Origin of the sequence: Pseudomonas fluorescens, from assembly GCF_902497855.1 — a bacterium.
Taxonomy (GTDB): domain Bacteria; phylum Pseudomonadota; class Gammaproteobacteria; order Pseudomonadales; family Pseudomonadaceae; genus Aquipseudomonas; species Aquipseudomonas fluorescens_BI.
The window spans coordinates 173,014-229,316 of sequence record NZ_CABVHU010000010.1 but is presented as its reverse complement, the minus strand read 5'-3'; the positions used below and the strand labels follow the sequence as shown (position 1 = coordinate 229,316).

General features: G+C 58.0%; 51 protein-coding genes and 4 pseudogenes (2 of these 55 only partly in view). 25 read left to right on the top strand and 30 right to left on the bottom strand.

Annotated elements, in window-relative coordinates; genetic code table 11:
- The 3 genes in view from ligD to F8N96_RS20795 are tightly spaced (at most 10 nt apart) and all read right to left on the bottom strand, a layout consistent with a single transcriptional unit that may run on beyond the window.
- Positions 1 to 2,537 carry the 5' portion of a DNA ligase D gene (ligD, locus tag F8N96_RS20805; RefSeq protein ID WP_150799408.1) on the bottom strand. It extends 181 nt beyond the left edge of the window, so only the first 2,537 of its 2,718 coding nucleotides appear in the window; it begins with the start codon at positions 2,535 to 2,537; its stop codon lies off the left edge, out of view.
- A complete protein-coding gene (locus tag F8N96_RS20800) occupies positions 2,534 to 3,529 on the bottom strand; it encodes a methyltransferase (RefSeq protein ID WP_150799407.1) in 996 nt (331 codons plus the stop codon). The genes ligD and F8N96_RS20800 overlap by 4 nt, the downstream gene beginning before the upstream one ends.
- A 10-nt stretch (positions 3,530 to 3,539) precedes the next feature.
- On the bottom strand, positions 3,540 to 4,925 hold the full coding sequence (locus F8N96_RS20795) for an iron-containing redox enzyme family protein (RefSeq protein WP_150799406.1): 1,386 nt from the start codon (positions 4,923 to 4,925) through the stop codon (positions 3,540 to 3,542).
- Between the two features lie 194 nt (positions 4,926 to 5,119).
- Here F8N96_RS20795 and F8N96_RS20790 point away from each other — a divergent pair, with 194 nt between their 5' ends.
- Positions 5,120 to 5,572 carry a cupin domain-containing protein gene (locus tag F8N96_RS20790; protein WP_150799405.1) on the top strand — a complete coding sequence of 151 codons (453 nt, stop codon included), beginning with the start codon at positions 5,120 to 5,122 and terminating at the stop codon, positions 5,570 to 5,572.
- Positions 5,573 to 5,722: 150 nt separating this feature from the next.
- On the opposite strand, the gene F8N96_RS20785 is transcribed toward F8N96_RS20790, so the two are convergent.
- Positions 5,723 to 6,451 carry a tellurite resistance TerB family protein gene (locus F8N96_RS20785; RefSeq protein ID WP_150799404.1) on the bottom strand — a complete coding sequence of 243 codons (729 nt, stop codon included), beginning with the start codon at positions 6,449 to 6,451 and terminating at the stop codon, positions 5,723 to 5,725.
- A 310-nt stretch (positions 6,452 to 6,761) separates the two neighbouring features.
- Between F8N96_RS20785 and pcsA the strand changes: the two genes are divergently transcribed.
- Together pcsA and F8N96_RS20775 are read left to right on the top strand one after the other, a co-directional pair.
- A complete protein-coding gene (pcsA, locus tag F8N96_RS20780; RefSeq protein WP_150763048.1) occupies positions 6,762 to 7,484 on the top strand; it encodes a phosphatidylcholine synthase in 723 nt (240 codons plus the stop codon).
- A 6-nt stretch (positions 7,485 to 7,490) separates the two neighbouring features.
- A complete protein-coding gene (locus F8N96_RS20775) occupies positions 7,491 to 7,877 on the top strand; it encodes a DUF488 domain-containing protein (protein ID WP_150799403.1) in 387 nt (128 codons plus the stop codon).
- A gap of 128 nt (positions 7,878 to 8,005) precedes the next feature.
- Here the strand turns inward: F8N96_RS20775 and F8N96_RS20770 are convergent, their stop codons facing one another.
- Positions 8,006 to 9,079 carry an NAD(P)-dependent alcohol dehydrogenase gene (locus F8N96_RS20770; RefSeq protein WP_150799402.1) on the bottom strand — a complete coding sequence of 358 codons (1,074 nt, stop codon included), beginning with the start codon at positions 9,077 to 9,079 and terminating at the stop codon, positions 8,006 to 8,008.
- A gap of 79 nt (positions 9,080 to 9,158) precedes the next feature.
- Here F8N96_RS20770 and F8N96_RS20765 point away from each other — a divergent pair.
- The 3 pseudogenes from F8N96_RS20765 to nadE all read left to right on the top strand — a co-directional run.
- Positions 9,159 to 9,287, top strand: a pseudogene (locus tag F8N96_RS20765) (phosphatidylcholine/phosphatidylserine synthase); the annotation flags it as partial.
- 6 nt (positions 9,288 to 9,293) lie between these two features.
- A pseudogene (locus tag F8N96_RS35475) lies at positions 9,294 to 9,681 on the top strand (DUF488 domain-containing protein).
- A 60-nt stretch (positions 9,682 to 9,741) separates the two neighbouring features.
- Positions 9,742 to 10,030 (top strand): annotated as a pseudogene (nadE, locus tag F8N96_RS35470) (NAD(+) synthase); the annotation flags it as partial.
- 28 nt (positions 10,031 to 10,058) lie between these two features.
- Here the strand turns inward: nadE and aepX are convergent.
- The 6 genes from aepX to F8N96_RS20730 all read right to left on the bottom strand — a co-directional run bounded on the left by aepX (position 10,059) and on the right by F8N96_RS20730 (position 16,465).
- A complete protein-coding gene (gene aepX, locus F8N96_RS20755; protein WP_150799401.1) occupies positions 10,059 to 10,967 on the bottom strand; it encodes a phosphoenolpyruvate mutase in 909 nt (302 codons plus the stop codon).
- 1,197 nt (positions 10,968 to 12,164) lie between these two features.
- Positions 12,165 to 13,049: a fumarylacetoacetate hydrolase family protein gene (locus tag F8N96_RS20750; protein ID WP_150799400.1), complete on the bottom strand. Its 885-nt coding sequence runs from the start codon at positions 13,047 to 13,049 to the stop codon at positions 12,165 to 12,167.
- Entirely contained in the window at positions 13,046 to 13,936 is an 891-nt protein-coding gene (locus F8N96_RS20745) for an NAD(P)-dependent oxidoreductase (protein WP_150799399.1), read from the bottom strand. Before F8N96_RS20745 ends, F8N96_RS20750 begins: the two co-directional genes overlap by 4 nt.
- A 30-nt stretch (positions 13,937 to 13,966) precedes the next feature.
- Entirely contained in the window at positions 13,967 to 14,536 is a 570-nt protein-coding gene (locus F8N96_RS20740; protein ID WP_150799398.1) for a cupin domain-containing protein, read from the bottom strand.
- Positions 14,526 to 15,305, bottom strand: coding sequence for a PHP domain-containing protein (locus F8N96_RS20735; RefSeq protein ID WP_150799397.1), 780 nt, complete (start codon positions 15,303 to 15,305; stop codon positions 14,526 to 14,528). Before F8N96_RS20735 ends, F8N96_RS20740 begins: the two co-directional genes overlap by 11 nt.
- Positions 15,306 to 15,328: 23 nt before the next feature.
- A complete protein-coding gene (locus tag F8N96_RS20730; RefSeq protein ID WP_150799396.1) occupies positions 15,329 to 16,465 on the bottom strand; it encodes a hypothetical protein in 1,137 nt (378 codons plus the stop codon).
- 839 nt (positions 16,466 to 17,304) lie between these two features.
- Between F8N96_RS20730 and F8N96_RS20725 the strand changes: the two genes are divergently transcribed.
- Complete coding sequence (locus F8N96_RS20725; protein ID WP_150799395.1) at positions 17,305 to 18,231, top strand: universal stress protein; 927 nt, start codon at positions 17,305 to 17,307, stop codon at positions 18,229 to 18,231.
- 130 nt (positions 18,232 to 18,361) lie between these two features.
- Here F8N96_RS20725 and F8N96_RS20720 read toward each other — a convergent pair whose 3' ends face one another.
- Positions 18,362 to 19,174 carry a class I SAM-dependent methyltransferase gene (locus tag F8N96_RS20720; protein ID WP_150799394.1) on the bottom strand — a complete coding sequence of 271 codons (813 nt, stop codon included), beginning with the start codon at positions 19,172 to 19,174 and terminating at the stop codon, positions 18,362 to 18,364.
- A gap of 50 nt (positions 19,175 to 19,224) precedes the next feature.
- Positions 19,225 to 19,494: a DUF4242 domain-containing protein gene (locus F8N96_RS20715; RefSeq protein ID WP_064678323.1), complete on the bottom strand. Its 270-nt coding sequence runs from the start codon at positions 19,492 to 19,494 to the stop codon at positions 19,225 to 19,227.
- A 198-nt stretch (positions 19,495 to 19,692) separates the two neighbouring features.
- Here F8N96_RS20715 and F8N96_RS20710 point away from each other — a divergent pair, with 198 nt between their 5' ends.
- Positions 19,693 to 20,685, top strand: a complete 993-nt coding sequence (locus tag F8N96_RS20710) for an AraC family transcriptional regulator (RefSeq protein WP_150799393.1) — start codon at positions 19,693 to 19,695, stop codon at positions 20,683 to 20,685.
- Positions 20,686 to 20,817: 132 nt separating this feature from the next.
- Here the strand turns inward: F8N96_RS20710 and F8N96_RS20705 are convergent, their stop codons facing one another.
- The 3 genes from F8N96_RS20705 to F8N96_RS20695 all read right to left on the bottom strand — a co-directional run bounded on the left by F8N96_RS20705 (position 20,818) and on the right by F8N96_RS20695 (position 23,062).
- Positions 20,818 to 22,044 carry a cytochrome c biogenesis protein DipZ gene (locus F8N96_RS20705; protein ID WP_150799392.1) on the bottom strand — a complete coding sequence of 409 codons (1,227 nt, stop codon included), beginning with the start codon at positions 22,042 to 22,044 and terminating at the stop codon, positions 20,818 to 20,820.
- Positions 22,045 to 22,537: 493 nt separating this feature from the next.
- On the bottom strand, positions 22,538 to 22,750 hold the full coding sequence (locus F8N96_RS20700) for a hypothetical protein (RefSeq protein ID WP_150799391.1): 213 nt from the start codon (positions 22,748 to 22,750) through the stop codon (positions 22,538 to 22,540).
- Positions 22,751 to 22,798: 48 nt separating this feature from the next.
- Positions 22,799 to 23,062, bottom strand: coding sequence for a DUF2790 domain-containing protein (locus F8N96_RS20695; RefSeq protein WP_150799390.1), 264 nt, complete (start codon positions 23,060 to 23,062; stop codon positions 22,799 to 22,801).
- Between the two features lie 305 nt (positions 23,063 to 23,367).
- Between F8N96_RS20695 and F8N96_RS20690 the strand changes: the two genes are divergently transcribed.
- Positions 23,368 to 24,108, top strand: coding sequence for a response regulator (locus tag F8N96_RS20690; protein WP_064678328.1), 741 nt, complete (start codon positions 23,368 to 23,370; stop codon positions 24,106 to 24,108).
- Positions 24,105 to 25,418: an ATP-binding protein gene (locus F8N96_RS20685; RefSeq protein ID WP_150799389.1), complete on the top strand. Its 1,314-nt coding sequence runs from the start codon at positions 24,105 to 24,107 to the stop codon at positions 25,416 to 25,418. Before F8N96_RS20690 ends, F8N96_RS20685 begins: the two co-directional genes overlap by 4 nt.
- A 140-nt stretch (positions 25,419 to 25,558) precedes the next feature.
- On the opposite strand, the gene F8N96_RS20680 is transcribed toward F8N96_RS20685, so the two are convergent.
- Together F8N96_RS20680 and F8N96_RS20675 are read right to left on the bottom strand one after the other, a co-directional pair.
- The gene (locus tag F8N96_RS20680; RefSeq protein ID WP_150799388.1) at positions 25,559 to 26,317 is read right to left on the bottom strand and encodes a DUF2063 domain-containing protein; all 759 of its coding nucleotides are present in this window, start codon (positions 26,315 to 26,317) and stop codon (positions 25,559 to 25,561) included.
- Positions 26,310 to 27,149, bottom strand: a complete 840-nt coding sequence (locus F8N96_RS20675; protein ID WP_150799387.1) for a DUF692 domain-containing protein — start codon at positions 27,147 to 27,149, stop codon at positions 26,310 to 26,312. Before F8N96_RS20675 ends, F8N96_RS20680 begins: the two co-directional genes overlap by 8 nt.
- 472 nt (positions 27,150 to 27,621) lie before the next feature.
- Here F8N96_RS20675 and F8N96_RS20670 point away from each other — a divergent pair, with 472 nt between their 5' ends.
- The 3 genes from F8N96_RS20670 to F8N96_RS20660 all read left to right on the top strand — a co-directional run bounded on the left by F8N96_RS20670 (position 27,622) and on the right by F8N96_RS20660 (position 31,433).
- Positions 27,622 to 28,668, top strand: a complete 1,047-nt coding sequence (locus F8N96_RS20670; RefSeq protein WP_150799460.1) for a class I SAM-dependent methyltransferase — start codon at positions 27,622 to 27,624, stop codon at positions 28,666 to 28,668.
- Positions 28,669 to 28,860: 192 nt separating this feature from the next.
- A complete protein-coding gene (locus tag F8N96_RS20665; protein WP_150799386.1) occupies positions 28,861 to 30,540 on the top strand; it encodes a hypothetical protein in 1,680 nt (559 codons plus the stop codon).
- A gap of 59 nt (positions 30,541 to 30,599) precedes the next feature.
- Positions 30,600 to 31,433, top strand: coding sequence for an NAD-dependent protein deacetylase (locus tag F8N96_RS20660; RefSeq protein ID WP_150799385.1), 834 nt, complete (start codon positions 30,600 to 30,602; stop codon positions 31,431 to 31,433).
- Between the two features lie 115 nt (positions 31,434 to 31,548).
- Here F8N96_RS20660 and F8N96_RS20655 read toward each other — a convergent pair whose 3' ends face one another.
- On the bottom strand, positions 31,549 to 32,451 hold the full coding sequence (locus tag F8N96_RS20655; RefSeq protein ID WP_150799384.1) for a LysR family transcriptional regulator: 903 nt from the start codon (positions 32,449 to 32,451) through the stop codon (positions 31,549 to 31,551).
- Positions 32,452 to 32,683: 232 nt separating this feature from the next.
- On the opposite strand from F8N96_RS20655, the gene F8N96_RS20650 reads away from it, so the two are divergent.
- The 5 genes from F8N96_RS20650 (at position 32,684) to F8N96_RS20630 (ending at position 37,153) form a co-directional block, all read left to right on the top strand.
- Positions 32,684 to 33,382 (top strand): CoA transferase subunit A, encoded by a 699-nt coding sequence (locus F8N96_RS20650; RefSeq protein ID WP_150799383.1) that lies wholly within the window; start codon positions 32,684 to 32,686, stop codon positions 33,380 to 33,382.
- Between the two features lie 36 nt (positions 33,383 to 33,418).
- Positions 33,419 to 34,084: a CoA transferase subunit B gene (locus F8N96_RS20645; RefSeq protein ID WP_150799382.1), complete on the top strand. Its 666-nt coding sequence runs from the start codon at positions 33,419 to 33,421 to the stop codon at positions 34,082 to 34,084.
- An 11-nt stretch (positions 34,085 to 34,095) separates the two neighbouring features.
- Positions 34,096 to 35,277 carry an acetyl-CoA C-acetyltransferase gene (locus tag F8N96_RS20640; protein WP_150799381.1) on the top strand — a complete coding sequence of 394 codons (1,182 nt, stop codon included), beginning with the start codon at positions 34,096 to 34,098 and terminating at the stop codon, positions 35,275 to 35,277.
- 329 nt (positions 35,278 to 35,606) lie between these two features.
- Positions 35,607 to 36,398 carry a hypothetical protein gene (locus F8N96_RS20635; RefSeq protein WP_150799380.1) on the top strand — a complete coding sequence of 264 codons (792 nt, stop codon included), beginning with the start codon at positions 35,607 to 35,609 and terminating at the stop codon, positions 36,396 to 36,398.
- A gap of 167 nt (positions 36,399 to 36,565) precedes the next feature.
- Positions 36,566 to 37,153, top strand: coding sequence for a hypothetical protein (locus F8N96_RS20630; RefSeq protein ID WP_150799379.1), 588 nt, complete (start codon positions 36,566 to 36,568; stop codon positions 37,151 to 37,153).
- A gap of 3 nt (positions 37,154 to 37,156) precedes the next feature.
- On the opposite strand, the gene F8N96_RS20625 is transcribed toward F8N96_RS20630, so the two are convergent.
- The 4 genes from F8N96_RS20625 to F8N96_RS20605 form a co-directional block, all read right to left on the bottom strand.
- Positions 37,157 to 37,873: an alpha/beta hydrolase gene (locus F8N96_RS20625; RefSeq protein ID WP_150799378.1), complete on the bottom strand. Its 717-nt coding sequence runs from the start codon at positions 37,871 to 37,873 to the stop codon at positions 37,157 to 37,159.
- Positions 37,874 to 38,273: 400 nt separating this feature from the next.
- Positions 38,274 to 39,053, bottom strand: coding sequence for an ABC transporter substrate-binding protein (locus F8N96_RS20615; RefSeq protein ID WP_150799376.1), 780 nt, complete (start codon positions 39,051 to 39,053; stop codon positions 38,274 to 38,276).
- A gap of 191 nt (positions 39,054 to 39,244) precedes the next feature.
- Complete coding sequence (cobF, locus tag F8N96_RS20610) at positions 39,245 to 40,000, bottom strand: precorrin-6A synthase (deacetylating) (RefSeq protein ID WP_150799375.1); 756 nt, start codon at positions 39,998 to 40,000, stop codon at positions 39,245 to 39,247.
- Entirely contained in the window at positions 40,000 to 40,572 is a 573-nt protein-coding gene (locus tag F8N96_RS20605) for a histidine phosphatase family protein (protein ID WP_150799374.1), read from the bottom strand. The genes cobF and F8N96_RS20605 overlap by 1 nt, the downstream gene beginning before the upstream one ends.
- A 568-nt stretch (positions 40,573 to 41,140) precedes the next feature.
- Here F8N96_RS20605 and F8N96_RS20600 point away from each other — a divergent pair.
- From F8N96_RS20600 to F8N96_RS20590, 3 genes and pseudogenes are all read left to right on the top strand, one after another.
- A complete protein-coding gene (locus F8N96_RS20600; RefSeq protein WP_150799373.1) occupies positions 41,141 to 42,157 on the top strand; it encodes an arginine N-succinyltransferase in 1,017 nt (338 codons plus the stop codon).
- Positions 42,158 to 42,218: 61 nt separating this feature from the next.
- Positions 42,219 to 43,252: pseudogene (gene astA, locus F8N96_RS20595) on the top strand (arginine N-succinyltransferase).
- 170 nt (positions 43,253 to 43,422) lie between these two features.
- On the top strand, positions 43,423 to 44,292 hold the full coding sequence (locus F8N96_RS20590) for an isocitrate lyase/PEP mutase family protein (RefSeq protein WP_150799372.1): 870 nt from the start codon (positions 43,423 to 43,425) through the stop codon (positions 44,290 to 44,292).
- A gap of 181 nt (positions 44,293 to 44,473) precedes the next feature.
- Here the strand turns inward: F8N96_RS20590 and F8N96_RS20585 are convergent, their stop codons facing one another.
- Together F8N96_RS20585 and F8N96_RS20580 are read right to left on the bottom strand one after the other, a co-directional pair.
- On the bottom strand, positions 44,474 to 45,715 hold the full coding sequence (locus F8N96_RS20585; protein WP_150799371.1) for a M20/M25/M40 family metallo-hydrolase: 1,242 nt from the start codon (positions 45,713 to 45,715) through the stop codon (positions 44,474 to 44,476).
- A 212-nt stretch (positions 45,716 to 45,927) separates the two neighbouring features.
- Positions 45,928 to 47,001 (bottom strand): diguanylate cyclase, encoded by a 1,074-nt coding sequence (locus F8N96_RS20580; RefSeq protein ID WP_150799370.1) that lies wholly within the window; start codon positions 46,999 to 47,001, stop codon positions 45,928 to 45,930.
- A 218-nt stretch (positions 47,002 to 47,219) separates the two neighbouring features.
- On the opposite strand from F8N96_RS20580, the gene F8N96_RS20575 reads away from it, so the two are divergent.
- Both F8N96_RS20575 and F8N96_RS20570 read left to right on the top strand, forming a co-directional pair.
- Positions 47,220 to 48,176 carry an alpha/beta fold hydrolase gene (locus F8N96_RS20575; protein ID WP_150799369.1) on the top strand — a complete coding sequence of 319 codons (957 nt, stop codon included), beginning with the start codon at positions 47,220 to 47,222 and terminating at the stop codon, positions 48,174 to 48,176.
- 112 nt (positions 48,177 to 48,288) lie between these two features.
- Positions 48,289 to 49,668, top strand: coding sequence for a VOC family protein (locus F8N96_RS20570; protein ID WP_150799368.1), 1,380 nt, complete (start codon positions 48,289 to 48,291; stop codon positions 49,666 to 49,668).
- A gap of 79 nt (positions 49,669 to 49,747) precedes the next feature.
- Here F8N96_RS20570 and F8N96_RS20565 read toward each other — a convergent pair whose 3' ends face one another.
- The 3 genes from F8N96_RS20565 to F8N96_RS20560 all read right to left on the bottom strand — a co-directional run bounded on the left by F8N96_RS20565 (position 49,748) and on the right by F8N96_RS20560 (position 51,639).
- Positions 49,748 to 50,425, bottom strand: coding sequence for a type 1 glutamine amidotransferase domain-containing protein (locus F8N96_RS20565; protein WP_150799367.1), 678 nt, complete (start codon positions 50,423 to 50,425; stop codon positions 49,748 to 49,750).
- A 786-nt stretch (positions 50,426 to 51,211) separates the two neighbouring features.
- Positions 51,212 to 51,385, bottom strand: coding sequence for a hypothetical protein (locus F8N96_RS35100; RefSeq protein WP_191630756.1), 174 nt, complete (start codon positions 51,383 to 51,385; stop codon positions 51,212 to 51,214).
- Between the two features lie 11 nt (positions 51,386 to 51,396).
- A complete protein-coding gene (locus tag F8N96_RS20560; RefSeq protein ID WP_150799366.1) occupies positions 51,397 to 51,639 on the bottom strand; it encodes a hypothetical protein in 243 nt (80 codons plus the stop codon).
- Positions 51,640 to 51,853: 214 nt separating this feature from the next.
- Here F8N96_RS20560 and F8N96_RS20555 point away from each other — a divergent pair, with 214 nt between their 5' ends.
- Positions 51,854 to 52,513 (top strand): DUF2384 domain-containing protein, encoded by a 660-nt coding sequence (locus tag F8N96_RS20555; protein WP_150799365.1) that lies wholly within the window; start codon positions 51,854 to 51,856, stop codon positions 52,511 to 52,513.
- Positions 52,506 to 53,159 (top strand): RES family NAD+ phosphorylase, encoded by a 654-nt coding sequence (locus F8N96_RS20550; protein WP_150799364.1) that lies wholly within the window; start codon positions 52,506 to 52,508, stop codon positions 53,157 to 53,159. The genes F8N96_RS20555 and F8N96_RS20550 overlap by 8 nt, the downstream gene beginning before the upstream one ends.
- Before the next feature lie 40 nt (positions 53,160 to 53,199).
- Here the strand turns inward: F8N96_RS20550 and F8N96_RS20545 are convergent, their stop codons facing one another.
- Positions 53,200 to 54,270 (bottom strand): lipocalin-like domain-containing protein, encoded by a 1,071-nt coding sequence (locus tag F8N96_RS20545; RefSeq protein WP_150799363.1) that lies wholly within the window; start codon positions 54,268 to 54,270, stop codon positions 53,200 to 53,202.
- Positions 54,260 to 56,303, bottom strand: the 3' portion of a protein-coding gene (locus tag F8N96_RS20540) for an ABC transporter permease (protein WP_150799459.1). Its footprint extends 428 nt past the window's final position; 2,044 of the gene's 2,472 nt are visible here — the last part of the coding sequence; its start codon lies beyond the right edge, outside the window; the stop codon is at positions 54,260 to 54,262. Before F8N96_RS20540 ends, F8N96_RS20545 begins: the two co-directional genes overlap by 11 nt.

Sequence of the window (56,303 nt, the reverse complement as noted above, 5' to 3'; positions counted from 1 at the left end):
AACCCTTCGCGAGTCCGCACGGCATAGGCGCAGATGGTGGTGGCGCCCAGTCCGTTGCGCAGGTAATCGATGAAGATCCGCCCGATCCGATTCTTCGGCCCGGAAACCGCGGAAAAACGATCCGGCAGCAATTTGGCCATGTGGCTGACGATGGCATGACTGAAGTCCTTTACCTCATCCCAACCCAGCTTGCGGGTCAGCGGCACCACCAGGTGAATGCCCTTGCCGCCGCTGGTCTTGAGGAACGCCTTGAGCCCCAGTTCATCAAGCACCGAAAGGGTCAGTTGAGTCGCCTCGACCATGCTTTTCCAGGGCAACGCCGGGTCCGGGTCGAGGTCGAGGACGAAGCGGTCGGGTTTGTCGAGGTTGTCGGACGTGGCGTTCCAGGTGTGCAGTTCCACCGTGCTCATCTGCACGGCGCCGATCAGGGCTTCGGCGTTGTTGATGATCATCACCGGTTGGCCGGTGAGTGCCTTGTCCAGTGTGGTGATCCCCGGAATGGCCAGGCGTTCGGCATTTTTCTGGAAAAACAGCTCGCCGGCGATGCCGTCCGGGGCGCGCACCAGTGCCACGGGCCGGTCCTTGAGCTCGGGCAATATCCATTCGGCGACGCTGGCGTAGTACTCGGCCAGTTGCACTTTGGTGGTGCCGCTGCTGGCGTCGATCACCCGGTCCGGGTGGGTGATGCGTACCTTGCCCTTGCCCAGGCCGATTTGTGAAGGTGCGGGTTCGGTGGTTTTCATCTTGGTGGCTGGCTTTTCAGCGGCGTTTTTTTTGGTAGCAGCAGTTTTTGCAGCACTGGTTTTCGCAGCAGCAGCTTCTGGATTGGCCGCCTTCGGAGCAGCCGTTTTCACCGAAGTAGTCTTTTGCGCAGCAGTTTTCACAGCAGCCTTCGGAGCAGCCGTTTTCGAGGTCGAAGTCTTCACGGTTTTCGCACGCTCCTCGGTAATGTCTTCGGCAGGTTTGTCGTCGCGCAGGCCATGGAACACTGCATGGCGCACCGAGCCCTCCTTGGTCATTTCGGCAAAGGCCACCTCCGCCAGCAGCGTCGGTTTAAGCCAATGCACGCCCTTGGCGTCGAAGCCGGTCGGTGGGTTGGCCACGGACGGCTTTTTCACCTGCAAGGGTTTGAGTTGCTCATGGATATGTTTGAGCGTGGTCTCGTTGAACCCGGTGCCGACCTTGCCTGCGTAGCGCAATTCGCCACTGTCACGGTCATGCAGCCCCAGCAGCAAGGCACCGAACCCATTGCGCGAACCTTTGGGGTCGGTGAAACCGACCACCACGAATTCCTGGCGATGCTTGCACTTGAGCTTGATCCAGTCGCTGCTGCGCCGGGACACGTAGGGCGACCCCTGGCGCTTGCCGATCAGCCCTTCCATGCGCATTTGACAGGCACTGTTGAGCAAGGCTTCCGGTTCTTCGCCAAACGCGTCGGAGAACCGCAGCAGCGGGTGCTCATTGGGTTTGAGCACGGTCGCCAGCGCGGCCCTGCGCTCCTCGACAGGCACCTCGCGCAGGTCCACGCCATTGAGGTAGGGCATGTCGAACAGGTAGTAAAGGATGGCGCCGCTGCGGCCCGAATCGAACGCATTCTGCAAGGCCTGGAAGTCTGGCACGCCCTGCTCGTTGGCCACGACCATTTCGCCGTCGAGCCAGGCTGATTCCAGACCCAGTGCTGCCAGCGCCTCGGCTTGTCCTGGCAGCTTGTGGGTCCAGTCGTGACCATTTCGCGTAAACAGTTGGACCTGACCGTGGTCGATGCGCGCCATGATCCGATAGCCGTCGAACTTGATCTCGTAGCTCCAGTCACCACCCGGGGCTTTCTCGACCAGGGTGGCCAGTTCCGGCTTGAGCTGTTCCGGCAGTCTGGCTTTGCGGGCGCCGGTCAAAGGCGTCGCCTTTTCCTTGCGCGCTGCGGCGGCCGGTTTCTTCACGGGCTTGGGTTTGTCCGCGGTCTTCGACTTCTTGGGGAGAATGGTTCGATCGCTGAGCACACTGTCGGGCTCGGCGGCGACCACGTCGTACTCGCTTTCGGGTTTGGCCGCGCCGTCCTGGTGCTTGATCAGAAACCATTGCTCCTGCTTGCCCGGCATGTGCGTGCGCACCAGGTTCCACAGACCGCCGAGCTTCTCGCCTTGCAGCTCGAACTTGAGCTTGCCCTTGGCGTAGGCCTTGGCCGGATCCTCCTGGGGAATCCATACGCCACGGTCCCAGACGATCACGTCACCGGCGCCGTAATGCCCTTCGGGGATGCTGCCCTCGAACGTGGCGTAGTCCAGCGGGTGGTCTTCAACGTGGACGGCCAGGCGCTTGACCTTGGGGTCCAGCGACGGCCCCTTGGGCACCGCCCAGCTCTTCAGGGCGCCGTCCAGTTCCAGGCGGAAGTCGTAATGCAGGCGCGAGGCGTCATGCTTCTGGATGCAGAATTGCAGCGCATGGTCCTGCGCTTTTTTTTTGCCCGAGCGCTTGGCGGCCGGTTCGGACGTCGCCGAGAAGTCGCGCATGCGGTTGTAATCGTCCAGATTCCTGTTCATGGCGCACCTGCAGGCGAGGTAACGATGCCCCCGATGCCGGGGCCGATGCGCGTGACGGTCAACGCGACCACGGCAATCCGCTCCACGCGCTGATAGCCTTGGGTCAACAACTCTTCACCGAACACATCGGGATCGAGTTCGCGGTAGGTCCAGGCGAACAGCGGCGACTCCAGGCGCGGGGTCAGTGCGTCCAGGAACGGGTCGCAACCATCGATCATCGCCACACCGGTGTACAGCACCAGCGAACCGCCAGGGGCCAGCCGATACAGGGCCTGCTCGACGATACGCAGCGATAACTGTTCGCCAAGCGCCCCGCCGCCGTGGCGGTAGGCACGTTCGGCGGGGTCGGCCATGTAAGGCGGATTGGCGACGATCAGGTCGAAGTTGCCATCGACATCCTGCAGCACATCGCTGGCTTCGATGCTGACATTGGCCACTTCGGCGAGCGCGGCGTTGACCGCCGTCAGACGCAGCGCCGCCGGGTTGATGTCGACGGCCAGCACCTCGGCTTCGCGCCGCGCGCGCGCGATCACGATCGCCCCGACACCCGCGCCGCAACCGATGTCCACGGCGCGCCTGATCGGGGCGAAGCTCTGTTGCAGATGGGCATGTATCAACTGGGCGAAACGGTAGGTGTCGGGACCGAAGAACACCGCGTCGGCGGCATCGGTGGGGAACCCGGAATGCACGAACAGCAGGTCATCCAGGCTGGACCAGCGCACTCGACTTCGCAACCGCCCATTGCTCTGCTCGAGGACGCCCGCTTGCTCCAACTGACGTTGTTCGTCCACCGACAACAGGCCGGGCTCGAACGATCGTGACCAGCCAAAAATTTCCCGCAGGGTCCGGGCGCTTTGACCGAAGGCGCGATCATTGACCCGTTGGTGGGTCAGCGGCGTCGGCGTGATGAAACGATAGCCGTCGGCCTGCAAGCGGCGTCCCAGCTGCAGCAATGCCAGATCGGCAGCGCCCAGTAGTGCTTCCTGATTCATCACAGGCTCCCTATCGAAGGCTGGATTTGAGTTCGATGAAGCGTCGAGTGGCGAACAGCCCGGCAGGATGGGAATGTCGGTGGGCTGACAGCCACGGGATCAGCACTTGCATCTGCTCGTGGGCGCAAACGCCAGTCAGCGCGCTGTGCAGGCTCTGGATATCCGGGTCGTTGACCGGCACCGAAGTTTCGACCGCGCCACTGGCGCTACCCCGGGTCGTTGCGGTTGAACGCTCAGGCAGCCAGTCGCCGGCGATCCAGTCATGCAGCAACTGCTTTTCATAAGGGCTGAACACCCCGAACATGGCCGCGCCGTCGCCGTCGATCAGTTGCCAGAAGCGGCTGGCCTGCGGGTCCTGGTGACGCTTGATCCAGCCCTTGGTTTGCAGCGCCGCGAGAAAGCCTGGCAACTGCTCGGGCGTCGACAACCATTGATTGACGGTCTTGCCTTCGAAACGACAGTAGTCGGAATGCATGTGCTGGCCGAACGGGCGCTTACGCTCAAGCATGTTCAGGACTTCAGCGTACAAGTCGAACGACTCGATGATCGCGCGACTGCCCTGTCCCAGATCGTTAAGCCGATAACCCAGCGCGACCCTGCGCAGAAACGCTTCGCGATCGCCCTCCAATGGCAATAGCTGCAACACCGACTGCACGGCTTTGTGCGCGTGGCCGGTGCTGGCGTTGTCGATGGTCACGTGCAGGGTGAAATAATACGGATCGATGCCCAGCTCGCTGAGTTCATAGGCACTGATCAATAAATGCAGGGGCAGTTGTTCGTACCCGAGGTTGTAGCCGATGACTTCGGGCAGGCACTCATCGCCGCTCTCACCCAGCGCCAGTTGCACGGCGCCTTGCAGATAACGCTCATCGGGGATCGCTGCGCAGTCCTGCAAGCCATGCTCGGCGAGCAATTTACGGTAGATCACCACATGATTCTGGGCCGGATTGCCCTCCCCCAGCTCCTCCAGATACGTGCAGATCAGGCCCTCGAAACGCGGGTCGCGCCAGTGCCGCAGCAGGCCGTACAGCCAGGCGCCGTCCACCAGTTTGGTCGGGGCAACGGCCTGCAGAAAAAACAGCGCGTGCGCCTTGTTGCTGAAGAACTGCCGGGGCCCGCCTTCCTTGCGCTGTTGCAGGTAGTCGGCGTACTGCCGGGCGACTGCGATGCTGTGTTGTTCGACAAAATCTTGCAGTGCCGACAGTTCCTGCGGCAGCTCGTCCGGCAAGTCCGCGGCGCACTGAAGCTGAGCCTGCAGGAAGCGTTGAGCGAGTGCGTGCCTCTGCTGCGCATCGTCGCTCAGCAGCAGCTGCTGGTAGATTTGCCTAATGCAACCGGCACCGCCAATCGGGTGTTCGTGGGCAGGCCTGGATTCAAGTCGTGTCAGGGCAGTCATGGATGCAATCTCTCGGTCTGAGGCCAGTGGCAGGACGCTCGATCAGTACGTCTCTACATCAGCAGAGCGACCCCGGCGCAGAAAAATTCCATCGGGGTTAAAAGAGCCCGGACAGACGGCTGCCGGTGCGGCACTTGGCTTGCACTGGAGTGAATATACTCAACGGGTGTGGAGCCATCCTTCGGAGAGCAATCATGCGCACGGTTCATGTCATCGAGGCGGATAACATCCCCAAACCGGTCAACGTCGTGGGTGAGGCAATCACGATTCTCGCCGGTGGTGATCTGTCCAAGCCTTTTGAAGTGCACATCCAGCAAGGGGTGCAAGGTGGAGGGCCGCCGCCGCACTTTCATCCCTGGGATGAAGCGTTCTATGTCATCGACGGGCAGGTGGAAGTGACGGTCGATGGCCAATCCAACAGGGTGTCGAGCGGTGGTTACGTGCATATCCCTGCCGGGACCATCCACGCCTACAAAAACCTCAGCACCACGGCGAAGATCATCGGCGTGGTGTCCGATCCGCGGGGCGGGCAGTTTTTTGCGGCGATGGATCAGCTCAAGGTACCGGAGGATTTAGCACGGATTTTTGAGGTGGCCGAGCGTTATGGGGTTACGTTTCTGGTGCCGAAACCCTCCGCAGCGCTGTAGGGGGGGCAGCAGTTGAACCGCGTTATCGTTCTTCGCGAGCAGGCTCGCTCCCACAGTTGACCGAGTCGTATCGGTCAACACGATCTAATGTGGGAGCGAGCCTGCTCGCGAAGGCGGCCTGACAGCCAACCGGTTTTTCAAGGATGCACCTCAGGCTACGCCACCCTTCGCCTGCTGCTCCAGATGCACCTGCAAATCCGGATCAATACCCAGAGCCGCCGCCAGTTCATCCAGGTAACTGCGCTCGGCGTCCTGCTGATCGTCCACCAGCATCACACTGGCCAGGTACATTTCCGCCGCCATGCCAGGATCGGTGGCCGACTGCGCCACATCGGCGGCGTCCAGCGGCCGGGCGACTTCATCGTCCAGCCATTGCTGCAACTGCGGATCATCGGTGTGACGACCGATCTCGGTGCTGATCATCTGCTTTTCCGATTCATCGATCCGGCCATCGGCCTTGGCCGCCGCAATCAATGCCCGAAGGATCGCGTTACTGTGGTCCTCGACTTCCGGGCCGGACAGCAGGTCTACGGTGCGTGGTGCCTGTTGCGGTGCCGCGGCCTGGCTGCGTTGCCAGGCCTGATACGCCTGGAACGCCATCATCCCCAGCGATGCCAGCGCCGCGTAGTTGGCACCACCGCCTGACCGGCTCCGGGTCGAACCGCCCAAGGCTGAGCCGCCGCCCAGCAAGCCACCGAGCAAGCCACCCAGCCCACCGCCGCTGGCGCTGGAACCGGCCCCCCCGCCCAACAGGCCGCCGAGCAACCCGCCGAGGTCGCCAAGCCCGCCCTGGGCCGAAGCACCACGGCCGCCCTGTTGCGGCATCGAGCCCTGGCCGGCACCGCGCAGAAGTTGTTCGAGCAGATCGCTGGTGATCATGACGGCATCCTCTTTGGTTGGAGTTATCCAGTCAGGCAACGATAGTCCTCGCAGACAAATGCGCCACCACCGTTTGGCTGACGTGAAACCCGTGCCGTGCACGCGGCCTACCCTGGCAGAGCGACCTGACGCGCGGGTCCATGGGCCTGCCGATTTATCCGGGGTATTTTAGTGTGGCGCAGCTAAGATTCATGAGTGGTGAACCTTATTCCCGGATTTTCGGTCGATACCTGCAACCCGACTAGGTTTGCCGCCGCCCCCGATAGTGTGGGTGATGACCGGCTTGCTTCACTTTCTGGAGAACGCCCCCGTGATTTCGACTCTACACATCGCCAGGCTCAAAGCATGGGGCGCCCATGGTTTTACCGCCACTGGCGTGGTCACTGCTTTTCTCGCGACCCTTGCGCTGCTGGAAAACCAGCCCACCAACTGCCTGCTGTGGCTGGGCGTCGCGCTGATCGTCGACGGGCTGGACGGCGCGCTGGCGCGCAAGGTCAATGTCCAGTCGGTACTGCCCAGTTTCGATGGCTCGGTCCTCGACCTGGTGATCGACTACCTGACGTATGTGTTTATCCCGGCGCTGTTCATCTATCGTTACATCCCGTTGCCGGACTACACGCTGCTGTTGACCGTGTCGCTGATTCTGGTCTCGTCGCTGTTCTGCTTCTGCAACGTCAACATGAAAAGCAAGGACAACTACTTCCAGGGCTTCCCCGCCGCCTGGAACGTGGTCGCTCTATGCCTGTACATCATCGCCCCATCGCCGTGGATCACCCTGCTCACCGTTATCGGCCTGGCGCTGCTGACCGTGACCCGGATGAAATTCCTGCACCCGTTCCGCGTGCGCAAGTTCATGCCGATCAACATCGCGGTGACGGCCATCTGGCTGTTGTGCAGCTTGTCGCTGGTGGTCAATCACCCGGTGATCAACCCGCTGGTGATGGGGCTCTGGCTGCTGATGTCGGCTTATTTCCTGGGGATCTGCATCTGGCGCACGGCGATGGAGTGGTTTGAAACGTCGCGGCACAAGTAGGCCGCCATGCCCATCCATATCGTCCGGCTCGGCTCCCCGCGTCTGCCCGATGAAGGCCTGCGGATAGGCACGGTACGCCGCCCGCCACGGGGCGTGCCGAAGGCTGAGTTTGCCAGCCGGGATTTTTATGATGTGTGGCAGCCACTGCTGTCGCCCAGCGCCGAACTGGTTGCGCAAGCCAAAGCCGCCGAGGACGAAAAGGCGTGGGAGGCGTTTCGGCGCAAGTTCAAGGCTGAAATGAACCATCCAGCGCCGAGCCAATTGCTGGATCTGTTGGCCGCCCTCTCCCATCAAACCTCGCTGGCTGTGGGATGTTATTGCGAGGAGGAGGCGCACTGCCATCGCTCCGTGTTGCGCGAGCTGCTGAAGGCACGTGGCGCCAAGCTTGTTTAGGCACCCCAACCCCCTGTAGGAGCTGGCTTGCCAGCGAAGGCGGCGGCATATTCAACATTGATGTGACTGACAGATCGCCTTCGCTGGCAAGCCAGCTCCTACAGTGGGTTGCGTTGTGTTTGATGGCTTCAGGGTGTTATCGCCACCTTCATCACCCCATCCCGCTGATGCGCAAACAGCTCATAGGCCTCTTCAATATCGTCGAGCTTGAACCTGTGCGTCACCAGCGGCGACAGGTCGACCCCGCCACTTTCCACCACCGCCATCAGCCGTCGCATCCGCTCCTTGCCTCCGGGGCACAGGGTGCTGACGATACTCAGATCCCCCAGGCCCGCGGCAAAGGCATCAAGCGGGATACGCAGGTCGCTGGAGTAAACCCCCAGGCTGGATAACCGGCCACCCGGGCGCAGCACCCGCAGCGCGGACTCGAAAGTGCCCTGGGTGCCCAACGCCTCGATGGACACGTCAACGCCACGACCATCGGTCAGGGCCATGATCTGCGCGACCACGTCGCCGTCCTTGAAGTTGATCACATGGGTCGCGCCCAACTGTCGCGCTACGCTCATCCGCTCGGGCACGGCGTCGACGCCAATGATGGTGGTCGCCCCTTTGAGACGCGCACCGGCCACGGCACAAAGACCGATTGGCCCGAGAGCGAAGACCGCGACGGTATCGCCGATGTTGACCTCGCCCCGCTCCGCGCCGGAAAAACCGGTGGACATGATGTCCGGGCACATCAGCACCTGTTCGTCGCTCAGGCCGTCGGGAATCGGGCACAGGTTGGCCAGCGCATCCGGCACCAACACGTATTCGGCCTGACAGCCATCGATGGTATTGCCGAACTTCCAGCCGCCGGCGGCCTTGAAGCCGTGGCGGGTGTCCGCGCCATCCTGTGAGCCGCAGCCACAGAGGCAGGCATAACTTTGCCCGCTGGGGGTGATGGCGCCGGCAATCACCCTTTGCCCCTCGACAAAGCCGCGCACCTGAGAACCGAGCCGCTCGATGATGCCCACCGGTTCATGACCGATGGTCAGCCCTTTGGCCACGGGATACTCACCGCGCAGAATGTGCACGTCGGTGCCGCAGATTGTGGTGGTGGTGATACGGATCAGCGCGTCCAGCGGACCGACTTCGGGGATCGGCTTGTCGTCGAGCACGATGCGATTTTTCTCAACGAATATCGCGGCTTTCATGGTTGCCATGGCAATTCTCCCAAGTGTGCGCGTGCGCATGAGTTCAGCACGAACCGTAGCTTGCGCGGGGTTGACGGACGGGAGGTTGATCATGGTCAATCACCCGGTGATCAACCCGCCGGTGATGGGGCTCTGGCTGCTGATGTCGGCTTATTTCCTGGGGATCTGCATCTGGCGCGCGGCGCTGGAGTGGTTTGAAACGTCACGGCACAAGTAGGTCGCCATGCCCATTCATATCGTCCGGCTCGGCTCCCCGCGCCTGCCCGATGAAGGCCTGAGGATAGGCACGGTACGCCGCCCGACACGAGGCGTGCCGAAAGCTGAGTTTGCCAGCCGCGATTTTTATGATGTGCGGCAACCGCCGCTGTCGCCCAGTGCGGAACTGGTTGCGCAAGCCAAAGCCGCCGAGGACGAAAAAGCGTGGGAGGCGTTTCTACGCAAGATCAAGGCTGAAATGAACAAATCCCGCCCTCGCCCAACTGCTGGATCTGTTAGCCGCCCTCTCCCATCAAACCTCGCTGGCTATGGGATGTTATTGCGAGTAAGAAGCACACTGCCATCGGTCGGTATTGCGGGAGTTGCTGAAGGCATGCGGCGCCAAGCTGGTATAGGTAGAACGAACACCACATGCCCCGTAGGAGCTGCCGAAGGCAGCGATCTTTTGATCTTGAGCGGCCTTGAGCCCGCTAGTGCTAGGCATTAGTCGCGGCGTCGATGCCCTGAACGCAGGCCTGCTGGCCCCACGGGCCAGCCGATAACTGCGCATACGCACAAGTGATAACAGTTACAAGTTCATCGCGGTGGGCCTGCCGTACCAAACCCAGTTCGATAAACACGACGTCCTGACCTCGGTGAAATTTCATTGTTCTGGACGCGCCACACGGAGAACATCGGACCGGCGGTCAAAACCTGGACAATGAAGTCGCAGTATTCGAAGGCAAGAACGCCGTTTCGGTGGATTCATGCTAAGCCGGCTTTTTGGGAAGTTTTATCGTGTACCAGGAACAAGGTTCAAAATATCCTTAATTGCTAAACAGTGTTTTTCAACCTCAGCAGTACATCCTTTTTTTAGTATCTCAGATGCTACAAAATGCATTGCTGGATAAGCGGCACGAAGCAAGTGATTCGCATAAATCACCACATTAAAACCACTCTCTATTAAATCATCATAGTGAATATCATTAAACGTAGTAGGTACACAAACCAATGGAACATTCTGGTGATAACTTCTGAATATGCGAGCAAACTCTAGAACTTGGAAAGGTGACTTTTCCCGACTGTGGATCATAATCCCATCTGCTCCAGCCTCTACATAAGCCAAGGCGCGATATATTGCATCCTTCATCCCTGCATCCAACACCAGACTTTCCACTCGAGCAATTAATAAAAACTCAGAGGTGAGTTGACTTCTCTTCACCTCGGAGATTTTTTCTGAAAACTCAAGCACCGATGCCTGAGTCTGACGCACGTCATTCCCTAGTAAAGAGTTCTTTTTTAATCCTGTTTTATCTTCAATAATGAACGCTGATATACCTAGCCTCTCGGCAGACCGAACATGGTGAGAAAGATGTTCCGGTAACCCGCCAGTATCCGCATCAAAAATCAACGGTTTCGTAGTCACTTCAAAAATGTCCGACACACTGGAGAATCGTTCAGAAACACCGATCAATTCGATATCCGGCTTTCCCAACATCGTTGAATTAGTAAGAGAGCTAGACCAAAACGCATCAAACTCGGTTCGCACCCCTTTTTCCATATGAAAAATCTTTTCAACCAGTAATGCACATAACGGGCTATGGACTTCCATGACGCGCACGCCAGCATTCCATCTCAACAATTTATCTAAAGCAGCACATCTATTTTCCGCAGTTATACCCCCTAACATACCATCACTCATAGCACCCTCCGATCTCAATAATTAAAGCTAAACTTATCAACAATCAAACATTCGTTTTTTGATTATTAGTTAAAAACAAATTAAAGCAAGTAAGCGACAACACAATAAAACCTGACAGAAGCCAAATAATTGCTTTTATGGAAAATACAAAAAAAACGGCGGCCATCAACACCACGCATACAATGAAAATATATAACCCAGACTGAACACCAAATAGCAACAACTTGCCTCTAGAGTGCCGACCCAGCAACGAAAACAATATTGGCTGAATCAACATGCTAGATAAAAATATCAAAAATATCAAAAAAACAAAAATGAAATAATCACCCCAAAAAAGCATCCAACAACAACACGCCAGCATTATTGACTGAAGTATATACCCCGTTCTCAACCTCAACCTAACTGAAATATATTGACAATACCTCACTGCCAACCAACCAAAAAATATCCATAAACATAGCACTATCAAATACAAATACACTAACGAAGTATCTGGAAAACTCAGAACCCTCACCATTGGAACCAGCATCAAAGTCAAAAAGAAGCAAACATTTAAAACTATAAGACTTATGCAACTCCCAACACCGACTTGCGAATCCCGATCGTTAGCGACGAGCCATGAATCACCAACGCCTATGCGCACATCACTCAACAAAAAAAAGATTATCGTAATTGCATATATCAACGAAGCACAAATAGCGGATGTTGAGCGTTGATAAAATCCAAGAAATGCAAACAGCATTGGAACTATTAGAGGGAGAGTTGCGAGAGCTAAACTCAGGATTGAGAAATTTTTCTGTGCATAACTACTTCGTTCCGACGAGGCTAGCATTGATCTACCTAAAATTACAGTACATCCACTTGTCCAGCCCCACAAAAACCTTAAGAACAAGCCGAACCAATTATAAAAACCATCTTCACCCATTGACAAAGTAACGCAGATACAAAAAGCAAAAACCAAAGAAACTAAAAAAAACTCATTAGAGACAACCCTTAAATCTTTTGCACTTATTAGCCCTACAAGACAACACCCAAAAGACAAACCTAACAAATAAGAAACCAGGGGGTAGTATGCCGACAGCCCTATATCCTTTAATTGTATCGTGTGGTCAATCCAAACCATCAACCCGGACGAACCTAAGATATTAGCTGTACTTAGGAGTAGGCTAAAGTATACAGCAACATCCTTTTTAGATTTCATCGCGCGACCACTCTGTTTCCGAGAGTCCCGAACAAAGACTTTTGGGGCAACTCTTCAATATCATCCAAGATATAAAAATCAATCTTAACAAAATCCCCGGCCTTTAAAAAAACCAAATCGAGGTTTTGGCCCTCTATTTTTTCGCGCATCTGTTTCTCTGCGATACAGCCATCGCTTAGTGAATCTATTTCGCACGTCGAAACAGCTCCCGAGGTAATAATAGTTCCTGCGGGCAAATCACGCGTCTTAGCACAATATGCGACAAGCTCTGGAAAGCTGTACAACATATCAAACGTTGAAATATCGGAAAAAATTTCGCCATTTATTGCTATTTTCACCCCTAGAATCGGCATCCCTTTATTCCACATAGTTTTATTCGAACTGGGTAATACTCCAAAACCACAAAAACTTGTTAACGGTTTAGACTGAATAAAACCAAAACCCGATTCTCTATCTGAGCTTACAAGCTTCCTGTAAGTAAAATCATTACAGCCAGTCAATAGTTTTATATGATACTCTGCTTCAGCCACTGAAACCCCCGCCGGTACAGCATCAGTGATGACTGCCAACTCCGGTTCAAAATCCAGATCCAGATTTTCTGAAACTCTTAATTCTTCACCTGGCCCCAAGAAAAAGTCACTAGCCCCTTGATAAGCTCTGATAGGTTCTTTTTTACTTTCACACTGATAGCTCAATCGGCCTTTTCTATTAGGAAAAACACTGCCATAAAATATTTGAGGAGCCTGTCTCGCTATGGGCCCGGTAAAATCAGGCAAACAAACTTTAGTTCCTCTCGCTTTTGCATAATGATCTAGGCTTAGCAAGGCACAAAGCTCGCAGTGCTTATTACTGCCAAGACATGACGAACAAGAAAATTTCATCTAGCACCTCGCTTAACGCTACTTGACAAAAAAGCGAAACAATCCATCTGATCTAAAGCCAAGGAACTAGAACACAATGTCTTCTTGTATAATTCAAGTGCATCATCATAAAACCTACTTTTGATACTTAGCTCGTGAAACAACTCACCGGCCAGCTCAAGATCTTTAATCCTTATTTCCAAGGGTACTGAAATACAACACTTCATACTCATGTATCTTTCCAATAAAAGCTCAAGATACACTGATCGCCCTCTACCTAAACCTAACGACCCCCCAATTACCTCTTTAGAAATTCCATATGTCTCTGCTAGCAATAACGCTTCTGCAGCAACTACCAGATTTATCGACTCACAATAATTATTAACAACCTTCATCGCTTGAGCAGCTTGGTTAGACTGCATCAAACAGTGACCTTTAAGTAGCGCTCGCAAAACGAAATCAAATTCCCGCCTTAGATACTTCGGATAATTACCAATGTAACCAACCAGCTGCCCTGAAAGGGCACCTTCAATTCCTCCAGAGACAGGCAACTCTATATACTCTACGTTGAATTCTTTAAAAAAACCCTCCAGTTTTGCTGACCCCTTCGGGCCGATCGTGCTTGTGTTAATTATTAAAAACTTGTTAAGCTTTAAGGCCTCTATTATCTTCTCGCATGAAAAAACCTCACGAATACTTTTTTCATCTCGTAAACATAAAATCCATATTTTTTGCTCACAAACAAAAGCCTTGTCCAGACTTTCAATCGGCCTAACCCCCTTCAATATCAATTTTTCCAGTTTATGCTTAGTCCGATTATATGCCGAGACACTGAATCCACAATTCAATAGACGTTCAATCAGGGCTTCACCGAGAACGCCTGCACCTATCACAGAGACATTGATCATAATTGCCACCCTTTAACAAAGTTCCATAACTCAAGGCAAGCTGTAGTTAAATGCTAGTATTTCCGAACTACCTTCAAGCGCCATAAAACTATGCGGTACATTTGGACTTATATAAATTGAATCTCCCTCCAGTAAAACTTCAGCTTGCCTTTCAGCCTCAACACCATCCCCCCAGTCAACTCGTACGGCTCCTTTTAATACATATACAACCTCTCGAGAAGAGTGCCCTTCATTCAGCACAACATCCTCTAAACTTCCACAGTGCAAAGTAACTTTCAATGCCATTAGTTCTGGAGCGCTATTTGTAGTAGCAAGATGCTGGTACGTATAATACTTTTTTCCATCCCTACTGCTTACCTTGCGAAAACCTTCGTTGCGTTTAAAAATTTTCACCCCGTTTGTTAGGTCGCTGCGCAGACCACGGAGGACCTCGTCCATGGGAATTATTAAAACATCGGCAAGTTTTTGTAACTCACTCATGGAATCGATCACGACATATTCTGTACGCACTGCATTTATTGCTCTCAAAACCTCGTCAACAGACATTTTCCTACTGGCAGCCAACTCTTCAATCTTCGCAATACCAATCTTAATACTCATATCCTTCTCCCAAACTATGCACCCAAGTAGACCGCGCCTTGTAAATTTTAGATATTTTTATTAACTCATCGGCCACGTCACTTACACACGGAACCGTTTCATGCTCAACAACAAGCTTCTTTAACTCAAAAACATCAAATAGTCTTTCACCCCCATGCGTCATTTCGCCTTCTTTAATCAATGTTAATCCCGCACCTAATTGAACCCAGGTATGAGCGTCGCTACCACTCAACTGGCCTTTTGAATACCTATTCGCGAGTTCTAAATAACTGACCATAGATGTCGCTTGTTTTCCAGGCACTTCAATTGCGTCTACATGGCCTATCACCTGCTCAAAATCCCTCCACCATTTACCGTCAAGTAACAGATGATGCGCTACAGAAACATAACCACTGCCACCTTCACTTAGCAATTTAAGAAGCTCTGCCGCGGTATATGAATTTTTTCGCCGATCAAAACCCATCACTGTACTTAAATCAGCATGGACGCCCATATCCCCTCCTCCAGACAACGAAACCTCAGCACCTGGACTAATAGTAATTCCGGACGACAACGTTAACGTTCCATTTGGCTTGACCTCCCCACCAAATCTATTCTCACTAAATAATTCTAAATATAGCTCTTCAAACCCTACAGCATCCCTATGCTCTGTAAGGCATAACACATCAATATTTTTTTCTCTCGCAGCAAAGAACGTGTAAGCTATTTCACCCCAGTCAGGCCTGGATGTTTTTGATGTTAATAAGTGGACATGGGTATCTACCAACATAATTGCACCCTCTATTCACAAGATTATTTATTAAAGCAAGAGCCCTGTCTGACAGCGGCTACAACACCTAACAACTCCTCATCCCTTAATCCCCTTTCGATTTTAATAGACAATGCACGCGTCAATCGCAGACATTCAATCAACTCACTATCCGTGAACATCACACCTAGTGACTGAAGAACATACTTGAGAGCTGCACGCCCGGAGTGCTTACCAATTACAATGCGACGGACGCCACCGACAAGCTCTGGCAGAAACGGTTCAAAACTAGTATTATTTTTTAATATACCATCCGCATGTATGCCTGACTCATGAGCAAATACATTTTCTCCTATAATAGGTTGCCATGGATAACACTTAACACGGGTAGCTTGTGCAACAACTTGACTTAAGGATATAAGCTTGGTTTCATCGACACCTAAATCTATATTGTATAAAATCTTCAATGCCAATACGCATTGAGCGAGATCGGGCATACCAGCGCGTTCACCAATACCATTCACGGTAGCATGAAAAAATGTAGCTCCTGCCTGAATTCCCGCTAACGTATTTGCCGTAGCAAGACCAAAATCATTATGCGCATGACATTGCACTGCTATTCCTGATGCACGCTTTACGCGTCCTACAATTGCACCATACCGTTCAGGTGTTAATATTCCTACAGTATCTGAAAGCCGGATTCTATCAGCTCCAGACTCGGCAACATGGGCGGCGTACTCTTCAACAAAACTGAGCTCTGACCTGCCTACATCTTCAGCGCTGACTGACACAAAAACGCCACTATCCTTGGCTAACTTTATCAATTCAGAAGCTGTTTTTAGCAGCCACGTCCTGTCTTTTTTTAGGTTATCACCCAAATGGTTATTAGACGTCGGAAGACCAATATGAATAGCATCAAATCCCAGCTTCAAAGATTGAATAACGTCATTTTTTACGCCACGGTTCCACGCTACTAACATCCCCTCGTTTTTACGCTCAAGCAACGTTTCTATAGTGTCTAGCTCATCTCCACCCATGGCCGGAATGCCAACCTCAATCCACTTAATTCCTGCTTCAATCAAGGAGGAGAATATTGCAATTTTCCTTTCCTTAGAAAATGCCACGCCTGGCGACTGCTCGCCGTCACGTAAAGTTGTGTCTTCCAGAATAATAGCGTTCATTTTTTCAACCTCGCTTATTGGTCGTCAAAAACCCAATCTCTGACAAAAGTCAAACTCACATCATGATCATGCACAGCCAGCCAACCTCGCTTAATCGGAAGACTAACAACGCAACAAAAAAAATCAAATTTTTAGAGGCAGGACAATTCTTGTAAATCTGTAGGAATTTTCTTTTTACTCAACAGAATCCTCTTACAACCAACTAAGTCTCTGATTCCACTTAACTTAATTTCGGACGAGCACCCAATAATATTATGTTGGCAGGCCAACAATGCCTCACTGAGGTTAATTCTGGGCTGACAGACTAACTACAACTAGATCTACGTCTTCTCGTACGGTGTGCGTGAAGAAGCATTCAAGATCTTTGCGATGCGTAAAAAACGATTCATCACAATACGTGATACCACTCGTGCCGTAACTTCACCCCTGTAGAAACGTGTAGGGACTGCAAAGTGCAAAGAAGCGGCGATTTTTTGGTTTTGTTTTTAAGTTTATAGTCGAAAGGTCGCAGCCTCGTTTAGCTCGAAAACTCCCATTGACCGTGCGGTCAGGTGCTCAAGGTGCAATCACCACCTTCATTACCCGTCGCCCCAATGCGAAAACAGCTCAAGCGTCGCCTTGATACCGTCGAGCTTGAACCTGCGGAGTACTCGCAACGACAACGCATGCGTTCAGCACAAACCGCAGCCAGCACCAGGTTGACGTACGGAAGGCTGATCATGGTCAATACTTAGGGAATTGAATGGCTATGAAATGACTGCACATCGGGCGGCAAGGTCGCAACCCCTGGTCGTTACAGCGGTGCCGGCACCTGCTCGTCAACCCACGGGAGGTTTGTCATGTCTGAGCAATCACGATTCATGCTGGTCGCCTCGCCCCTGATGGAACACAGCCCCGCGTTCGACCGCGCCGCCGCGCTGGCCAAGGCCGAGGATGCGGCGTTGCACATCGTCGCTTTCGATTATCTGGAGGGGCTGGCGACTGCCAGTCTGGTCAACGAAAAGGCCCTGGAGCAGATGCGCCTGGGTTACGTCGACCGCCATCGGCTGTGGCTGGAGGAACAGGCCCGTCCCCTGCGCAAGATCGGTGTCCACGTCACCACCGAGGTCGCCTGGGTCGAACGCCCGCTGGAGGAAATCCTGCTGCACCTCAAGGAGCAGCCGATGGACGTGCTGATCAAGGCGCTGGAGCATGAATCGCTGTGGTCGCGGCTGATGTTCACCCCGCTCGATGTGCATTTGCTGCGTGAGTGTCCGGTGCCTTTACACTTCATCAGCCACGCGGTGCACGCCTTGCCCCGCAAGATCGTCGCCGCGGTCGATCCGTTCCATCGCGACGATCACTACAAGACCTTCAACGACCGGATCCTGCATGAAGCGGCGAAACTGGCCAGCGCCTGCAATGCCGAGCTCGACGTGGTGTATGCCTACGACCTTTCCTCGATCAGCGCGGACGAGTTCGGCTTCGACAACGGATCAGCGTTTTTCTCGTCGGGCAAGGCCAAGACCCTGTACGACTACCAGGAAGATGCCTTCCACGAACTGGCCGAGCGCAACGGCATTTCGCCGGAACAGCGGCACATGATCATGGGCAGTCCAGGCAAGGTCCTGATCCGCTTTGCCGAGGCCTATGACACCGATGTGATTGTCATGGGGCGGGTCGGCCATCGCGGGCTGGGCCGGCTGATCGGCAGCACGGTGGAGCACCTGCTGTACAAAATGCCGTGCAGTGTGTGGGTGGTGTATACCGAGCGGCTGGATGAATAGCTGCGATGCACCCGGCCCCGTGTAGGAGCTGGCTTGCCAGCGAAGGCGGTCTATCAGCCAACACATGTATCGACTGGCACACCGCTTTCGCTGGCAAGCCAGCTCCTACATTTGTCCGTGCTAACCAGGTTCAACGCCGGGTGATCACCACCTCGAGGTACTCACTCGGCACCACCAGCGACTTGTCTCCCGCCCGGTTCAAGCTGTTCAGCAGCTCGGTCAGGTCTTTTTCAAAGGCCTGGGCGCCTTCCGGGGGCAGTGCCCCGAACGCCTTGTGGACCGGGCCGTACCAGGTGCGGAACGTGTCGATGAAATGCGCGGCCGAGCGGTAGCGGAAGTTGAAGTGCTTGCGCGTCACCTGCAGCAGAAAGTCGCGCTCATCGAATTGCGCGTGCAGCCACGCCTCGGTGCCCCAGTTCGAAGGCGGTTGCGCCCCCGGCGGTGGCGGCATATGCCGGCCCAGGGTCTTGAACATCTGGCCGACGAAGCCTTCGGGCGTCCAGTTGGCCAGGCCGATCCGGCCGCCAGGACGACAGACCCGCGCCAGTTCCGCGGCGGCCTTGGGCTGGTCCGGCGTAAACATCACACCAAAGGTCGACAGTACGGCATCGAAGCTGGCGTCCTCGAAAGGCAATGCCTCGGCATCGGCTACCTGGAACGTCACTTCCAGGCGTTCTGCCCTGGACCGGTCTTCGCCGCGCTCGAGCAGCGCCGCCACGTAGTCGGTGGAGGTAACCTCGCAACCACGGCGTGCGGCGGCCAGCGTCGCATTGCCATTGCCGGCGGCGACGTCGAGCACGCGTTCGTCGCAGAGCAGGTCGCAGGCTTCGGCAAGTTCCTCGCCGACGATCTGCAATTTGGTACCGATCACAGCATAGTCGCCGCTGGCCCAAGCGGCCATCTGACGGTTTTTTAGGGCAGTAAGATCAATGGGTGTACTCATGGAGACTGTCTCTGGCGGGTTGGAACAACGGACCAGCAACGGGCGTTCGATTACTCCGCCGTCGTGGGATCGATGATGTTCATGACCTGGGATACGCTGTTGGCGGGGAATCCACCCTGCCTGGCATGCTCCCGGATGAGCTCCTCATTCGGCGCGATGTACACGCAGTAGATCTTGTCGCCGGTGACGTAACTCTGCAGCCATTGCACCTCTGGCAAGTCGCGCAAGACCTTGCGCGACTTTTGCGAGATGGCTTTCAGATCCCGTTCTGACAGTGTTCCAGCGCCTGGGATTTCGCGTTCTATGACGAACTTCGGCATGGCAACCTCTCATTCTTGTTATTGATGACAGGGTCGGCTAACCCTGTGTGCCAACTATCGCGCCGGGGATCGTCGGCGTCCTGCCCGATCGTCGGCCAACCCTGTCCGATCGTCCGGAGATTTCACCTTCTGTCGCGACAGGCTCACAATCAGACTCACCCTTGAAAAGCGGCACCCGAGCACAGGGGAAAAACCCTCATGGACGCCCTGTCCCAGACCTTGCGCGTCGTCCGCCTGGTCGGCGCGATCTTCATCAATGCCAGGTTCACCGCACCCTGGTGCTACCAGTCGCCCAGTGCCGACACCGCAGCGCCCTTTTTGGAACCCGGCGCCGAACGTGTGGTGATCTTCCACTTGATCACCGAAGGCGAATGTTACGTCGAGCTGGGTGCCGATCCGCCCCTTCTGCTGACGGCTGGCGACGTGGTGGTGTTTCCCCAGGGAGACGCCCATCGCATGAGCTCCAGGCCGGGACTCCCGCCCGCCACCGGCTCCCGACTGGATGTGGTGCTGGCGCGCCGTCCCCGGCAGTTGAGTTATGGCGGAGGTGGCGCGGTCACGCGCCTGGTGTGCGGCTATCTGGCGTGCGACACACGGCTGGCGGGCATGCTGCTGACCGGGCTGCCGCCCATAGTGAAGGTCAACGTACGGGGTTCGAATGCCGGGATCTGGCTGGAATCCTCGGTGCGTTACGCGCTGGCCGAAGCTCGCTCGCCGCGCGCTGGTGGCGAAGGTGTCCTGGCCAAGCTGGCCGAGGTGTTGTTCATCGAGGTGTTGCGCCTGTACATGCACGAACAGGGCGAAGGCCGGACCGGTTGGCTGGCGGGCGTGAACGACCGGATCGTCGGCGCCGCCCTGAACGCGCTGCACAATAAACCCTGTCATGCCTGGACGCTGGAAGAGCTGGCGCGCACCGCCGGCACCTCAAGATCGGTGTTGGCGGAACGCTTTCAGCTACTGGTAGGGATTTCGCCGATGCAGTACCTGACGCAGTGGCGGATGTTGCTGGCGGCGAACCTGTTACGCAGCAGTAACAGTTCATTGATGCGGATTGCCGAGGAAGTGGGTTACCAGACCGATACAGCGTTCAGTCGGGCATTTCGTCGTGAGTTCGGCGCGCCCCCGGCGGCGTGGCGACGCAGTCAGGAGAAAAAACCAATGGCCCACGGTGCGCAGCCTGTGAGCCATTGATCCAAGGGACGCGGAGCGTCCCGAGCAGCATTCCCACGCAGAGCGTGGGAACGATCGGCACCCTCCTCCATGATCGTTCCCACGCTCTGCGTGGTAACGCCTCCAGTGACGCTCTGCGTCACGCTTTTGGATTTACGCTGCAGCGGGGGCTTTGGCGTCGGCCTTGGCCTCTTCCAGCAACTGCTGGATCATTTTCTCCTGGGTCTCGTAGCGGCCTTCGCCGAAGTGGGTGAAACGCACCTGGCCCTTGGCGTCGATCAGGTAGTGAGCGGGCCAGTACTGGTTGTCGAAGTTGCGCCAGATCGCGTAGTTGTTGTCGATCGCCACCGGATAGGTGATGCCGAGCTTCTTCACCTGATCCTTGACGTTGGCGATGATGCGTTCGAAGCCGTATTCGGGTGTATGGACGCCGATCACCACCAGGCCATCCTTCTCGTATTTCTTCGCCCAGTCCTTCACGTACGGCAGGGTGTGCTGACAGTTGATGCAGTCATAGGTCCAGAAATCCACCAGTACCACTTTACCCTTAAGGGATTCGTTGGTCAGCGCTGGCGAGTTGAGCCATTCGACTGCGCCGGAGAGGGATGGCATGGCACCTTGGGCGTTATCCATCGACGAGTCGGCCTTGACCTTGCTGACGAAGTAATCGACCACTTTCGGTACGGTCTCCAGCACACCTTTCTCGAGGCTGCCGAGGCCTTCGGACGAGGTGCCGGCCAGCAATGTCTTGTCGGCGCCGGTGGAGATCACCGCCGCGGCGGCCAGCACGGCCACACCGGCACCACGACGCAGCCAACCGGTGACCGGGATTGACCCTTTCAAGCGATTGACCAGGCCGCGACCGGCGAAGATCAGGGTGCCCAGGGACAACGCACTGCCCAGGCCGTACGCCACCAGCAACAGACTGGTCTGGGCATTGGCGCCTTGCAGCATGGCGCCGGTGAGGATGACGCCGAGGATCGGCCCGGCGCACGGCGCCCACAGCAGGCCGGTGGCGACGCCGATCATGACCGAGCCCAGCGGGCCGGACATCTTGCGGGTGTCGGGGTCGAGGCGATTGCCGAGCACGACGAACGGACGCGCCAGCCAGCCGCCGACACGGGCGGAAATCAGCGACAGGGCGAACAACGCCATCACCATCAGGGCGACGTGGCGACCGGTGCTGCTGGCTTGCACCACCCACTCGCTGCTGACCACCGCCAGGCTGGAGATCAGGGCGAAGGTCAGGACCATGCCCCCGAGGGTGAGCAGAATCGAGGACCGCGTGCGGTCGACCCCGGCGAACAGGAACGGCACGACCGGCAGGATGCAGGGACTGAGGACGGTCAATATGCCGCCCAGGAATGCGATGAGTAACATGGGATCACCTTGAATAGACGAGGGTGGCGATTCACACACATCCCCCTGTAGGAGCTGGCTTGCCAGCGAAAGCGATCTGTCAGTCACATCTATGTTGAATGTGCCGCCGTCTTCGCCGCAAAGCTGGCCCCTGTAGGAGCTGGCTTGCCAGCGAAAGCGATCTGTCAGTCACATCTATGTTGAATGTGCCGCCGTCTTCGCCGCAAAGCTGGCCCCTGTAGGAGCTGGCTTGCCAGCGAAAGCGGTCTGTCAGTCACATCAATGTCGGATGTGCCGCCGTCTTCGCCGCAAAGCTGGCCCCTGTAGGAGCTGGCTTGCCAGCGAAAGCGGTCTATCAGTCACATCAATGTCGGATGTGCCGCCGTCTTCGCCGCAAAGCTGGCCCCTGTAGGAGCTGGCTTGCCAGCGAAAGCGGTCTGTCAGTCACATCTATGTTGAATGTGCCGCCGTCTTCGCTGGCAAGCCAGCTCCTACAGGGGGGAACCGTGTTGATTCAGGCAGTCTGGTTATCCAGCAGTTGCCCCTGCGGCGTACGGCCGGAACCATCCTGTGCCAGCAAGGCATCGGCGCCCTGCTTCGCCACCGGCGTCAGCTGGAAGCAGGTGCTGCTGCCACAACTGCCTTGTTCCACGACGGCGTTGGCATGGGCGGCAGCGCCAGCCAGGGAGAAGGCAACAGCGGTCAAAAAGCGCGATAGGTTGTTCATGATGTTCTTCCTGTTGCAAAGGGATTGGGCAATCGGCCAGCGAGGGACTCAGTTGTCGTCGTTGCAGCCGTCAGCAAACTTGCGGTAATCCAGGACCTGGGTTTTATTCCCGGAGTCCAGATAGGTCAGCTGCGCATTTACAATCCCGCAGGAAGGCGCGGCGTCCTGTTTCATCGAGATCACCTTCTTGATGTCCAGGTGCGTGCCGTAGGTGTAGGTTTCAGGGGTGACCTGCGCTTCGGCACGGGCCGACAGGGTGCAGATGTTCAGGGCGGCAAACAGGCAGGCGGCGACGACGGCTTTGGTGTTCATGGTGGTTTCCTCAAGGCTTCGATGGGTCAATCGTTGGTTGGGCCGAGGCGTTCTGGCTTGCCCCGATGGAACTCATTAGAAGCCCGCGAGGTATCTCGTCTGTGTCGAAAACAGGCGCGTGTAAATCGATACGTATCAGAGCCGCCCCCTGATACACAGCGATACAAAACCGCAGAAAAACAGTGTTTTTGCGTCTGCATGTATCCGCTGCTACACCAGATACACTGCAATACAAAGGGTTGCGGGCAGGCGCACCAAGGCTCGATAGACTGCGCAACATCCCCCATCTGCAGAGGCCTGGCCCCATGGAACACGTCGATCACATTCTCATCGTGGACGATGACCGCGAGATTCGAGAGTTGGTAGGCAACTACCTGAAGAAGAACGGCCTTCGCACCACGGTCGTGGCGGACGGGCGGCAAATGCGCGCCTTTCTCGAATCCACGCCGGTGGACCTGATCGTGCTCGACATCATGATGCCCGGCGACGATGGCCTGATGCTCTGCCGGGAATTGCGCGCCGGCAAACACAGGGCCACTCCGGTATTGATGCTCACCGCGCGCAATGATGAAACCGACCGTATCATCGGCCTGGAAATGGGCGCCGACGATTACCTGGTCAAGCCGTTCGCCGCCCGTGAACTGCTCGCCCGCATCAACGCCGTACTGCGCCGCACGCGGATGCTGCCGCCCAACCTGGTGGTCACCGAAAGCGGGCGATTGCTGGCCTTCGGCCGCTGGCGCCTGGACACTTCCGCACGGCACCTGCTCGATGATGACGGCACCATGGTTGCGCTCAGTGGCGCCGAATACCGGCTGCTGCGGGTGTTCCTCGATCATCCGCAGCGAGTGCTCAATCGCGACCAGTTGCTGAACCTGACCCAGGGCCGCGACGCCGACCTGTTCGACCGGTCCATCGACTTGCTGGTCAGTCGCCTGCGTCAGCGCTTGCTGGACGACGCACGGGAGCCGGCCTACATCAAGACCGTGCGCAGCGAAGGTTATGTATTTTCCCTGCCGGTGGAAGTGCTGGGTGCGCCATCATGAACCTGGCGATACGTTGGCCCCGCACCCTCGCCTCGCGGTTGTCGCTGATTTTTCTGATCGGCCTGATCCTCGCGCAGGCCTTGTCCTTCGGCGCGCAGTATTACGAGCGTTACGAAAGCGCGAAAAACACCATGCTGGGCAATCTGGAAACCGACGTATCGACCTCCATCGCCATCCTCGACCGCTTGCCGGCCGAAGAACGTGCCAGCTGGCTGAAGCAACTGGAGCGGCGCAATTATCGCTATTTGCTGGACGAGGGCTCACCGGGCATGCCCATGAGCGATACCCCGATCGCGGTGACCTCGATCAAGGACGCCATCGGCATGGATTACCCGATGACCGTTACCGACATTCCCGGGCCGATAAAACACTTCCAGGTCCACCTGAAGCTGGCTGACGGCAGCCCGGTGACCATCGATGTGCGACCGGCGATGCTGCCGTTGTCGCCGTGGTTGCCCATGGTGTTGCTGGGCCAACTGGCGCTGATGATCGCCTGCACCTGGCTGGCCGTGAGAATCGCCATCCGCCCTCTCACCCGCCTCGCCCAGGCGGTGGAGACCCTGGACCCCAACACCCACGCGGTACACCTGGACGAGAAAGGTCCGACCGAAGTCGCCCATGCCGCCAAGGCGTTCAACGCCATGCAGGCGCGCATCGCCGCCTACCTCAAGGAACGCATGCAGCTGCTGGCGGCGATCTCCCACGACCTGCAAACCCCGATCACCCGCATGAAACTGCGCGCCGAATTCATGGACGATTCCAGCGAAAAAGACAAACTGTGGAACGACCTCGGCGAGATGGAACACCTGGTGCGCGAAGGCGTGGCCTATGCCCGCAGCGTGCACGGCTCCACGGAGGAGAGTCGTCGCACCGACCTGGATTCTTTCCTCGACAGCCTGGTGTTCGATTACCAGGACATGGGCAAGGACGTGCAGCTGAGCGGCAAAAGCGACGCGGTGATCAACACCCGGCCCCATGCCCTGCGCCGGGTGCTGGTGAACCTGACGGACAACGCACTGAAGTTCGCCGGTGCCGCCGAGTTATGGGTGGCATCGACGGCAGACGGCAGTTTGTCGGTGAAGGTGATGGACCGTGGGCCCGGGATTGCCGAAGAGGAACTGGCCCATGTGATGGAGCCGTTCTACCGCGTGGAAAATTCACGCAACCGCAGCACCGGCGGCACCGGGTTGGGCTTGGCGATTGCGCAGCAATTGGCGTTGGCGCTCGGGGGCTCGTTGACCTTGAGTCATCGTGAAGGCGGTGGTTTGTGCGCGGAGCTCAGGTTGCCGGGTAATAAAGCGGGGCGTTGAAAAGTCCTAATGTAGGAGCGAGCTTGCTCGCGATAAACTCAAGCACACCACGGGGTGTCAGGCTTACAGCGTTATCGTTGACGGCCATCGCTAGCAAGCTAGCTCCTACAATTGATTGGTGGTGATTGGGCGATTGCGCCCTAGGCGATGACGCCCACCACCCCTTCCCCATGCATTTGCCGCAACAATGCCAGCCCACTGTCGATGAACGCAGGCGACCCGGCGACTCCCGCCTCCACCGCCAGCCCTTCCAGCTGCGCGCGGCCACTGAGCTCCGGAAACTCGCCGATCCGCTGCAACAACCGCCATGCCAACGGGCTCAGTTCGGAAAACTTCACGCTCCAGTCCTCGCTCCGGCGCACCAACAGCAGCGTCGGCTGAACCGGTGGCGCTTCAGGTCGATGATCGGGTCCGACCAACTGGACTGGCCAGGCATAGGCCAAGGGCCAGGCCAGCGGCGAAACCTGCAACGGGCGATCCAGCAGCAACCCGGCATCGCTGGCCGGCAAGGGCTCGGCTTCGGACTGTTGCAGTGCCATCTCGATCCATTCGTAATGCGCCAGTTCGACCATGAACGGCGGCCACGGCCCTGCAGTCAAGGCGTGCGCTTCAGAACCGAGGAACTCGACAAATTCCTCGGCGATTTCGCCGAATTTCGGCGTGCGCGCCCGGTGGTCCCGCAGGAAGGTCCGCACCAGGGACCCCCAATGCTCATCGCCAAGCACCTTGATCAGCACCGGAAAGGTCCCGCTGAGCAACGATGACAGGTTCGAGAAAACCAGCTCGCGGTATACCCCGGCCCTCGCCACGTCCATCCCGGCCGGTGGCGGGCAATGCTCGGGATCGCGCAGGTAAAGCCCCATCGTCGTTTGCTGCTGATGCAGCGAGTGCTTATCCACGGTTCACCTCCACGGCCTGCAGGCGGCGGATAGTCTGCAATTCGGCCACCAGCTCCGAGAACGCAGGGAAATTGAAATCCCGTTCCAGCAAGGTTGGCTGCGCGCCGAACCGGCTGTAAGCCTGGGCCAGCAACGACCAGACCACCGGTTTGACCGACGCGCCGTGGGTATCGATTTTCAAGGAGTCGGACTCATCGAAGTGCCCGGCCACGTGCATCGCCACCACGCGGTCCGAGTCGATACCGGCGAGAAAGGCCTGGGGATCGAAATCGTGATTGATCGAATTGACGTACACATTGTTGACGTCCAGCAACAGGTCGCAATCGGCTTCGCGTAGCACCGCGTTGGTAAACGTCACCTCGTCCATGTCCTGCTGGGGCGCGGCGTAATAAGAGACGTTTTCTACAGCCAGGCGCCGGCCGAGGATGTCCTGGGCCTGACGAATCCGCGCGGCCACGTGATGCACCGCTTCTTCGGTAAACGGCAACGGCAGCAGGTCGTAAAGGTGGCCGTCATCGCTGCAGTAGCTCAGGTGTTCGCTGTACAGCGGCACCTTGTAGTGATCGAGAAAAACCCGAACCTCTTGCAGAAAACCGACGTCCAGTGGCGCTGGCCCGCCCAGTGACAGGGACAAGCCGTGACAGGACAACGGATAGCGCTCGGCCAGGGCCCGCAACGCATGGCCATGGGCGCCACCGATGCCGATCCAGTTCTCTGGCGCGACTTCCAGAAAGTCGAAGTCGCCCATCGGCGCCGCTTGCAGGTCTTTCATTAATCCGCGACGCAGGCCAAGCCCGACGCTGGCCTTCGCTGATGTGAGGGGGGTGTGCATGGTGTCGATCTCAAGGTTGCCGAACGGAACCACAGTTGATCGCGGGGGTGTATCGGGACTGTGTTCTGCCGCACCCCGGAATGGGAGGTACTGTATCGAGGAGAGGGTTGGATACAGTGGGATACATTCGGTACCACGAAGGAAGGCGCCGCGGGTTTTCGTTTCGTCAAGCGACACCCCGACCCCTTGTGGGAGCGAGCCTGCTCGCGAAAGCGGTAGTCCAGTCGACCAGAATGTTGCCTGACCCACCGCTTTCGCGAGCAGGCTCGCTCCCACAGGGACCGGCGTGGATCACGGAGATTTGGCTCGCAGGCACTTTCGTCGCTGAAGCCAACGCTGCACGGCCCCCGGACTAAACTTAGTGCACGCAGGACGTACTCATCGTCCTGATCATTCCCACGACCACAGCCCAGGGCTGAACGCCTCGAAAAACCTCGCCTCTGGACCGTGATCCACCACAGGAGCACACATGATGGACGAGGCCCGACTTAATGATTTCATGGGTAAACTGGTAAACGACATGGGCGGCGCGGCGATGCTGGCCAATGTCATCCTCGGCGAAGAACTCGGACTTTACCGGGCCATGGCCGACAGCCAGCCAATCACCCCTGAAGCACTCGCCGAAAAGACCGGCTGCAACACTCGCTTGCTACGTGAATGGCTCAGTGCCCACGCTGCCTCCGGGTACATGGAACACAGCGACGGTCAGTTCCGCCTGCCCGAAGAGCAAGCCCTCGCGCTGGCGAACGAAGACTCGCCGGTCTATGTGGCGGGCGGTATCGGGGTGGTCGCGTCGTTTTTCCATGACAAGGACAAACTGGTCAACGCCATGCGCGGCAACGGCGCCCTCGCCTGGGGCGATCACCATCCGTGCATGTTCAGCGGCACGGAGCGGTTCTTCCGGCCTGGCTATAAAGCGCATTTGATCGCCGAATGGCTGCCGGCACTCGAAGGCGTGGTCGCCAAACTGGAAGCGGGCGCCAAGGTAGCGGACATCGGCTGCGGCCACGGTGCTTCCACCGTGATCATGGCCCAGGCGTTCCCGGATTCGCGGTTCGTCGGGTTCGACTACCACGCGCCCTCCGTCACCGTGGCCACCCAGCGCGCGGAAGAAGGCGGCGTGTCCGGTCGTGCGCGGTTCTTCCAGGGCACGGCAAAAAGCTACCCCGGCGATGACTATGACCTGGTCTGCTACTTCGACTGCCTGCATGACATGGGCGACCCGGTGGGCGCGGCGCGGCATGCCTATGAGTCGCTGAAACCGGACGGCACGGTACTGCTGGTGGAACCGTTCGCCAACGACTCGCTCGACGACAACATCACCCCGGTTGGCCGCTTGTTCTACGCCGCCTCGACCTTCATCTGCACCCCGAACTCGCTGTCCCAGGAAGTCGGGCTCGGCCTCGGTGCCCAGGCGGGCGAGGCGCGGTTGCGCAAGGTCTTCACCGAGGCGGGCTTCAAGACGTTCCGGCGGGCGACGGAAACGCCGTTCAACCTGATTCTGGAGGCGCGCAAGTAATTTCCAAGCTGTTTAGGCGGGTGAGGGCCCTCACCCGTCTGCAAAAATCGCTAAAACTCAGATAATATTTTTTATCCGTAATTCCGACTTTCATGTTCAATACGTTAGTATCAGAGCAGTTTAAACTCAATCTGCTTCACCACCCAAAGGCTGACAACGCTCATTGTTCACAAAATGAAAAGGAACATCATATTGAACGCTAACAAAGAGTATTCTTCGCAAATTACAGAAATTGAAACCATGTACAGCAATAACAGGGAAAAGGTTTATACCCAACTTCCTGCGCCAGGATACTGGATCCCCATGCTTCTCTCGGCTGCCGTCAAAAAGGGCAACGGAATAGTTGACAACATTCAAAAATACTCATCACCTGATCACGGAGTAAATTTTCGAGCTTTACTTGTTACCATCTCCCAAAGCCATGCTCATCCAATTTCAGATTTTCAGCCGTTTTTTGATGAAGCCTTAAAACTGGACGATCAAGCGAAACATGTTTTCACTTATGAAAGTGATCGCCTAATGATGCTTCACGATAAAACCTCTGCTGAAGAGGGTATATGGCACGTAACACGGCACGCAGACTCAGCTTATAAAATCGAACTATCACCGGCCAGTCAGCGAACAGCTCTGCATTTATTGTCTGTTAAAGCCGATTTTCTTTCGAGCTCCAATACCATCAGGAAATTCTTAAAGCACCCAGGAAAGGACAGTGACTTTGTTGGTATAGCACTCCAAATGAAGCTAACTGATCTAAAACCCATCACCGCAGGAACTGCGAAAGAATGGATGGACTTCCTGCAAAAACTTGAACTCACAGAAGAGGAACTTATTATATTTCAGATACTTGGACCTTTCATACAGCAAAGAGTCAATCGATTCTGGTTCAAGGAAGACGACCTTGTAAATATCGTACTGACGCTAAATAAACAATACAAACTTACCAAGTGCTCAAAGGTGAGGGTTCAAAGCCTACTGAAAAAACTTGTTCCAACTTTGGAGGAAGCATTGGAATGGGGTCTATCCGTACCGTTTGTAAAAATTGGCGATTGGTATATGTGGTGGCCATTTGCGTATAGCGTCATTCATCCAAACCTGACACTTCTCGCCATATTAATGAAGAGATCTCCCGAGCACTGGAACAACACCATTGGTTCACAGGCCGCCAAAGTATCAGATTACCTCGCAGGCAAGCTAAAAAAATCCCAAGACATCGAAATTACGACCTGCCGGGTAAAAAAGAATATCGGCGATATTGACATTGCAATTTTCAATAATACTACGAACACTCTTTTATTGTGTGAAGTAAAGACGGTATTTGATCGTTTCCGAACCAATCACCAACACAAAAACTTCACCATGCAACGCGTAAACTACCAAAAGGCTGCCAATCAACTTCTTTCAACACAGCAGTCTATAGAAAGTGGTAACTGGAAAATAAAGGACATCTTCCCCTCGACAAAAGCGTCCGAGATCAAAAAAATACTGAAAATCGTTCTAACATGGTGGGATATTTTCGACCCCTATAAAGGAACCGACTTCAATGACGTCGCCGTATCCAATTTTTCGACATTTATCTACGCATACAATCAGTGTAATAGCAACCTAGAGCAGCTCCACCAGTCGTTACTGGAACTATCAGCATTGCCCTGCCCGGCCACCCGATTATTCAATGCAATCGATGATGGAGGGTTCGAACTTAAATGGTCTATCGACAAGCAATGCGATCTGCTTCCACCGGACGCCGATGCACGCTGCATTGCCCTTTCACCGTTCAGCTCTCAGTTATTAACTGATATCCAGCGTTTCCCGAAAGACTGGAAATCTCAAATGCTCGCTTTAGGTGAGGATATCGATACTTTAATCTTTCCATAACCTTCAGTGAGCCCTCGGCTGTCCAACAGATTTTATATTTTTGTCTCTGGAGTGCGCTTATGTTCACCGATTACGAATTGGACAAGCTCTGCCGCTGGATGGCCGACCAGCCATTTGTGGTCCTGACCGGCGCGGGCATCAGCACCCCGTCGGGCATTCCGGATTACCGCGACAACCAGGGCGTGAGGCGTGGCCGGCAACCGATGATGTACCAGGAATTCCTCTCGGCCCCCGAATCCCGGCGCCGCTATTGGGCGCGGGCGATGCTCGGTTGGCCGCGGGTGCGCCAGGCCCAGCCGAACGTGGCCCACGAGGCCTTGGCCAGTTTGCAAAGCTCGCAGCAGATCAGCGGGCTGATCACTCAAAACGTCGACACCCTGCACGACCAGGCCGGCAGCCATGACGTCATCGAACTCCACGGCAGCCTGCACCGGGTGCGGTGCCTGGACTGCGGAAAACGCAGCGAACGGGATTCGATCCAGCAGTTGATGGAAGCGCAGAATCCGTATCTGGCAGGGGTGGATGCAGTGCAAGCCCCGGATGGCGACACGCTGCTGGATGCGGCGTTTGAGGCGCGGTTTCAGGTGCCGCATTGCCCGCATTGCGCGGGTGAGCGGATGAAGCCGGATGTGGTGTTTTTTGGCGAGAATGTGGCGCAGGTGACGGCGGCCAAAGCGATGGCGGCGGTCGAAAAGGCTGCGGGGTTGTTGGTGGTGGGGTCTTCGTTGATGGCGTATTCGGCGTTTCGGTTGTGCCGGGCGGTGGCGGATCAGGGGAAGCCGTTGATTGCGATTAATTTGGGGAAGACTCGGGCGGATGACATCCTGGATTTGAAGATTGAGGGGTCGTGTGAGCAATTGCTGCCCTTACTGGCTCAACACCTCTCATCCTGATTGCCCCCAAAACCCTGTAGGAGCTGGCTTGCCAGCGAATGCGGTGGGTCAGCTATATTGATGTTGCCTGACACTCCGCCTTCGCTGGCAAGCCAGCTCCTACAGGGGGTTGTGATCAGCTCACGGAAACCTGCTCGCCCAGGTTTTCTTCTTTCAGGATATCGAACAACGCCTGCGCCGCCGCCGACAGTTCCCCTCCCGGTTTGGTCAACACCCCGATCGCCCGCTCTACCACCGGATCGCGCAAGGTAATACACCGCGCGCCCAGTTCGCGCATCTGCCCGGCGCACAGCGCTGGCACCGCGCTGACACCCAGCCCGCTGGCGACCATCCTTCCGACCGTCGCCAACTGATGGCTTTCAAACTCCACCGGCAATTTCATGCCCCGAGCCTGCAAGTGTTCTTCCAGCATCACCCGCACCGTCGACGGTCGCTGCAAGGTAATGAACGGCTCCTTGAGCAAGGTCTGCCAGTCGATGTCGCCTAGTTCCGCCAACGCGGAATCATGGGGCACCACCGCCACAAAACGGTCCATGTACAACGGCGTGAATTCCAATGAAGAACTCTGCGTCGGCTCAAACGCCACCCCCAGTTCCACCTGCCGGTCACGCACCATTTCCAGCACTTGCTCGTTGATCACGTCATTCACGGTGACATTGACCTTGGGATACCTTGCGCGGAACGTCTTGAGGATCGGTGGCAGCAGATTACCGGCAAACGAAGGCATGGCCGCGAGGGTCACGCGACCGCGCTGCAGGGTGAAACGCTGGCGCAGTTCATCCTCGGCATTGTCCCAGTCGGCAATCAGTCGCCGCGCCAGCGGCACCAGCGACTCGCCTTCCGGGGTCAACGCCACATTGCGCGTGTTGCGGGTGAACAAACGCCCGCCCAGGCCCTCCTCCAGCGCCTTGATGGTCAGGCTCAACGCCGATTGCGACAGGTGCAAACGCTCGCAGGCCACGGCAAAACTCAGGCTCTGGGCCACGGCGAGGAAGGCGCGGATCTGCTTGACTGTCATGAACGGTCTCCAACGTAATACGCATCCCCTGTAGGAGCTGGCTTGCCAGCGAAGGCGGCCTGAAGTCTTGCAGCGCTCAAGACGACGTCTTCGCTGGCAAGCCAGCCCCTTCAGATTAGTGAGTTTTATCTATTAATCTACCCTAAAAATCAACTTAACAAATAAATCCAGCAGCGCGACACTCCATCCCATTCGGCTAGCCAGCCGCCCATAAAGAATAAAAGAGGTGCATATGGCAGGTTTCGACAAACGCGTGAGTTCCTACGAAGAAGCTTTGGCAGGCCTTGAAGACGGCATGACCGTGATCGCCGGCGGCTTCGGCCTGTGCGGGATCCCGGAAAACCTGATCAACGAGATCAAGCGCAAAGGCACTCGCGACCTCACCGTGGTTTCCAACAACTGCGGCGTCGACGGTTTCGGCCTCGGCGTGCTGCTGGAAGACCGGCAGATTCGCAAGGTGGTGGCGTCCTATGTCGGCGAGAACAAACTGTTCGAAGACCAACTGCTCAAAGGCGAAATCGAAGTCGTCCTGACCCCCCAAGGCACCCTCGCCGAAAAAATGCGTGCAGGCGGTGCCGGCATCCCCGCTTTCTTCACTGCCACCGGCGTCGGCACCCCGGTTGCCGAAGGCAAGGAAGTGCGCGAATTCCATGGCCGCCAGTACCTGATGGAAGAATCCATCACCGGTGACTTCGCCATCGTCAAAGGCTGGAAAGCCGACCATTTCGGTAACGTGATCTATCGCCACACCGCCCAGAACTTCAATCCGCTGGCCGCTACCGCCGGCAAGATCACCGTGGTCGAAGTCGAAGAAATCGTCGAGCCCGGCGAGCTGGACCCGGCGCAGATCCACACCCCTGGCATCTACGTCGACCGGGTCATTTGCGGCACGTTCGAAAAGCGCATCGAACAGCGCACCGTGCGTAAGTGAACCCCTGCCCCCGGACCGAATGAAGGAATAACAACAATGGCACTTTCCCGCGAACAAATGGCTCAACGCGTCGCCCGCGAAATGCAGGACGGCTTTTACGTGAACCTGGGCATCGGCATCCCGACCCTGGTCGCCAACTACATCCCCGAAGGCATGGAAGTCATGCTGCAGTCGGAAAACGGCCTGCTCGGCATGGGTCCCTTCCCTACTGAAGAAACCATCGATGCCGACATGATCAACGCCGGCAAGCAAACCGTGACCGCGCGCATCGGCGCTTCGATCTTTTCCTCCGCCGAGTCGTTCGCGATGATTCGCGGTGGTCATGTCGACCTGACCGTGCTGGGTGCCTTTGAAGTAGACGTGCAAGGCAACATCGCCTCGTGGATGATCCCCGGCAAGCTGATCAAAGGCATGGGCGGCGCGATGGACCTGGTGGCCGGCGCAGACAACATCATCGTCATCATGACCCACGCGTCCAAGGATGGTGAGTCCAAGCTGTTGGACCACTGCAGCCTGCCGCTGACCGGCGCCGGTTGCATCAAGCGCGTGCTGACCGACCTGGCCTACCTGGAAATCGAAAACGGCGCGTTCATCCTCAAGGAACGTGCGCCGGGTGTCAGCGTTGAAGAAATCGTCGCCAAAACCGCTGGTAAACTGATCGTGCCGGACCACGTTCCGGAAATGCAGTTCGCTGCCCAGTGAGGAATCCTTCCATGCAAGAAGTCGTCATTGTCGCCGCCACCCGTACTGCCATCGGCAGTTTCCAGGGTTCGCTGGCCACTGTGTCCGCCGTTGACCTGGGCGCTGCGGTGATCCGTCAGTTGCTGGCGCAAACCGGCCTGGACGTTACCGAAGTCGATGAAGTGATCATGGGCCAGGTATTGACCGCCGGCGCCGGGCAGAACCCTGCGCGCCAATCCGCGATCAAGGCCGGCCTGCCGTTTACCGTGCCGGCGATGACCTTGAACAAGGTCTGCGGCTCGGGCCTCAAGGCCCTGCACCTGGCCACCCAGGCCATTCGCTGCGGCGATGCCGAGGTGATCATTGCCGGCGGCCAGGAAAACATGAGCCTGTCCAACTACGTCATGCCCGGTGCGCGCACCGGCCTGCGCATGGGCAACGCGCAAATCGTCGACACCATGATCAGCGACGGCCTGTGGGATGCGTTCAACGATTACCACATGGGCATCACCGCCGAGAACCTGGCGCAAAAATACAGCCTGACCCGCGAGCAACAGGATGCTTTCGCCGCCGCCTCCCAGCAGAAAGCCACGGCCGCCATCGAAGCCGGGCGTTTTGCCGATGAGATCACGCCGATCCTGATTCCCCAGCGCAAGGGTGATCCGCTGTCGTTCGCCACTGATGAACAGCCACGGGCCGGCACCACCGCCGAAGCCCTGGGCAAGCTCAAGGCCGCCTTCAAGAAGGACGGTTCGGTGACGGCCGGCAACGCTTCGTCCCTGAACGACGGGGCCGCTGCCGTGATCCTGATGAGCGCGGAAAAAGCCAAGGCCCTGGGTTTGCCAGTGCTGGCGAAAATTGCCGCCTACGCCAACGCGGGCGTCGACCCGGCCATCATGGGCATCGGCCCGGTCTCGGCCACTCGCCGCTGCCTGGACAAGGCCGGCTGGTCGATCGATCAGCTTGAGTTGGTTGAGGCCAACGAAGCCTTCGCCGCGCAATCCCTGGCAGTGGCCAAGGACCTGGAATGGGACCTGGACAAGGTCAACGTCAACGGCGGCGCCATCGCCCTGGGTCACCCGATCGGTGCCTCGGGTTGCCGGGTGCTGGTGACCTTGCTGCATGAAATGATCAAGCGTGACGCCAAGAAAGGCCTCGCCACCCTGTGCATCGGTGGTGGCCAGGGCGTGGCACTGGCGATCGAGCGGGCGTAAAGCGTTCAACAGACTGCGCGGGGGCCCACGAAGAACCGTCGCAGCCTGGCAACACCCCCGGTGCGACTTATGTCGCACCGGGTCTCCCCCATTTACCGGGCTGTCAACCCGCACCCCTGTAGGAGCTGGCTTGCCAGCGAAGGCGGAGTGTCAGGCAACATCAATGCAGCTGATCCACCGCATTCGCTGGCAAGCCAGCTCCTACAGGGATCCGTGGCGAGATCACGGCCCTTGCATATCCAACTTTGTATACAATATTACCCCATATATAAAGCAATCCTTCCTCGACGATGCTAACGTTACTTCTCCCTCAGGTCGGAGATGCGTGCGTGCTGCTGCTCAAACTGCTGGTAATTCCCGGATTTCTCTTGCTGATTTCCCTCGCGGGCAAACGCTGGGGACCTAGCGTCGCCGGTTGGCTGTCGGGGTTGCCGGTGGTGGTCGGGCCGATTCTGTTTTTCCTCGCCATCGAGCAAGGCCAGGTGTTTGCCGCTCAATCGGCGACCGCTGCGCTGTCCGCGATGTTCGCCATGATTGCCTTCTGCGTGACCTATGCCCAGGTCGCACAACGGACGGGATGGCCGTGGACGCTGGTCATTTCGCTGTCGGTCTGGGCCTGCGCGGCCGTGGTGCTGTCCTTGATCCCGCCGTCGTTGACGTTCTCGGTGACCGCTGCCGCGATCGCATTGCTGGCCGCGCCCTGGTTGTTTCCCAAGGTGCAGCCCGTCCTTGCAGGCCCGGCTCCGAAGTCCGATAAATTACTGTTGCGCATGACGGCCGGTGCCCTGCTGACCCTGGCCGTCACGCTATTGGCCAGCACTGTCGGCGAGCGCTGGAGCGGCCTGCTCGCGGTGTTCCCGGTCCTGGGCAGCGTGATGGCGGTGTTCTCCCAGCAAACACGTGGACCGGCTTTTACTGCAGCCTTGCTGCGGGCAACCGCGACCGGGATGTATTCGTTTGCCGCGTTCTGCCTGGTCCTCGCCTTGACCTTGCCCAGCATGGGCCTGAGCGGTTTCGGCCTGGGTGTCGCGGTGTCGGTGGCCATGCTCGGAGTCACCAGGCGCCTGCTGGCAAAGCCGGCGAACCCCGTGCCTGAGGTTGGGGGGCCGGCAAGGCGCTAAGCCGTACCACGGGTGCCGGCCAAGTAGGTAGCTTGCCCGAAAAGCTGAAGGAACAGACAGGACCGCGGCTGAACCAGTTGTCGCAATCCATCCCCGGCCACGCACGGCACAGTGTGAGTGCACCGGACTCTGTGGGATCATCGGCCGATCATCCCTGGAGATTGCGAATGTCATTGTTGAGTAAAAAAACCGTTGTCCTGTTGCTGATGGCGGTCGCCAGTCTCGCCGCGTTGAATGCACAGGCCGCCAAGGCGACCCCTAGCGACAAGGCGCCGGCACAGAAGGTGTCGATGCTGGGCGGCAAGTTCACGTTCACCTTGCCCAAGGGCTTTATCGCCACCCCATTGCCCGCCGGTGACGCGGCGACCGGCACCGCCGGGGCGACGGGTACCATGTACACCAACCAGACCACCAAAACCGTAGTGATCGCCGCTGAAAACACCATTCCCGGCGGCGTAAACGTCAAGGACAACGACGGCCAGTTCCTCGACTCCGCAGTGTCCAACTTCGCCACCGAGCAAGCCGCCGCGCTGCCGGACTTCACCAAACTCAGCGAAAAAAGCCTGACCCAGAAAGGCACGGGCCTGGGGCTGCGGCAGATCGACAGCACCGCCACCCAGGGCGGCGGCAAAACCCTCGACACCACGCTGATGGCCGCGTCCAGCAAGCGCATGGCGATCGTTCAGGTGATTTCCCGCCTCAGCGACAATGCCGGCCACGAGGCGCTGGTCAAACAGATCGTCACCGGCAAGTAGCCATCAGGGATTGAGACGCTGCAACCAGGCGCTCAAATCCTGCATTTCGATAGCGCTGATGCTATGACCAACACCCGGGTAGGCATGGAACTCAGGCTTGAGTGACAGGCTCTGCAACAGTCTGTCAGCGTCAGTGCCATCGTTGTATGGAAGGCGTTTGTCCGCCGTGCCATGACCGATGAAAATCGCCAGCGACCGGCGTTTTTCATCCGGTTTGAGCTCGGACTTGAGCACCGGCAGAATCCGCCCGCTCAACGCCGCGATTCCGCCCACTGCCTCGGGCTGACGCAGCGCCATTTCGTAGGACATGATCGCACCCTGACTGAAACCCACCAGGAATACCTTGTCCGGTTGAGTGTGATATTTCTTCGCGGCCTGTGCGACAAAATCCTGCAGTACCTGCGTACTGGACTTCAGATCATCGGTTTCGCCGTTATAGGCACCGGTGCCTTTTTCGCGAAACCACTTGTAACTACCCTCCTCCATCACCATCGGTGCCCGCACCGACAGGTAGTTGTATCGCGCGGGCAACGCGTCCTTGATGTCGAACAGGTCCTGTTCGTTACTGCCGTAGCCGTGGAGGAAAATCACCAAGGGTTGATCGCGGGATTCGGCGTGGATCTGCTCCAGGTACTTGAGCGGCATATCGGTTTGCAGCGGGGGTTGAGCGTGGACGGCGGCAGACACCAGCAGCGTCAGCAGAGCAAAAAACTTCAACATAACCTTCCTTCACAGGTGCAGGATTCGGGTAGAGCCTAACACTGTGAAACAGGATGTCGATGATGGCCCGGGGATCGGCAGCGCTGTCTGGGCCATCTTCGGCGGCAAGCCGGTCTCGCTACATTTTCTGATCGCTGTCGTACATGAGCTTTGTGTGCGCCGCAAATCCCCTGTAGGAGCTGGCTTGCCAGCGAAGGCGATTTCACATTCAAAGATGATGTTGACTGATCCGCCGCCTTCGCTGGCAAGCCAGCTCCTACAAGGGCCCAGGTTCGTCTGTGAAGTCTGGTGCTGTAGTACCGTCTTCGCCGGCAAGCCGGTCTCGCTCCACAGGGATCTCACTTCAACGGTTGGACTATGGCAACCGCGTCAACGATTGCCAGTCTTTTGAACGGTCTGATCAATGGCCGTAAACGTCGAAATCGAAGTACTTGTCCTGCACTTGCTTGTACTTGCCGTTGGCGCGGATTTCGCTGATGGCGGTGTTGAATTTGTCTGCCAGCTCTTTGTCACCCTTGCGCACGGCGATACCGGCGCCGCCGCCGAAGTACCTGGCGTCTTCGTAGGTCGGGCCGACAAAAGCGAAGCCCTTGCCCGCATCGGTTTTCAGGAAACCGTCGTCGAGGTTGACCGAATCGGCCAGCATCGCGTCGAGGCGACCGGATACCATGTCCAGGTTGGCTTCCTGTTGGGAGCCGTAGCGCACCAGGATAATGCCGGCCGGTTGCAGGACTTCGGTGGCGAAGCGGTCATGGGTACTGGCACGCAGCACACCGACCTTTTTGCCCTTGAGTTCGGTCAGCGGGTCCTTGACGTCGGTGCCTTGCTTCATCACGAAGCGCGCCGGGGTGTGATAGTACTTGATGGTGAAATCGACGTTCTTCTTACGGTCGTCGGTGATGGTCATCGACGACAGGATGGCGTCGATTTTTTTCACCTTCAACGCCGGGATCAGGCCATCGAACTCTTGCTCGACCCAGGTGCATTTCACTTTCATCTGTTCGCACAGCGCATCGCCGATGTCCACGTCGAAACCGGTGAGTTTGCCATCGGGGGTTTTCATCGAGAATGGCGGGTACCCGGCTTCGATACCGATGCGGATCGGCTTGGCGTTATCGGCCATGGCGGTCAGGGACAACATCGACAGTGCCAGGGCACCGAACATCACTAGCTTCTTCATTTATAACTCCTGTGTGCGGAGGCTTTTATTGGCAGCTTTCGATTGGCTCTCGGGTGCTGATTGCGGTTGGAGAGCCACCGAAGTGGCCGGCAGTCTAGATAGGCTTCCCCAGGGCAAATTATCTTTAAGCGACAAATACTGATATAAAAGTGATAACCGGTTTAGAGATACTTGAAGCCCGCGCCAAGGCCTCAAGGCTTACGCAACAAATAAGTATCCATGATCCACCCATTGGCCAGCCGCGCCGCCTTGCGCACCCGCTCGATCTCATCCGCCACCGCCTCGAGCTTGCCGCTGATGAGTATCTCATCCGGCGTCCCCAGGTAGGCCCCCCAGTAAATCTGCGTCTCCTGGTCCGCCACCTGATGGTAGGAATCCTCTGCATCGAGCATCACCACCAGGCTGTCGGCATCGCTCACCTGCCCTGCCGCCAGGCGTCGACCGGTGGTGATTTCAATCGAGCGGCCGATGCGATTCAACGGCACTTTGTGCCGAGCCGCCAGCGCCTGGACGCTGGTGATGCCGGGGATCACTTCGAACTCGAACACGCAGCGCCCCGAGGCCAGAATCGCCTGCAGGATCCGAATGGTGCTGTCGTACAACGCCGGGTCGCCCCATACCAGAAAACCGGCGCACTGGCCGTCGGACATTTCCTCATCGATCAACCGTTCAAAGGTCATTTGCTTGGCCAGGTTCAGGTCTTCCACGCTGGTCTTGTAGTCCACATCACCCCGCTCCCGCTCCGGGCTGTGGGCTTCGACGAAGCGATACGTGGGATCCGTGATGTAGCGATCGCAGATCTCCCGGCGCAGGTCGATCAGTTTGTCTTTGCTCTGGCCCTTGTCCATGAGGAAAAACACGTCGACCTGGTTCAGCGCTTTCACCGCTTGCATCGTGATGTAGTCGGGGTTGCCGGCACCGATGCCGATGACCAGAAGTTTTTTCATCACTGTATTTCCTCGAGGTCAGTGCCGATCAAACGCAAGCGCCAGCAACCATTGAACCGTAGCTCGATGGCCGACAGTGGCTCGACATCGATCAGATTGAACGCCGCGGCTTGCAGCGCTTGAGTGAGTGCGGCGCGAATGACAAACGGATGGGTGATGGCGACGATGTGCCCCGGCGTCGCTTCCAGCGTCGTCAGCCAGGCGGCCACCCGCGCGCCGAGTTGCACCACCGACTCGCCGCCATGGGGCGCCGAATCAGGGTCGTCGAGCCAGGCCTGGAGCATGTCCGGTTCGGATTTATGCAAATCGTCGATCCGCCCACCTTTCCAACGCCCGAAATCGCAATCCCTCAGCGCCGGCACCACCTCTACGTCGCTGCCGAACAGCCCGGCGGTTTGCCGGGCCCTCAGTTCGGGGCCACAGAGCAGGCGCGGCGTGCCCTTGAACCGGGCGCGCCGGGAATCCATCGCCGATTGCCCGGCCATCTCCAATGGCTCATCTGTAGGAAAACGCCCAAATTTCTGTGCGACGGTTCTAGCGTGGCACATCAGCGTCAAACGGGTCGACTGCACGATTGATCACTCTGTTTAAAAGAAGAAAACGGCGTCACACCGTCAATATCCGGGTAATTGTGCCGCAAGTTGCGCAAACGGGGGCGTTTCGTTTCAGCCTATTGCACAGCGTGTCCCGACTTGAAAATCGGCAATCTCCGATAGCTTTATAGGCGATGGCCTACAAGATCAGTCGAGATCGCCGTAGCCCCCGGCATACGGGCATTTCCCCCATTTTCCAGGCCTGGAAACACCATGAAAAATTAACTAGACATGGGACAGGCGATAAATAAATACTGTTTTCTCGGATCAGCAATTGAAACCGACCACCCATCCAGCAGGAGCCCGGATGCCCTCTCGCAACGACCACAATGACGCCTCGGTTCCCCCTGCGCTCAGTTGCAAGCTCAACGGTTATTTCAACAAAAACCGGTCGCCGGCACGGTGCTGCCTCACCCACTAACGTCCGATAAAAACAAGTGTGACGTCTGACAGTCATGCAGACGATCGCCCATTCAATGCGTGGAAACCGACAGTGATAGTCAGGTCCGGTGCCGACCGCCGAACCCATTGATACAGGAGTGCATCCATGCTGGTCTTACGCCCAGTCGAGTTAACCGATCTGCCCGAATTGCAGCGACTTGCCCGTGAAAGCCTGGTGGGCGTCACGTCCTTGCCGGACGACACCGAACGCTTGCGCCGGAGGATTGTCGATTCTGGCGCCTCATTCGAAAACGACGTTCAGGGCAATGGCCCGGAGAATTACTTCTTCGTCCTGGAGGACCCCTCGACCCGACGTTTGGCGGGCTGTTCGGAAATCCTCGCCACCGCAGGCTTCAACGAACCCTTCTACAGCCTGCGCAACCGGCACTTCACCAGCGCCTCGCGGGAGCTGAACATCGAGCACGGCGTACCCGCGCTGTCGTTATGCCACGACCTCAGCGGCCACACCTTGCTTCGGGGCTTTCATATCGATGCAGCGCTGGTGCGCACGCCGGCCTCCGAGTTGCTGTCACGGGCACGGCTGTTGTTCATTGCCGCTCATTCGCGGCGCTTTGCCGACACGGTGATCACCGAGATCGTCGGCTTCAGCGACGATGAAGGCGGGTCGCCATTCTGGGATGCCCTGGGCAAGCATTTCTTCGACTTGCCCTACGCCGAGGCCGAGCGACTCTGCGGCCTGGAGAGCCGGACCTTCCTCGCCGAACTGATGCCGCAATACCCGATCTATGTGCCGATGCTGCCCCAGGCCGCCCAGGATTGCATCGGCCGCATCCACCCCGATGGGCAGGACGCCTTCGATATCCTCCAGCGGGAAGGATTCGAGACCAACAATTACATCGACCTGTTCGACGGCGGCCCGACGCTGTATGCGCGCACCTCGAACATTCGCTCGATTGCGCAGACCCAGGCCGGTGTCGCGCATTCGGGCTTGGCCATCGATGCCCGTGGCAGCTATCTGGTGAGCAACGATTCACTCAAGGACTATCGTGCCATCGTCGCCGACCTGGACTATAGACCGGGACAACCGGTGACCCTGGATGCCCGGATGTGCGCGGCGCTGAAGGTGACGCAAGGCAGCCCGATCCGGCTGATCGCCCTGTGAGCAGCCTCCGGCCCCGTGCCCGACGACAGCGTCCGAACAGGCGTGAAGAAGGAACTGCATCATGATTGTCCGTCCGGTCAGCGTCACCGACCTGCCTGCCTTGCTCGCGCTCGCGCGGCAGGCCGGCCCCGGGTTCACCACCCTGCCGGCCAGTGAGGAACGCCTGGCCCACCGGGTGCGCTGGGCCCAACGCACCTTCGCCGAGCAGGTCGAGCGCGCCGATGCCGATTACCTGTTCGTGCTCGAAGATGACGATCAACAAGTGGTGGGGGTCAGCGCCCTGACGGGGGCCGTCGGCCTGCGTGAGCCCTGGTACAACTACCGGGTCGGGCTCACGGTCAGTTCATCGCCGGACCTGGGGATCCAGCGGCAGATCCCGACCTTGTTCCTGAACAATGAAATGACCGGGCAATCGGAAATCTGCTCTTTGTTCCTGCGAACCGATCAACGCCAGGGCAACAATGGTCGACTGCTGTCATTGGGGCGCCTGTTGTTCGTTGCCGAGTTTGCGCACCTGTTTGGCGACAAACTGATCGCCGAACTGCGTGGCCGCGCCGACGAACAAGGGAGCTCGCCGTTCTGGGACAGTCTGGGCCGGCATTTTTTCAAGATGGATTTCAGCCATGCCGATCACTTGTCCGGGCTGGCAACAAATCATTCATCGCCGAGCTGATGCCACGCCAGCCGCTCTACACCTGCCTGCTGACCGAACAGGCCCGGGCGGTGATCGGCAAAGCCCATCCGAATACCGAGTCGGCGTTGAAAGTTCTCACCGCCGAAGGCTTTGCCCATAAGGGCTATATCGACATTTTCGACGCCGGCCCGGTCATCGAGGCGCCGATTTCGACAATCCGCACCGTGCGCGACAGCCAGCCACTGGTGCTGGCCATCGGAACGCCGGACGACGAAGCACCGGTATGGCTGATCCACAACCGCCGCCTGGAAAACTGCCGCATCACCAGCGCGCGCGCGCGGCGGGTGGGCGACAGCCTGATCGTCGACCGCCTTACCGCCAAACGCCTGCAACTGCAACCCGGCAACTCGGTGCGCGCCGTGCCGCTGCTCGATCGACAACCGCAAGCAGTGGCGGCGTGATCACGCGCTGGCACTGGCATTGTGGCGAGGGAGCTTGCCACAGCAATAGGGGTCATCGCGCGATTGCCTGCAAATTCGTCATCATTTCTCCCCCTCGCGCGTGATAGCCTTTTACTTCTTCGGCGTTGACACTTTTGCTCAAGCCCGTCCATTCCATTGGTGGAACTCATATGTCCAGGCTTTCACATCAAGATTTGCGCCGTAACTTTCGCCAGCTGTTCGCCTCCGATGCCTGTTATCACACCGCGTCGGTCTTCGACCCGATGTCGGCACGCATTGCCGCCGACCTGGGTTTTGAAGTGGGGATCCTCGGCGGTTCGGTTGCGTCGTTGCAGGTACTGGGCGCCCCCGATTTTGCCTTGATCACCCTCAGCGAGTTCGCCGAGCAGGCCACTCGCATCGGCCGCGTGGCCCAATTGCCAGTCATCGCCGACGCCGACCACGGCTACGGTAACGCGCTTAACGTGATGCGTACCATCGTCGAACTCGAGCGCGCCGGCGTGGCCGCGCTGACCATCGAAGACACCCTGCTGCCGGCGCAGTTCGGCCGCAAATCCACCGACCTGATCACGGTAGCCGAAGGTGTCGGCAAGATTCGCGCGGCGCTGGAGGCCCGGGTCGACCCGGAGATGGCGATCATCGCCCGTACCAACGCCGGTATCCTGCCGATCCAGGAAATCATCAGCCGCACCCGGCATTACCAGCAGGCCGGCGCGGACGGGATTTGCATGGTCGGGGTAAAGGATTTCGACCAGCTGGAGCAGATTGCCGAGCACCTGAGCGTGCCACTGATGCTGGTCACCTACGGTAACCCGCTGCTGCGCGACGACAAGCGCCTGGCCGAACTGGGTGTGCGGGTCACCATCGATGGCCATGGTGCGTACTTCGCTGCGATCAAGGCCACTTACGACAGTTTGCGTGAGCAACGGCAGATCTTTACCCAGGCCTCGGACCTGAGCGCGACCGAACTGACGCATACCTATACGCAGCCTGAGGAATATATTCGTTGGGCGCAGGAGTTCATGAGCGTCAAGGAGTGACAGTGCGGCAGGTAAAGCTGTATTGACTGACAGGACGCCTTCGCGAGCAGGCTCGCTCCCACATTGAATCTCCTGCGTATACAAATATTGTGTACGACAAAGATCCAATGTGGGAGCGAGCCTGCTCGCGAAGGGGCCAGTCGCTACACCGCGAGATCCGCGGGCTTGCCCCGCGCTTAGCTTACTTCTTGGCCAACTCCATAATCATCCGCGACAACAGATAAATCCGCGGCGCCACGCTTTCCACTTCCGCGTATTCCTGCGGCGTATGAATATTGCCGCCGACAATCCCGAACCCATCCAGGGTCGGGGTCCCCACACCCGCCGAGAGGCTGGCATCCGCCGCCCCGCCACTGCCTTCTTCCGTCAACTTGCGCCCGATTTCACCGTAGATCCCCTGCGCCATGGCCATCAACCGATCCGACTCCGCCGTTTGCGGCATCGGCGGCAGCCCGCGTTGAAGCGTGGTAGTGACTTCAGTCTCGGCAATCAGCTTGTCCTTGGACACCCGCGCCAGGTCCTTCTCGATCCGGTCTAACTCCTCCGGCACCGCGGCCCGCACGTCGGCCTTGGCCGTGGCCTGATCCGGGATCACGTTGGTGCGGTCGCCGGCCTTGATCACAGTGAAGTTGATGGTGGTTTTCTTTTCCGCATCCCCCAGTTTGCCCAGTTGCAGAATCTGGTGCGCCGCTTCCATCGCGGCGTTGCGACCCAGTTCCGGCGCGACACCGGCATGGGCAGCTTTGCCTTTGACCTCGACCACCGCGGTGGCACTGCCTTTGCGCCACACCACCAGGCCATCCGCCGGGCGACCCGGTTCGAGGTTGAGGGTCACGTCGTGGGCCTTGGCGGTTTTCTTGATCAGGTCGGTGGCGATGTCCGAGCCGGTTTCTTCGCTGGCGTCGAGCAGGAAGGTGATCTGGGCGTAGTCCTTGAAGTCGAGGTTATTCAGGACTTTCAGCGCATAGATGCCGGCGACGATACCGCCCTTGTCGTCCATCACCCCCGGCCCGTAGGCGCGGCCTTCCTTGATATGGAATGGCCGCTCGGCCGCGGAGCCTTCCTTGAATACGGTGTCCATGTGCGCCATCAACAGGATTTTCGCCTTGCCGGTGCCTTTCAGGGTCGCGAGTACATGGTTGCTTTTGTCCGGGGTGTTCGGCACGAGTTCGATGGTGGCACCGAGTTTTTTCAACTCGTCGATGGCAATGTCGCTGACTTGGGTCAGGCCCGGTTCATAACCGGAGCCGGAGTCGATGTTCACCAGCCGCTCCAGCAGTTTCAGGGCTTCACCCTTGTACTGTTCGGAGTCGGCAAGGACTTGCTTGTGGGGTTCGGCGAATGCAACGGGGGTGAAAGCGCCGAAGGCGAGGGTCAAGCCGAGGCTGGTGGCGAGCAGGGAGCGAGGTAGATTGAGCGCCATGAATCGATCCTTGTTTCGTGTCAGGGGAGCTGAAACCCTACCTGACTGAGACGCACGGCTCCATACCGAATGCGACGCATACGGACCTGAATGACCACAACCCCCTGTAGGAGCTGGCTTGCCAGCGAAAGCGGTGTGTCAGACAACATCTGTATCGACTGACCGGGCGCCTTCGCTGGCAAGCCAGCTCCTACAGGGGTCTGTGCAGGCCCTCAGACCGGGTCGAGCAATTCGTGACGAGGCCTGCCGTCGCCGCAGCAGATCACCCGGTTGCGCCCCGTCGTTTTGGCTTCATACAACGCCCGGTCGGCATCGTTGAGCCAGAAGGTCGCGTCGGTGTGGGCCGGATTGATGGCCGCCAGGCCGATACTCAAACTGACTCTCAGTGCCGGGTTCTGCTCATAGCCCAGCGTGGCGAAGCGATCTCGCAGGGCATCCATGGCAGCGGCGGCGCTGGCGAGGGGCAGGTCCGGGAGGATCACACAGAATTCATCGCCACCGTAACGCCCGGCGAGGTCGGCGGCCCGCAGGTTCTGCTTGAGCATCTTGCTCAGCTGGCGCAACACGATATCCCCTGCGACATGGCCGTAGGTGTCGTTGATGGTTTTGAAATGGTCAATGTCGATCAAAGCAACCGCCCCACCCTGATGCTGGCGTTGGCAACGCTGGAATTCGACCTCCAATTGATCCTTCCAGGCACCGTGATTGAGCAGGCCGGTGAGGCTGTCAGTGCGGCTCAGCGCGAGCAACTCACGTTTGTGCCGGCCCAGGGTCGTGGCCTGACGGAAGCAGATCCAGCCCAGCGCCAACGGGTAGAGACTCAGCAAGGGCAGACAAGCATACATCTGCAACGGCGTGGTCTGGGGGATGAACAGCGGCCTGAAAATCAGCCAGCCGATACCGCCCCCCAGCACCTGCGCGACGGTCCCCACCAGCAGGAAACGCAGGCCACCGATTGCCACATTGTTCATCGCCATCATCGACAGCGTCGCCGCGCTGGGCAGCGGATTGAATTGCATGGCGGCGACCCAGAAACCGCCGAGAAAGGCATCGACCAGGATATTGCGGTGTTCGGCGTGGAAGGGCACCTTCGCCCGACGTGCCCATTGGTAGGCCACATGCGGCCAGAGGATGCCGTTGAGCAGCATCAACACCCAGACCCACGGTGGCGGATCGAGTGGATACATCGCCGCGCCCACGCACAACAGCCCAAGGGCCAGGCCCAGGATTCGCGATGTATAGAGCCTCCTGGCCAGTGAAAGTCCTTTTCCTCCCGTTTTTTCCATGGGGCCTCTATGCCTCTGAACGGAACCTGAACACACCGGGGTTGCAGGTGTGCTGGAAGTTTATCAGGGCAACGTTAAATAGCCATCACCGGCTGGCGGTATTGGCCCATTGAAAAAAACCAGGTCTGCGCCTATCGAAATTCGCCCCTGAGCGGAACGGACCTACACTGAAATGATTCGATCACAACCTGTTCTGATCAGATAGAAGGAAGACGCTGATGCTTTTGTTGGTTGTCGCAATCGCGGTTTTCGTGGCCTGGAGCTGGTTGAGCTACCCGGCCATCGGGCACTGGCTGTATGACCTGAACATGGCGGCAGAAGCCAAATTGTATCGCCTGCACAAGATCGTCGTGCCGATCACGGAAATGACCGTCTCGACCTGGCAGGGCGGACCGTACGAGGCGTCCAGCAGCGTGCTGATGCTCCACGGTTGCGGCGCCGACAAGAACATCTGGCTGCGCTTTGCCCGGTACTTTGTCGGCAATTATCGGGTGATCATCCCCGACATTGCCGGTCATGGGGAAACCGGCTTCAAGGCGGGCGGCGGTTACGACATTGCGGTGCAGGCCAAGCGGATGATCCAGTTGCTGGACGTCTGCGGCGTCGAAAAGGTCCATGTGATCGGCAGCGCCATGGGTGGCTACATGGCGGCGTGGCTGGCGGCCACTTATCCGGACCGCATTGTCTCAGTCGCGCTGATCGACCCGGCCGGTGTCACCGCCCCCGAAGTCAGTGATCTGGAGCGCCACCTGGGCAAGGGTCACAACCCGTTCCTGATCCATTCAAAAGAAGAATTCCAGCGTTTCTACGCCATGACCATGGCCCAGCCGCCGTGGGTTCCCGGTGTGGTGCTCGATGCCATGGCCCAGCGCTACGAACAGGCCTGCGATGAACTGGAAGAAATCTTCCGGGATTATCGCGCCAGTGCGCCGATGGAACCGCGGCTTCCCGACATCAGGTGCCCGGCGCTATTGCTGTGGGGACGCAAGGACCGCTTGATCGATGTCAGCAGCGTGGCCATCTGGAGTAAAGGCATCGACGATTTGCGGGTGGAGATCCTCGAAGGCATCGGCCATCTGCCGATGGTCGAAGACCCTTCGAACACGGCGCGGGTCTATCGGGAGTTTTTGGCATCCCAGCGTTCGGAAAGCCCCCAGGACCAACGGCTGCACTGAGCAAGCAGTCCTTGGCAGAATGAAGTCCGGAAGATTCTTCGTTTGTCGGCGCCGCTGAAGGCTGCGATCTTTTCCCTCATCCTTCACGTCACCGCGCCAGGAATCCTTTTTCATGAGCCACCCGAACTTCATCAGCCCTGACCTGATCCGCCAACGCTTCTCCAAAGCGATGTCCGACATGTACCGCGAAGAAGTGCCGTTGTATGGCGCGCTGATGGAACTGGTGGAACAGACCAACCGCCATGTGCTGGACAGCGACCCGCAGATCGCCCGCCAGTTGCACGGCACCGGTGAAATCGAACGGCTGGACCTGGAGCGGCATGGCGCGATCCGGGTCGGCACCGCCGCCGAACTCGCCACCCTCGCCCGGCTGTTCGCGGTCATGGGCATGCAGCCGGTGGGTTATTACGACCTGACCCCGGCCGGCGTACCGGTCCATTCCACTGCCTTCCGTGCCGTGCATGAAGCGGCGTTGCAGGTCAGCCCGTTTCGCGTGTTCACCTCGCTGCTGCGCCTGGAATTGATCGAAGACCTGGAACTGCGAGCCTTCGCCCGGTCGGTACTGGACAAGCGCTCGATTTTCACCCCGGCAGCGCTGATGCTCATCGAACTCGCCGAAAGCCAGGGCGGCCTGACCGAACGGCAAGCCCGGGACTTCGTCGAGCAGGCCTTGGAAACCTTTCGCTGGCACCACAGCGCCACCGTCACCGCCGAGCAGTACCGGCAACTCAGCGCCCAGCATCGCCTGATCGCCGACGTGGTGGCGTTCAAAGGCCCGCACATCAATCACCTGACACCGCGTACCCTGGACATCGACAGGGTCCAGGCGCAAATGCCCGCCCACGGCATCACGCCCAAAGCCGTGATCGAAGGTCCGCCCCGCCGTCAGTGCCCGATCCTGTTGCGCCAGACCAGTTTCAAGGCCCTGGACGAACCTGTCGCCTTCACCGATCAAGCCTACGCTCGCGGCAGCCACAGCGCCCGCTTCGGTGAAATCGAACAGCGCGGTGCCGCGCTCACCCCCAAGGGCCGTGCGCTTTACGACCGCCTGCTCAATGCCGCCCGGGACGAACTCGACGACTTCCCCAACGAAGCCAACGCGGTCCGCTACAACGAATTGATGGCGCAGCACTTCAGCGAATTCCCTGATACCTATGAAGGCATGCGGCTCCAGGAACTGGCGTACTTTCGCTACTTCGTCACGGCAAAAGGCCTGGGGGCGGACGAACTGAAATCTTCATCCCTGGAGGACCTGCTGAGCGGCGGTTATCTGCGGGTTGAACCGCTGGTGTACGAGGACTTCCTGCCAGTCAGTGCGGCAGGGATTTTTCAGTCGAACCTGGGCGATGCAGCACAAAGCCACTACGGGGAGCATTCGAACCGGCAGGCATTCGAGGAGGCGCTGGGACGATCGACCATCGATGAGTTGGGGTTGTATGCCGAGACGCAGCGGCGTTCGATCGAGCAGTGTTTCGCAGCATTAAGCGCATAACCGTTAACGCAGTCAAAAGATCGCAGCCTGCGGCAGCTCCTACTGGTGTTCACACCCCCCGCAGGCTGCGATCCTGATCCTATTTCAGCTTCGCCAAAAGTGCCTCAGCCACCGCTTCCGAAGACGCCGGATTCTGCCCCGTCAGCAGCAGGCCATCCGTGACCACGTAGCTCGCCCAATCAGCGCCTTTGGAAAAAACACCACCCTTGGCCTTGAGCATATCCTCCACCAGAAACGGCACGACATTCGTCAGTTGCACAGCCTCCTCCTCGGTGTTGGTGAAGCCCGTCACGCGCTTGCCCCTGACCAACGGCTGGCCATCAGCATCCTTGACGTGACGCAGCACCCCTGGCGCGTGGCAGACTGCCGCGACCGGTTTACCCGCCTGGTGCAGCGCCTCGATCAGCGCGATCGAATTCAGGTCTTCGGCCAAATCCCACAGGGGACCATGGCCTCCCGGATAGAAGACCGCGTCGTAATCTTCGGCTCTTACACTGCCGAGCAACGCAGTAGACGCCAAGGCGGACTGGGCGGCGGAGTCTTTACGAAAACGCTCGGTGGCCGCGGTTTGCGCATCCGGCTCATCGCTTTTCGGGTCCAGGGGGGGCTGGCCGCCCTTGGGCGAGGCCAACGTCAATTGAGCGCCGGCATCCTTGAACACGTAATACGGTGCGGCGAACTCCTCCAGCCAGAAGCCGGTTTTCTTGCCGGTGTCACCCAATTGATCGTGGGACGTTAGCACCATCAGGATTTTCATGTCGTTTTCACTCCATTCCAGGGGTTTTCGCACGCTGAACGCGCACAGGGACCTGTGTGATGGACCCTTCACGGTGTCAGTTTGTTTCACTTGTCGCCCGCTGGATTTGAGTGATGTCACGTGGCCTTGACGAGCGTCAGATCGTGCAGTTGCCTGCGGTAAAAGGCCGTCTTTTGCTGCTGCGCACCATGGTCTTCAGTTGAGTGCAACAAACTCCACAATGCTGCGCAACTTCTAGCGCAATGGTAGAAAAGCCTGCTGAATATTGTTCCAGATGAGTTGATCGGGCCTATATATTTTGCAGTGCATTATCCAATCGATTGGCAGCTCAATAGTGTAGCGATTCATCTATATAATCAGAAGAATCGATCAGCCAATAAAAAAAATAGGCGACTATGACAGCCGCCCATTTTTCATGCTGGAGCTTTTAAACACTCTGTTTCAAAAGGTGTTCGCCCAGTGTAGGGCCTCGGCAATCCATGCACTGGTAAAGAGCCCTGACACTGGGCGAACGGGAGGCATTTTAATGCAACTTCAATAATATGTCCGTATATAAACATGAAATTTATCGAAACATCTTTATTGAATGTCAACCTAAATATCATTACCGCTCAAACTCACCAGTTCGATCATTAATCAATCCTGTACGGAAAAGTTGTACAAGATTGACTATAGAGTCAATTCTCAATGTTCATACTGGCACTTCACTGCTAGTCACAAGCCATCCTCCCGTTTCCTCCGAACTTCAATCCTTTGCGGGTCCATGCCGACGAGCTTTGACCTTGATCAGGATGTCTTCGCCGTTTCCTGCGCAGTGGATTCGCCGCTGTCGGTGCCTTTACCGCTGTCCTTGCGCCGGGTCGGATCGGTGGGGCGCAGGGCGTCATTGTCGCGCTCGACTTCTCCGGGTGGCCGCGGCTCGTCGGGGTGTTCCGTGGTCTCAGGCGCTTTGCGGTTCATGATGGTTCTCCTCAGGCTTCGGGATCGTCGACTTCCTGGGCGACGTTAACCGCAGGTGAGTCTTTATGGGATTGATCGGCCCTGGTCTTCAAGGCCTGCCACTGTTCGAGGTCGATGGCGCCCTGCCCCAGCAAATCATCGGCCACTCGCAGCAGCTCGGCATAATGGGCATCGGGGGATTGCTGCCAGTAGGCCTTGTCTTCGAACAGGCGCTGCCACGACGCAAGGTCGGGCGGTTTCAGGTCGTCGCTCATTACGGGCTCCAGCTTGGGCGTTCGTACGGTAGAGGGTTGGGCGGCGTTCGGAGTTCCGGGGATCGGGTTTACTTGGGACAGACGACCGCTGAAGCGGTTGATTGGCGCCGCTACGCACCGCTCAGCCACCCCAGGGCTTGCTAAGACCAACCCAACAGAGTTAGATTGGATATGTGCATTTACCTATCGCGCCAATAACTTTCAGGAGGTCGTCATGACCACTACGGTCGAATCGATTGAGATCCGGCACACATCCCGACCTGACGGGGTTGCCGACTCTGCATCCGAAGACAGCGAAAGGGTCGTCATCACACTCAAGGCCACCCACGAGGCTGTGCAGGCATACATCATCTCCCTCGAAATGCTAACCACAGCTTTTCGTTGGCAGTTGCAATCTGTCCCGGAGGAAACTATCTCGACAATAGTCTCTCTGTGCGTTCCGAAAAAGCCGGTCACTTCCACCCTTCTGCGCGAAGCAAAGATGCTGGTCCAGGCGAAGACTGAAATCCTCCACAGCAATGACTGGATTACCGCGCACGAAATCGCCGAGCTTGCCCAGTTCAAGTCGAGCAACCCCAGTTCTCAGCCGAACAAATGGAAGCTCAGTGGCAAGATTTTCGCCCTGCGTCATGAAGGGGTCGATTACTTCCCGATCTACGGGTTGGACCCCGCGCACGGCTTCCGACCTTTCGCCAGGCTTGGGAGTGTGATTTCGACTCTGGCCTCCATGAAAGACGGTTGGGGAATGGCCTTCTGGTTTGCATCGCCCAACAGTTATTTGGGCGGCAAGCGCCCAAAAGACCTGCTACAGAGCGACCCACAAGGCGTGCTGGAAGCGGCTGAGGACGAAGTAGCCGGGGTCATCCATGGTTGAAAGGCTGCCAAAGCGCCCGCCTGCTCCCGACGAACATATTCAGGTGCGCCTGATCACCATTGAGGCCGGCCGGGTACTGCATCGTTTTCACATGAATAAATTCCAGGCGACGGATTTCAATGGCACCGACAAAGGCAATGCGAGATTCAGCCCGATCCGGAACGCTCTGGGCGAGATCATCCCCACACTGTACGGTGGCAGTACATTCGACTGCGCGGGTATGGAGACCGTATTCCGCGATGTGACCTATGAACCTGCGCCGAAGTATTACCAAAAAGCAAAGCTCGCCGGGTTCGTGTATTCAAATGTCCTGGTCATTGAAGAGCTTTCTGTGGTGGATCTGTCCTCCAAAGCCTTGCGGTCACTGAACATAACCCGCAACGAACTTATCGACACCGAAAAGAACCTGTACCCGACAACGCGCCTATGGGCCGAGGCAATTCACGCGTCCGTACCTGATGCGCAGGGCCTGCGCTGGATTTCGCGGCAGGACGATACGGCAGAAGCGGTTGTGCTATTCGGCGACAGAATCGGACCAACCGCCCTTGTCCAGCATGGACGCAGCTTGGATGTGATCAATGACGAGGACGCCTACAATCGGCTACTGGACCTGGCCGAGGTCATTGGTGTACGGATAGTGCCCTGAAAAATGCTGGCCAACGAGCTCTGGCAACCTCCCTGGTCCCTCAATACCCAGTCATTTCCAGGTAGCCCTGCCCGCCATGGCTACCACTCAATTGCACCGGCCCCTCCCAATAGGGAATGCGCAAATCCATCCAGGCATTGGGGTTGAGGGCATTGATCGTGATGTCGAGTTGCTTGCCGGGAATTTTGATCGACCATTGGACGGGCATGGAACGGCCGGCGACGTTCGCCGTGCCCTGCGGTGTGAGGAGGATGTCGGTGGCGTGCAATGATTGCGTCTGCCCTTGGGCGTCGATCCAGGTACCGGTGAGGTAAGGCTCGCCGTCCTTATGCCGCATGCGGTACAGCATGACCTGTTCGCCGCTGTCCAGGTGCAGGGAAAACCAGTCCCAGCCCGTTTGATTCGCAGTCAGCGGCTGGCTGCTCCATTCGCGATCGAGCCAGGCGGGGCCGCTGACCCGATGTGTCTTGCCATCGATTTCGAGTGTGCCACTGGCCTGGAAAAACGGTTGGCTGTAGTAGTAGGACGCCTGGCCCTGTTCGGATTTCTGGCTGAAACCCTGGTCGCCCTGCAACACCAACGGACGCGCAGAGGTCAGCCGCAGTTGGTAGTTGAACGCCTTGTCCCGGGCGCTGAGCTGCAGATCGGCCAAAGGATTGTCCGCGCTGGCCTGGCTGTTGAAATGCCAATCGTCGATCCACGCACTGAACGGCGTCAGGTTCACCCCGGCCTGACCCACACCACCCCGGGCGTAACGTTCGGCGGCATGGTGCACCGTTGCCGACGTCACCGCAGCATGCCCCAGCCAGATGATCGGGTTACCCCAGCCAGCTTGTTCGGGCGCAGCGCTCAATGCGCTGCGAAACAACGTCCATTGCGCGCCGAACTCGTTGCCCTGATCGTCCTTGAGGTTGGCGGTGACATACCACCATTCGATGCGAAAACCATCGTGAGGGCCGTGATCCGCCGGGAAGCTGAAGGCTCTGCCAGGCACCACTGGCGTGAACGCGGCAGCCTGATTGCCCAGCCCCGCGAAGCCTTTCTCGACAGGCGCCGGATTATCGCACCCGCCGAGCAACGCCAGTAACAACACACCGACCTTAATCCTCATGGGCAAAGGTCCTCAGCAAATCCGCCGGTTGCGTGCGGTACAGCGAGTACAGCGGCCACGCCGACGCCAGCAAGGTCGCGAACAGCGCCAATCCCAGCAACTGCAACAGCTGCAGCGGGAACACCTGCAGCGGCAGGCGCCAGCCGAAAGCCTGGACGTTGATCACGGCATTCAGGCACCAGGCCAGCGCGATGCCCAAAGGCAATGCCAGCATTAGCGTCAGCACCGCCAGCAACCAGGTTTGCCCAAGGTTGAGCAGCATCAATTGCCGACGTGTCACACCCAGCGCCCATAGCGGTGCAAGCTGCCCCAAGCGGCTCTGGCTCTGGGTCAACAGGCTGATGAACAACGCCACGCCCGCCACGCAGAGGGTCAGGCTGTTGAGCGCAGCGGTTGCGGCAAAGGTGCGCTCGAACACTTGCGTGGACCAGCCCTTGAGCCGCGCCTGATCGACGATGCGGCTGTCATCCAGGCTGAAGCGCGCTTGCAGCGCCGTCAGGAATGCCGGGATCGACGGCGGGTCGATGCGCAGATTGAAGCGGTTGGGGGTCAACTGCGGCCAGGCGCGCAGCAGGTGGTCGGCGTTGACCAGAATGTGGCCCTTGGGATTGCCGTAGTCGGCGTAGATCCCGACGATCTGTGGCGACCACGGGCCGCCCGGCGTCGGTAGCGTCAGGTGATCGCCAAGGTGCACTTTCAAGCGCCGCGCCAGTTGCTCGCTGAGCATCAGCGCATCGTCGCTGGCCAGGCGATCCCACGGCTTGTCGCCCAAGGCTTCCAGCAACGGCCAGTGCTGACGGTAGGTCGGGTGATCGATCACGCCAAAGACATCCGCCGGCCAACCTTGCACCTGGACAGACACCTGCCAGTTGGGCAGCACCGCCGTGAGCTGCGGCTGTTGTTTGAGCCACGTGTGCAGCGCTGTGGCCTGGGCCGGGTTTTGTGGATTGAGGTAGAGCTCGGCGGTCAACCGTTGTTCGAGCCAGTGGCTGAAGGTCTGGCGGAAACCGGCGGTCATGCTGCCGGCACCGATGTTGGCCGCCAGGGCCAACAGCAGCGCCATCAACGCCAGGCTCAGGGCCGGCAGTTGCTGGCGGCAATCGGCGACAAACCATTGGCCGAGCACCGAGCGACTGCGCCGCAACACCAGGCTCAGCACGCTATTGAGCACCACCGGCAGCGCCAGCGCGGCGGCGAGCAACAGCGCGGCCATCAACACGAAACCACTGGCCAGGCTGTCGCCCCGCAGCAACGCCAGCAGCGCAATCACCGCGGCCGTCCCGGCCACCCAACCCTGGCGTCGCAACCAGCGCGCATGGGCCTGATGCCAGGCCTGCGGGTCGGCCAGGGCCAGCAATGGCAGACGCGCCGCCCGCCACAGACTGCTGGCACCTGCCAGCAAGGCACCGAGCAGGCTCAGGCCGACGCCGCTGAGCCACCACCACGGGCTGAGGCTCAACTGCCCCGCCACTTCGGCGCCATACAACCCGCGCAGACTGGCGGCGACATCCGGCAACAGCACACTGGCCAGCAGATAGCCGCTGACGACTCCAGCGAGACCGCCGATCAGTGCCAGTCCACCCAGTTCGACACTCAGACACGCAATCAACATCCGGGCACTGACCCCGCAGGCGCGCAGGGTTCGCAGCAGTCCCCGGCGTTGCTCCAGCGCCAGGCCGATGGCGGCGTGGACGATGAACAAGCCGACCACGAATGACAGAAACCCCAGGGCATCGAGGTTCAGGTGAAAGCTCTCGGTCAGGCGCGCCAGATTGTTCTCTTCGCCGCGGCTCTTGAGTTGCAGCTGGCCTTTGAATTGATCGGGCAGCGTCGCACTGAAGTCCCTGGGCAGCAGCAGTCGCGACAGCTGATCCGGCAAGCCGAGGATCTGCTGGGCAAAGCCGATATCCACCAGCAACATACCCGGCGCCATATCGGCTTCAACACGCAGCGGCGGCAACGCGGTGCCGCTCAAGCTCACAGGCTGTTCGCCCTCGTGCAAGCCCAAAGCCTGCAAGGTCTGCGGCGAAATC

Excerpts from the sequence above, each read along its gene's own strand:
- F8N96_RS20800 (WP_150799407.1), bottom strand. The coding sequence starts at position 3,529 with ATGAATCAGGAAGCACTACTGGGCGCTGCCGATCTGGCATTGCTGCAG.
- F8N96_RS20795 (WP_150799406.1), bottom strand. The coding sequence starts at position 4,925 with ATGACTGCCCTGACACGACTTGAATCCAGGCCTGCCCACGAACACCCG.
- F8N96_RS20790 (WP_150799405.1), top strand. The coding sequence starts at position 5,120 with ATGCGCACGGTTCATGTCATCGAGGCGGATAACATCCCCAAACCGGTC.
- F8N96_RS20785 (WP_150799404.1), bottom strand. The coding sequence starts at position 6,451 with ATGATCACCAGCGATCTGCTCGAACAACTTCTGCGCGGTGCCGGCCAG.
- F8N96_RS20775 (WP_150799403.1), top strand. The coding sequence starts at position 7,491 with ATGCCCATCCATATCGTCCGGCTCGGCTCCCCGCGTCTGCCCGATGAA.
- F8N96_RS20770 (WP_150799402.1), bottom strand. The coding sequence starts at position 9,079 with ATGGCAACCATGAAAGCCGCGATATTCGTTGAGAAAAATCGCATCGTG.
- aepX (WP_150799401.1), bottom strand. The coding sequence starts at position 10,967 with ATGAGTGATGGTATGTTAGGGGGTATAACTGCGGAAAATAGATGTGCT.
- F8N96_RS20750 (WP_150799400.1), bottom strand. The coding sequence starts at position 13,049 with ATGAAATTTTCTTGTTCGTCATGTCTTGGCAGTAATAAGCACTGCGAG.
- F8N96_RS20745 (WP_150799399.1), bottom strand. The coding sequence starts at position 13,936 with ATGATCAATGTCTCTGTGATAGGTGCAGGCGTTCTCGGTGAAGCCCTG.
- F8N96_RS20740 (WP_150799398.1), bottom strand. The coding sequence starts at position 14,536 with ATGAGTATTAAGATTGGTATTGCGAAGATTGAAGAGTTGGCTGCCAGT.
- F8N96_RS20735 (WP_150799397.1), bottom strand. The coding sequence starts at position 15,305 with ATGTTGGTAGATACCCATGTCCACTTATTAACATCAAAAACATCCAGG.
- F8N96_RS20730 (WP_150799396.1), bottom strand. The coding sequence starts at position 16,465 with ATGAACGCTATTATTCTGGAAGACACAACTTTACGTGACGGCGAGCAG.
- F8N96_RS20725 (WP_150799395.1), top strand. The coding sequence starts at position 17,305 with ATGTCTGAGCAATCACGATTCATGCTGGTCGCCTCGCCCCTGATGGAA.
- F8N96_RS20720 (WP_150799394.1), bottom strand. The coding sequence starts at position 19,174 with ATGAGTACACCCATTGATCTTACTGCCCTAAAAAACCGTCAGATGGCC.
- F8N96_RS20715 (WP_064678323.1), bottom strand. The coding sequence starts at position 19,494 with ATGCCGAAGTTCGTCATAGAACGCGAAATCCCAGGCGCTGGAACACTG.
- F8N96_RS20710 (WP_150799393.1), top strand. The coding sequence starts at position 19,693 with ATGGACGCCCTGTCCCAGACCTTGCGCGTCGTCCGCCTGGTCGGCGCG.
- F8N96_RS20705 (WP_150799392.1), bottom strand. The coding sequence starts at position 22,044 with ATGTTACTCATCGCATTCCTGGGCGGCATATTGACCGTCCTCAGTCCC.
- F8N96_RS20700 (WP_150799391.1), bottom strand. The coding sequence starts at position 22,750 with ATGAACAACCTATCGCGCTTTTTGACCGCTGTTGCCTTCTCCCTGGCT.
- F8N96_RS20695 (WP_150799390.1), bottom strand. The coding sequence starts at position 23,062 with ATGAACACCAAAGCCGTCGTCGCCGCCTGCCTGTTTGCCGCCCTGAAC.
- F8N96_RS20690 (WP_064678328.1), top strand. The coding sequence starts at position 23,368 with ATGGAACACGTCGATCACATTCTCATCGTGGACGATGACCGCGAGATT.
- F8N96_RS20685 (WP_150799389.1), top strand. The coding sequence starts at position 24,105 with ATGAACCTGGCGATACGTTGGCCCCGCACCCTCGCCTCGCGGTTGTCG.
- F8N96_RS20675 (WP_150799387.1), bottom strand. The coding sequence starts at position 27,149 with ATGCACACCCCCCTCACATCAGCGAAGGCCAGCGTCGGGCTTGGCCTG.
- F8N96_RS20670 (WP_150799460.1), top strand. The coding sequence starts at position 27,622 with ATGGACGAGGCCCGACTTAATGATTTCATGGGTAAACTGGTAAACGAC.
- F8N96_RS20660 (WP_150799385.1), top strand. The coding sequence starts at position 30,600 with ATGTTCACCGATTACGAATTGGACAAGCTCTGCCGCTGGATGGCCGAC.
- F8N96_RS20655 (WP_150799384.1), bottom strand. The coding sequence starts at position 32,451 with ATGACAGTCAAGCAGATCCGCGCCTTCCTCGCCGTGGCCCAGAGCCTG.
- F8N96_RS20650 (WP_150799383.1), top strand. The coding sequence starts at position 32,684 with ATGGCAGGTTTCGACAAACGCGTGAGTTCCTACGAAGAAGCTTTGGCA.
- F8N96_RS20645 (WP_150799382.1), top strand. The coding sequence starts at position 33,419 with ATGGCACTTTCCCGCGAACAAATGGCTCAACGCGTCGCCCGCGAAATG.
- F8N96_RS20640 (WP_150799381.1), top strand. The coding sequence starts at position 34,096 with ATGCAAGAAGTCGTCATTGTCGCCGCCACCCGTACTGCCATCGGCAGT.
- F8N96_RS20630 (WP_150799379.1), top strand. The coding sequence starts at position 36,566 with ATGTCATTGTTGAGTAAAAAAACCGTTGTCCTGTTGCTGATGGCGGTC.
- F8N96_RS20625 (WP_150799378.1), bottom strand. The coding sequence starts at position 37,873 with ATGTTGAAGTTTTTTGCTCTGCTGACGCTGCTGGTGTCTGCCGCCGTC.
- F8N96_RS20615 (WP_150799376.1), bottom strand. The coding sequence starts at position 39,053 with ATGAAGAAGCTAGTGATGTTCGGTGCCCTGGCACTGTCGATGTTGTCC.
- cobF (WP_150799375.1), bottom strand. The coding sequence starts at position 40,000 with ATGAAAAAACTTCTGGTCATCGGCATCGGTGCCGGCAACCCCGACTAC.
- F8N96_RS20600 (WP_150799373.1), top strand. The coding sequence starts at position 41,141 with ATGCTGGTCTTACGCCCAGTCGAGTTAACCGATCTGCCCGAATTGCAG.
- F8N96_RS20590 (WP_150799372.1), top strand. The coding sequence starts at position 43,423 with ATGTCCAGGCTTTCACATCAAGATTTGCGCCGTAACTTTCGCCAGCTG.
- F8N96_RS20585 (WP_150799371.1), bottom strand. The coding sequence starts at position 45,715 with ATGGCGCTCAATCTACCTCGCTCCCTGCTCGCCACCAGCCTCGGCTTG.
- F8N96_RS20580 (WP_150799370.1), bottom strand. The coding sequence starts at position 47,001 with ATGGAAAAAACGGGAGGAAAAGGACTTTCACTGGCCAGGAGGCTCTAT.
- F8N96_RS20575 (WP_150799369.1), top strand. The coding sequence starts at position 47,220 with ATGCTTTTGTTGGTTGTCGCAATCGCGGTTTTCGTGGCCTGGAGCTGG.
- F8N96_RS20570 (WP_150799368.1), top strand. The coding sequence starts at position 48,289 with ATGAGCCACCCGAACTTCATCAGCCCTGACCTGATCCGCCAACGCTTC.
- F8N96_RS20565 (WP_150799367.1), bottom strand. The coding sequence starts at position 50,425 with ATGAAAATCCTGATGGTGCTAACGTCCCACGATCAATTGGGTGACACC.
- F8N96_RS35100 (WP_191630756.1), bottom strand. The coding sequence starts at position 51,385 with ATGAACCGCAAAGCGCCTGAGACCACGGAACACCCCGACGAGCCGCGG.
- F8N96_RS20560 (WP_150799366.1), bottom strand. The coding sequence starts at position 51,639 with ATGAGCGACGACCTGAAACCGCCCGACCTTGCGTCGTGGCAGCGCCTG.
- F8N96_RS20555 (WP_150799365.1), top strand. The coding sequence starts at position 51,854 with ATGACCACTACGGTCGAATCGATTGAGATCCGGCACACATCCCGACCT.
- F8N96_RS20550 (WP_150799364.1), top strand. The coding sequence starts at position 52,506 with ATGGTTGAAAGGCTGCCAAAGCGCCCGCCTGCTCCCGACGAACATATT.
- F8N96_RS20545 (WP_150799363.1), bottom strand. The coding sequence starts at position 54,270 with ATGAGGATTAAGGTCGGTGTGTTGTTACTGGCGTTGCTCGGCGGGTGC.